Source organism: Brevibacterium siliguriense, from assembly GCF_900105315.1.
In the GTDB taxonomy this organism is placed as follows: Bacteria; Actinomycetota; Actinomycetes; order Actinomycetales; family Brevibacteriaceae; genus Brevibacterium; species Brevibacterium siliguriense.
The window spans coordinates 345,847-403,335 of record NZ_LT629766.1 but is presented as its reverse complement, the minus strand read 5'-3'; the positions used below and the strand labels follow the sequence as shown (position 1 = coordinate 403,335).

The 57,489-nt window shown below is 64.1% G+C and carries 52 protein-coding genes and 1 pseudogene (2 of these 53 cut by a window edge); 32 read left to right on the top strand and 21 right to left on the bottom strand.

All coding sequences use genetic code 11. The annotated features are described in order from the left end of the window. The 7 genes from BLU88_RS01685 to BLU88_RS01655 all read left to right on the top strand — a co-directional run. Window positions 1-455, top strand: partial view of a CaiB/BaiF CoA transferase family protein gene (locus BLU88_RS01685; protein WP_092009451.1) — the 3' end only. 787 nt of this gene lie to the left of the window's left edge; only the last 455 of its 1,242 coding nucleotides appear in the window; its start codon lies off the left edge, out of view; its stop codon occupies window positions 453-455. Between the two features lie 157 nt (window positions 456-612). Further along, on the top strand, window positions 613-1,677 hold the full coding sequence (locus BLU88_RS01680) for a Bug family tripartite tricarboxylate transporter substrate binding protein (RefSeq protein ID WP_092009449.1): 1,065 nt from the start codon (window positions 613-615) through the stop codon (window positions 1,675-1,677). Further along, complete coding sequence (locus BLU88_RS01675; RefSeq protein ID WP_092009447.1) at window positions 1,674-2,276, top strand: tripartite tricarboxylate transporter TctB family protein; 603 nt, start codon at window positions 1,674-1,676, stop codon at window positions 2,274-2,276. The genes BLU88_RS01680 and BLU88_RS01675 overlap by 4 nt, the downstream gene beginning before the upstream one ends. Before the next feature lie 12 nt (window positions 2,277-2,288). Next, entirely contained in the window at window positions 2,289-3,803 is a 1,515-nt protein-coding gene (locus BLU88_RS01670) for a tripartite tricarboxylate transporter permease (protein WP_092009445.1), read from the top strand. Window positions 3,804-3,812: 9 nt separating this feature from the next. Beyond that, the gene (locus BLU88_RS01665; protein ID WP_092009443.1) at window positions 3,813-4,511 is read left to right on the top strand and encodes a helix-turn-helix domain-containing protein; all 699 of its coding nucleotides are present in this window, start codon (window positions 3,813-3,815) and stop codon (window positions 4,509-4,511) included. Between the two features lie 441 nt (window positions 4,512-4,952). Continuing rightward, entirely contained in the window at window positions 4,953-5,894 is a 942-nt protein-coding gene (locus tag BLU88_RS01660; RefSeq protein ID WP_157688928.1) for a hypothetical protein, read from the top strand. Between the two features lie 229 nt (window positions 5,895-6,123). Continuing rightward, on the top strand, window positions 6,124-6,627 hold the full coding sequence (locus BLU88_RS01655; protein ID WP_092009438.1) for an NADPH-dependent FMN reductase: 504 nt from the start codon (window positions 6,124-6,126) through the stop codon (window positions 6,625-6,627). A 217-nt stretch (window positions 6,628-6,844) separates the two neighbouring features. Here the strand turns inward: BLU88_RS01655 and BLU88_RS01650 are convergent, their stop codons facing one another. From BLU88_RS01650 to BLU88_RS01640, 3 genes are all read right to left on the bottom strand, one after another. Continuing rightward, complete coding sequence (locus tag BLU88_RS01650; protein ID WP_092009436.1) at window positions 6,845-7,174, bottom strand: putative quinol monooxygenase; 330 nt, start codon at window positions 7,172-7,174, stop codon at window positions 6,845-6,847. Between the two features lie 82 nt (window positions 7,175-7,256). Next, entirely contained in the window at window positions 7,257-8,042 is a 786-nt protein-coding gene (locus BLU88_RS01645; RefSeq protein ID WP_092009434.1) for an SDR family oxidoreductase, read from the bottom strand. A gap of 169 nt (window positions 8,043-8,211) precedes the next feature. Then, complete coding sequence (locus tag BLU88_RS01640) at window positions 8,212-9,039, bottom strand: IclR family transcriptional regulator (RefSeq protein WP_092009433.1); 828 nt, start codon at window positions 9,037-9,039, stop codon at window positions 8,212-8,214. Window positions 9,040-9,151: 112 nt separating this feature from the next. On the opposite strand from BLU88_RS01640, the gene BLU88_RS01635 reads away from it, so the two are divergent. The 4 genes from BLU88_RS01635 to BLU88_RS01620 all read left to right on the top strand — a co-directional run bounded on the left by BLU88_RS01635 (window position 9,152) and on the right by BLU88_RS01620 (window position 13,147). Beyond that, window positions 9,152-9,727 (top strand): hypothetical protein, encoded by a 576-nt coding sequence (locus BLU88_RS01635; RefSeq protein WP_092009431.1) that lies wholly within the window; start codon window positions 9,152-9,154, stop codon window positions 9,725-9,727. Next, window positions 9,727-11,349: a GMC family oxidoreductase gene (locus tag BLU88_RS01630; protein WP_092009429.1), complete on the top strand. Its 1,623-nt coding sequence runs from the start codon at window positions 9,727-9,729 to the stop codon at window positions 11,347-11,349. Before BLU88_RS01635 ends, BLU88_RS01630 begins: the two co-directional genes overlap by 1 nt. Before the next feature lie 246 nt (window positions 11,350-11,595). Continuing rightward, window positions 11,596-12,228 (top strand): dihydrofolate reductase family protein, encoded by a 633-nt coding sequence (locus tag BLU88_RS01625; protein WP_092009427.1) that lies wholly within the window; start codon window positions 11,596-11,598, stop codon window positions 12,226-12,228. Window positions 12,229-12,388: 160 nt separating this feature from the next. Continuing rightward, the gene (locus tag BLU88_RS01620; protein ID WP_092009425.1) at window positions 12,389-13,147 is read left to right on the top strand and encodes an HpcH/HpaI aldolase family protein; all 759 of its coding nucleotides are present in this window, start codon (window positions 12,389-12,391) and stop codon (window positions 13,145-13,147) included. Window positions 13,148-13,209: 62 nt separating this feature from the next. On the opposite strand, the gene BLU88_RS01615 is transcribed toward BLU88_RS01620, so the two are convergent. The 6 genes from BLU88_RS01615 to BLU88_RS01590 form a co-directional block, all read right to left on the bottom strand. Beyond that, the gene (locus tag BLU88_RS01615; protein WP_197678171.1) at window positions 13,210-14,304 is read right to left on the bottom strand and encodes an alcohol dehydrogenase catalytic domain-containing protein; all 1,095 of its coding nucleotides are present in this window, start codon (window positions 14,302-14,304) and stop codon (window positions 13,210-13,212) included. Then, entirely contained in the window at window positions 14,301-14,993 is a 693-nt protein-coding gene (locus tag BLU88_RS01610; protein WP_092009423.1) for a phosphonatase-like hydrolase, read from the bottom strand. Before BLU88_RS01610 ends, BLU88_RS01615 begins: the two co-directional genes overlap by 4 nt. Before the next feature lie 97 nt (window positions 14,994-15,090). Further along, a complete protein-coding gene (gene phnE, locus BLU88_RS01605) occupies window positions 15,091-16,770 on the bottom strand; it encodes a phosphonate ABC transporter, permease protein PhnE (RefSeq protein ID WP_092009421.1) in 1,680 nt (559 codons plus the stop codon). Then, entirely contained in the window at window positions 16,767-17,618 is an 852-nt protein-coding gene (gene phnC, locus BLU88_RS01600; RefSeq protein WP_092009419.1) for a phosphonate ABC transporter ATP-binding protein, read from the bottom strand. The genes phnE and phnC overlap by 4 nt, the downstream gene beginning before the upstream one ends. A 14-nt stretch (window positions 17,619-17,632) precedes the next feature. Beyond that, a complete protein-coding gene (locus tag BLU88_RS01595) occupies window positions 17,633-18,571 on the bottom strand; it encodes a phosphate/phosphite/phosphonate ABC transporter substrate-binding protein (RefSeq protein WP_092017025.1) in 939 nt (312 codons plus the stop codon). A 197-nt stretch (window positions 18,572-18,768) separates the two neighbouring features. Beyond that, complete coding sequence (locus BLU88_RS01590) at window positions 18,769-19,884, bottom strand: TIGR03364 family FAD-dependent oxidoreductase (protein ID WP_092009417.1); 1,116 nt, start codon at window positions 19,882-19,884, stop codon at window positions 18,769-18,771. On the opposite strand from BLU88_RS01590, the pseudogene BLU88_RS19095 reads away from it, so the two are divergent. Next, window positions 19,795-20,226: pseudogene (locus BLU88_RS19095) on the top strand (GntR family transcriptional regulator); the annotation flags it as partial. The gene BLU88_RS01590 and the pseudogene BLU88_RS19095 overlap by 90 nt on opposite strands. Here BLU88_RS19095 and BLU88_RS18340 read toward each other — a convergent pair. Next, window positions 20,124-20,354 (bottom strand): hypothetical protein, encoded by a 231-nt coding sequence (locus BLU88_RS18340; RefSeq protein ID WP_197678247.1) that lies wholly within the window; start codon window positions 20,352-20,354, stop codon window positions 20,124-20,126. The pseudogene BLU88_RS19095 and the gene BLU88_RS18340 sit on opposite strands and share 103 nt — an antisense overlap. A gap of 36 nt (window positions 20,355-20,390) precedes the next feature. Between BLU88_RS18340 and BLU88_RS18335 the strand changes: the two genes are divergently transcribed. Beyond that, complete coding sequence (locus BLU88_RS18335; protein WP_197678170.1) at window positions 20,391-20,834, top strand: GntR family transcriptional regulator; 444 nt, start codon at window positions 20,391-20,393, stop codon at window positions 20,832-20,834. A gap of 76 nt (window positions 20,835-20,910) precedes the next feature. On the opposite strand, the gene BLU88_RS01580 is transcribed toward BLU88_RS18335, so the two are convergent. Beyond that, window positions 20,911-21,705 carry an IclR family transcriptional regulator gene (locus BLU88_RS01580; protein WP_092009415.1) on the bottom strand — a complete coding sequence of 265 codons (795 nt, stop codon included), beginning with the start codon at window positions 21,703-21,705 and terminating at the stop codon, window positions 20,911-20,913. 236 nt (window positions 21,706-21,941) lie between these two features. Between BLU88_RS01580 and BLU88_RS01575 the strand changes: the two genes are divergently transcribed. The 4 genes from BLU88_RS01575 (at window position 21,942) to BLU88_RS01560 (ending at window position 26,077) form a co-directional block, all read left to right on the top strand. After that, the gene (locus BLU88_RS01575; protein WP_092009413.1) at window positions 21,942-23,039 is read left to right on the top strand and encodes an aromatic ring-hydroxylating dioxygenase subunit alpha; all 1,098 of its coding nucleotides are present in this window, start codon (window positions 21,942-21,944) and stop codon (window positions 23,037-23,039) included. Then, the gene (locus tag BLU88_RS01570) at window positions 23,039-23,521 is read left to right on the top strand and encodes a hypothetical protein (protein WP_092009411.1); all 483 of its coding nucleotides are present in this window, start codon (window positions 23,039-23,041) and stop codon (window positions 23,519-23,521) included. The genes BLU88_RS01575 and BLU88_RS01570 overlap by 1 nt, the downstream gene beginning before the upstream one ends. After that, window positions 23,518-24,507 (top strand): PDR/VanB family oxidoreductase, encoded by a 990-nt coding sequence (locus BLU88_RS01565; RefSeq protein WP_092009409.1) that lies wholly within the window; start codon window positions 23,518-23,520, stop codon window positions 24,505-24,507. Before BLU88_RS01570 ends, BLU88_RS01565 begins: the two co-directional genes overlap by 4 nt. Window positions 24,508-24,595: 88 nt before the next feature. Further along, on the top strand, window positions 24,596-26,077 hold the full coding sequence (locus tag BLU88_RS01560; RefSeq protein ID WP_092009407.1) for a sodium:solute symporter family protein: 1,482 nt from the start codon (window positions 24,596-24,598) through the stop codon (window positions 26,075-26,077). 50 nt (window positions 26,078-26,127) lie between these two features. Here the strand turns inward: BLU88_RS01560 and BLU88_RS01555 are convergent, their stop codons facing one another. Together BLU88_RS01555 and BLU88_RS01550 are read right to left on the bottom strand one after the other, a co-directional pair. Beyond that, the gene (locus BLU88_RS01555) at window positions 26,128-27,321 is read right to left on the bottom strand and encodes a M20 metallopeptidase family protein (RefSeq protein WP_092009405.1); all 1,194 of its coding nucleotides are present in this window, start codon (window positions 27,319-27,321) and stop codon (window positions 26,128-26,130) included. Between the two features lie 107 nt (window positions 27,322-27,428). After that, entirely contained in the window at window positions 27,429-28,667 is a 1,239-nt protein-coding gene (locus BLU88_RS01550) for a hypothetical protein (RefSeq protein WP_092009403.1), read from the bottom strand. 263 nt (window positions 28,668-28,930) lie between these two features. Here BLU88_RS01550 and BLU88_RS01545 point away from each other — a divergent pair, with 263 nt between their 5' ends. From BLU88_RS01545 to BLU88_RS01535, 3 genes are all read left to right on the top strand, one after another. Beyond that, window positions 28,931-29,668, top strand: a complete 738-nt coding sequence (locus BLU88_RS01545) for an IclR family transcriptional regulator (protein ID WP_092009401.1) — start codon at window positions 28,931-28,933, stop codon at window positions 29,666-29,668. Window positions 29,669-29,847: 179 nt separating this feature from the next. Then, the gene (locus tag BLU88_RS01540) at window positions 29,848-31,104 is read left to right on the top strand and encodes a cytochrome P450 (protein ID WP_231939526.1); all 1,257 of its coding nucleotides are present in this window, start codon (window positions 29,848-29,850) and stop codon (window positions 31,102-31,104) included. A 108-nt stretch (window positions 31,105-31,212) separates the two neighbouring features. After that, window positions 31,213-32,904 (top strand): HAL/PAL/TAL family ammonia-lyase, encoded by a 1,692-nt coding sequence (locus tag BLU88_RS01535; RefSeq protein WP_231939525.1) that lies wholly within the window; start codon window positions 31,213-31,215, stop codon window positions 32,902-32,904. A gap of 78 nt (window positions 32,905-32,982) precedes the next feature. Here BLU88_RS01535 and BLU88_RS18890 read toward each other — a convergent pair whose 3' ends face one another. Then, complete coding sequence (locus BLU88_RS18890) at window positions 32,983-34,107, bottom strand: PDR/VanB family oxidoreductase (RefSeq protein ID WP_167356847.1); 1,125 nt, start codon at window positions 34,105-34,107, stop codon at window positions 32,983-32,985. A gap of 238 nt (window positions 34,108-34,345) precedes the next feature. On the opposite strand from BLU88_RS18890, the gene BLU88_RS01525 reads away from it, so the two are divergent. The 3 genes from BLU88_RS01525 (at window position 34,346) to BLU88_RS01515 (ending at window position 37,283) form a co-directional block, all read left to right on the top strand. Continuing rightward, complete coding sequence (locus BLU88_RS01525; RefSeq protein ID WP_092009397.1) at window positions 34,346-35,890, top strand: sodium:solute symporter family protein; 1,545 nt, start codon at window positions 34,346-34,348, stop codon at window positions 35,888-35,890. An 87-nt stretch (window positions 35,891-35,977) separates the two neighbouring features. Continuing rightward, entirely contained in the window at window positions 35,978-36,373 is a 396-nt protein-coding gene (locus BLU88_RS01520; protein ID WP_092009395.1) for an MmcQ/YjbR family DNA-binding protein, read from the top strand. Window positions 36,374-36,416: 43 nt separating this feature from the next. Further along, window positions 36,417-37,283, top strand: a complete 867-nt coding sequence (locus BLU88_RS01515) for an aldo/keto reductase (RefSeq protein WP_092009393.1) — start codon at window positions 36,417-36,419, stop codon at window positions 37,281-37,283. Window positions 37,284-37,290: 7 nt separating this feature from the next. Here BLU88_RS01515 and BLU88_RS01510 read toward each other — a convergent pair whose 3' ends face one another. Then, a complete protein-coding gene (locus tag BLU88_RS01510; protein WP_231939524.1) occupies window positions 37,291-38,034 on the bottom strand; it encodes a TetR/AcrR family transcriptional regulator in 744 nt (247 codons plus the stop codon). Between BLU88_RS01510 and BLU88_RS01505 the strand changes: the two genes are divergently transcribed. From BLU88_RS01505 to BLU88_RS01490, 4 genes are all read left to right on the top strand, one after another. Next, window positions 38,025-39,125, top strand: a complete 1,101-nt coding sequence (locus tag BLU88_RS01505; protein WP_092009389.1) for a DmpA family aminopeptidase — start codon at window positions 38,025-38,027, stop codon at window positions 39,123-39,125. The genes BLU88_RS01510 and BLU88_RS01505 overlap by 10 nt on opposite strands. 65 nt (window positions 39,126-39,190) lie before the next feature. Then, on the top strand, window positions 39,191-40,696 hold the full coding sequence (locus BLU88_RS01500) for an APC family permease (protein ID WP_092009387.1): 1,506 nt from the start codon (window positions 39,191-39,193) through the stop codon (window positions 40,694-40,696). Window positions 40,697-40,870: 174 nt separating this feature from the next. Beyond that, window positions 40,871-41,590, top strand: coding sequence for a hypothetical protein (locus tag BLU88_RS01495; RefSeq protein WP_092009385.1), 720 nt, complete (start codon window positions 40,871-40,873; stop codon window positions 41,588-41,590). A 188-nt stretch (window positions 41,591-41,778) separates the two neighbouring features. Continuing rightward, window positions 41,779-43,251 (top strand): PepSY-associated TM helix domain-containing protein, encoded by a 1,473-nt coding sequence (locus tag BLU88_RS01490; protein ID WP_092009383.1) that lies wholly within the window; start codon window positions 41,779-41,781, stop codon window positions 43,249-43,251. 205 nt (window positions 43,252-43,456) lie between these two features. Here the strand turns inward: BLU88_RS01490 and BLU88_RS01485 are convergent, their stop codons facing one another. The 3 genes from BLU88_RS01485 to BLU88_RS01475 all read right to left on the bottom strand — a co-directional run bounded on the left by BLU88_RS01485 (window position 43,457) and on the right by BLU88_RS01475 (window position 48,570). Beyond that, the gene (locus tag BLU88_RS01485; protein WP_092009381.1) at window positions 43,457-44,377 is read right to left on the bottom strand and encodes a carbon-nitrogen hydrolase family protein; all 921 of its coding nucleotides are present in this window, start codon (window positions 44,375-44,377) and stop codon (window positions 43,457-43,459) included. Between the two features lie 121 nt (window positions 44,378-44,498). Then, window positions 44,499-46,472 (bottom strand): hydantoinase B/oxoprolinase family protein, encoded by a 1,974-nt coding sequence (locus BLU88_RS01480; RefSeq protein WP_092009379.1) that lies wholly within the window; start codon window positions 46,470-46,472, stop codon window positions 44,499-44,501. 10 nt (window positions 46,473-46,482) lie between these two features. Then, window positions 46,483-48,570 (bottom strand): hydantoinase/oxoprolinase family protein, encoded by a 2,088-nt coding sequence (locus BLU88_RS01475; RefSeq protein ID WP_197678169.1) that lies wholly within the window; start codon window positions 48,568-48,570, stop codon window positions 46,483-46,485. Between the two features lie 20 nt (window positions 48,571-48,590). On the opposite strand from BLU88_RS01475, the gene BLU88_RS01470 reads away from it, so the two are divergent. Next, a complete protein-coding gene (locus BLU88_RS01470) occupies window positions 48,591-49,898 on the top strand; it encodes a PucR family transcriptional regulator (protein ID WP_231939700.1) in 1,308 nt (435 codons plus the stop codon). Between the two features lie 46 nt (window positions 49,899-49,944). On the opposite strand, the gene BLU88_RS01465 is transcribed toward BLU88_RS01470, so the two are convergent. Beyond that, a complete protein-coding gene (locus BLU88_RS01465) occupies window positions 49,945-51,057 on the bottom strand; it encodes a pyridoxal-phosphate dependent enzyme (protein ID WP_092009373.1) in 1,113 nt (370 codons plus the stop codon). Beyond that, window positions 51,017-51,913 (bottom strand): amidohydrolase, encoded by an 897-nt coding sequence (locus BLU88_RS01460; RefSeq protein ID WP_197678168.1) that lies wholly within the window; start codon window positions 51,911-51,913, stop codon window positions 51,017-51,019. The genes BLU88_RS01465 and BLU88_RS01460 overlap by 41 nt, the downstream gene beginning before the upstream one ends. A gap of 119 nt (window positions 51,914-52,032) precedes the next feature. Here BLU88_RS01460 and BLU88_RS01455 point away from each other — a divergent pair, with 119 nt between their 5' ends. The 3 genes from BLU88_RS01455 to BLU88_RS01445 are packed head-to-tail and all read left to right on the top strand — an operon-like array spanning window position 52,033 to window position 54,849. Continuing rightward, on the top strand, window positions 52,033-52,500 hold the full coding sequence (locus tag BLU88_RS01455; RefSeq protein WP_092009371.1) for an Lrp/AsnC family transcriptional regulator: 468 nt from the start codon (window positions 52,033-52,035) through the stop codon (window positions 52,498-52,500). 32 nt (window positions 52,501-52,532) lie between these two features. Further along, a complete protein-coding gene (locus tag BLU88_RS01450) occupies window positions 52,533-53,822 on the top strand; it encodes an aspartate aminotransferase family protein (protein ID WP_092009369.1) in 1,290 nt (429 codons plus the stop codon). A 4-nt stretch (window positions 53,823-53,826) separates the two neighbouring features. Next, window positions 53,827-54,849, top strand: coding sequence for a phosphotransferase (locus BLU88_RS01445; RefSeq protein WP_157688924.1), 1,023 nt, complete (start codon window positions 53,827-53,829; stop codon window positions 54,847-54,849). Between the two features lie 72 nt (window positions 54,850-54,921). Here the strand turns inward: BLU88_RS01445 and BLU88_RS01440 are convergent, their stop codons facing one another. Then, window positions 54,922-55,998 carry a VanZ family protein gene (locus BLU88_RS01440; RefSeq protein ID WP_092009364.1) on the bottom strand — a complete coding sequence of 359 codons (1,077 nt, stop codon included), beginning with the start codon at window positions 55,996-55,998 and terminating at the stop codon, window positions 54,922-54,924. Between the two features lie 123 nt (window positions 55,999-56,121). On the opposite strand from BLU88_RS01440, the gene BLU88_RS01435 reads away from it, so the two are divergent. Continuing rightward, window positions 56,122-57,489: the 5' portion of an MMPL family transporter gene (locus BLU88_RS01435; protein WP_092009361.1), read on the top strand. It continues 951 nt past the right edge of the window; the window shows 1,368 of its 2,319 coding nt (coding positions 1-1,368); it begins with the start codon at window positions 56,122-56,124; its stop codon lies beyond the right edge, outside the window.

The following is a 57,489-nucleotide window of genomic DNA, read 5'->3' as shown; positions in this document are numbered from 1 at the left end:
CCGCCGTCTCCGACGGGCAGTGGCGCGACCTCTGCGACGAATTCGGGCTGACGGGGCTGGCCGCCGATCCGGACATGCTGACAAACCAGGGGCGAGTCGACCGGCGCGACCGTATCCACTCAGAGCTCCAAGGGGCCCTGTCCCAGCTGAGCCTGGCCGAGATCGAGGAGAAGTGCACCCGCCGGGGACTGCCCGTCGCTCCGGTCAACACGCCGGCAGACCTCACCACCGATCCGCACCTCGTCGCCTCCGGAGCGCTCGCCCACACCGGACTGCCGAGCGGTGCAAGCGTCGATGTGCCGCTGCTGCCGCTGACCTTCGACGGGTCCCGGCTCGGACTGCGCAGCGATGTGCCGGAACCGGGTCGCCACAACAGCCATTACCGCGACGGCCCGGCAGTGCCGACGGGCCCGCCGGTCGAGGGACCACAGCCCGACGAGGACCGCTGGGACTGACGACTCGCTCAGCGGCACACCGGCTCCGGGCGGAGGAGTTCCTTACCGCCCGGCACCGAACCGGCAGGCGCCGGGCCACAGGCACCCGGCACCACCAGAACCAGATCACCAAGCACACCGCCATATATCGAGAACCGAACACACAAGGAGACAGCTCATGCGATCAACGACGATCACACGCACACGGACGGCCGCCTCGGCGAGGAACAGGACGACGAGCACTCGCAAGCGAGCGACGACGATCGCAGCCGTGCTCGCTTCGGTCGCCCTCGTCGCCACCGCCTGCGGAAACAAGGCACAGCCCCCGGGCGAGGGCGGGGACTATCCGAAGGGACCGGTGTCGGTCACGGCTCCGGCCGAACCGGGATCCGGCTGGGACACCACGGCACGCGCCCTCGTCGAGGCGCTGCAGAAGGAAGACATCGTCTCCACGCCGCTGCCCGTGCAGAACAAGCCCGGCGGCACCGGCTGCTCCTGGCTGACGTCGATGATGCGGCAGGAGAAGGGCAAGGACGACCAGATCGCCATCACCTCCCTGGCCAGCCAGACGATGAAGGCTCGCGATCTCTGCGAATACGGCCCCGAGGACGCCACCCTCATCGCCACACTCTACGTCGAGGACTTCATGGTCGTGACCCCGAAAGACGGGGACTTCAAGGATCTCGACGCCCTGGTCAAGGCGCTCAAGGACGACCCACAGAAGGTCACCGTCGCGGCGGCTGGAGACGACACCCTGCCCTTCGCCCTGTTCGCGAAGGAAGCCGGCGTCGACCCGGCCGACATCAACTTCGTCAACTACGACGGCGGTGGAGAGCAGACGACCGCCATGCTCAACGGGGACGCGAAGGTCGCCATCGCCGGCATGAGCGAGTTCCGTTCCGTCATCGAAGCCGGTGACATCGAACCGCTCGTCACCTTCGCCCAGGAACCGCTGGCGGCACCCTTCGATAAGGTGCCCACCGCGAAGGACTCCGGCTACGACGTGACCCTGGGCAACTGGCGCGGAGTCTACGGACCTGCCGAGATGCCGCAGGAAGCCGTGGACTTCTGGGCCAAATCGCTCGAAGACGTGAGCAAGTCCGACGCCTGGAAGGAGACGCTGAAGAACAACCAGTGGGCCACCGAGTTCCACACCGGCGAGGACGCTCAGGCCTACGTCGACGACGCGGCCAAGACGGTTGCCGAAGGCGTCAAGGAGACCGATCTGGGCAACAGCAAATGACCGCTCACCGCACCGACCTCATCACCGGCGGCGCCATCGCCGTCATCGGCGCGGTGTACTACATCGCGACGTTCTCCATTCAGGAGACCGCGAACATCGTCACTCCACGCACCTTCCCCGCCATCGTCGGGATCGGACTCATCGTGCTCGGCCTCTTCCTCGCCGGGCAGGCTGTCGTCCGGCACCGGAAGGACAGCCTCGCCGAGGCGGGGCCCGGGTCTTCCGGATCCGCACCCGCACCCGCACACGCGGTCGGGGACGGGGAGGGTGCGGCCGCCTCGGCGGGGGAATCCTCCCTTGAATCTGCCGACCGTTCCTCCGGGCAGGAAGGGGTCGGCGGGATCGTCCTCGAAGCCCCGCCGGAGCCGCAGGTGCGCAAGGTCGTATTCCAGTTCGCGCTCTTCTTCGTCTATCTCGCGATCCTCATCCCGGTCGGGTTCCTCCTTTCGACGGCGGCCTTCCTGATGGGGCTGACCAGCATCTATGCGCGTGAGAAGTGGATCCGCAACCTCATCTTCTCCGTTCTCTTCTCGGTCGTGGTCTACGCGGCGTTCGTCTACGGACTCGCCGTGTACCTGCCCGTCGGGATCCTGGGTTAGAGGGGGGCGGACATGGACACTCTCATGGATCTGGGTGGCGGCTTCGCGTCGGCGCTGGAGCCGGTCAGCCTCGCCTTCGCCCTCCTCGGCGTGCTGCTGGGCACCGTCGTCGGCGTGCTGCCCGGCATCGGACCGATCTCTGCTATAGCGATCCTCATCCCGGTCTCCTTCGGCATGGAGCCGGTCCACGGCCTCATTCTGCTGTGCGGAATCTACTACGGGTCGATGTACGGCGGTTCGATCACCGCCACGCTCATCAAAACCCCTGGTGAAGTGGCCAGCGCGGTGACCGCAATCGAGGGATATGAGATGGCTCGCCGAGGTCGGGGCAAGGCTGCCCTGGCGACCGCGGCGATCGGATCGTTCCTCGCCGGCACGCTGGCGATCATCGGACTGACGTTCCTCTCACCCTTGCTTGTCAAGCTGGCGAACGTCTTCGGTGCCACCGAATACTTCCTGCTCATGGCCACGGCCCTGCTGCTCGCGTCGACGATGTCGGCGGGCTCGCGGGCCAAGGCGCTCATCTCGATCTTCATCGGCCTGGCCGTCGGCCTCATCGGGCTCGACTTCCAGACCGGACTGCCCCGGCAGACGTTCGGCGTCGACCTGCTCTCCGACGGGATCGACTTCACGATCTTCGCGATGGCGCTCTTCGCCATCCCCGAGGCGATCCGCAATCTCGCGCTCGGACGTGGGGCGAAGGATGAGATCCAGAGCTTCGGCGACGACAAATGGATGACGAAGCAGGACTGGCAGCGGTCGGCGGGGCCGTGGGCTCGCGGTTCGGTGGTCGGCTTCTTCATCGGCATCCTGCCTGGCGTCGGACCCTCGCTGGCCTCGTTCATGTCCTACATCATGGAGAAGCGGCTCTCGAAGCGGAAGGACGAATTCGGTCACGGCGCCATCGAAGGCGTGGCCGGTCCCGAAGCGGCGAACAACGCCGGTGTCGGCGGTGCGATGATTCCGCTGTTCAGCCTCGGCATTCCGGGTTCGGCGACGACGGCGCTGCTGCTCTTCGTGTTCACGATGTACGGCCTGCAGCCCGGACCGCTGATCTTCCGGGACGAGACCGGACTGATCTGGACGATCATCGCCAGCATGTACATCGGCAACATCGCGCTCATCATCCTCAACCTGCCGCTGGTCGGGGTGTTCGTGAAGCTGCTGAAGATGCCGAAGGAGCTCCTCTTCTCGTCTATCCTCGTGCTCGTGGTCATCGGCGCCTACGCCATCGAATTCAGCCTGTTCGGGCTGATGATGCTCGGCATCTTCGGCGTCATCGGCTACCTCATGGAGAAGGGCGGCATCCCCTTGGCCCCGGCGATTCTGGCGCTCGTGCTCGTGCCGCTGCTCGAAGACAACTTCCGGCGCATGCTGCAGATCTCCGGCGGTTCGTTCGCGCCGTTGGTCACCAGGCCGGTGTCTTTGTCGATCATCATCCTCATGGTGCTCGGCATCGTGGGGCCGATCGTCTTCCGGTGGTGGGTCTCCCGGCGGAAGCTGCTCGCTGATGTGACGGTGTCGTGAAGGGTGGGTATGAAGAGTTCTGAACAGGCGCTGCCGGAGATCGGCGTCATCGACCGCAGCGCTGCCATCCTCGCGGTCCTCCAAGATGCGCCGATGACGGCTGCGGAAGTGTGCCGCCGCCTCGGCTATTCGAAGTCGACGACCTATCGGCTGCTGACCGACCTGCGGGCGCATAGGTTCATCGTCCGTGATTCCTCGGGGCTGCTGCGGTTGGGACCCTTCCCGGGACGGCGCAATATCGCCACGACGAACTCGGTGCTCGAGCACCTGCGGGCGATGACCGGGGAATCCGTGCAGCTGTGGGTCCGCGTCGGTGAGGATCGGGTGTGCGTGCGCAATGTCGAGGCCGATCATGAGCTGCGCGTCTCGCGCGGAGTCGGGGCGGTGCTCCCGCTCGTCGATGGCGGTTCTGCGGCTCTGGCGCTGTGCGGGCCGGGGAATCCGGCGGAGTTCTACGCGACGAAGCAGGCACGGGTGGCCGGGACCGCCTCGGCGAGTGTGGCTTTCACCGTCGGTGCGATCGTGTTCGCCCTCTGCGTGTCCTACCCGCTGACCCGGGAGCCGGGCAATGTCGCCGGTGCCTATCGCAGCCTGCTCAGCCGGGCTGCCGTCGATCTGCGGGCGCTGCTCGACGGCAGCGAGGAGCTCGAAGTGCTGCGCGACATCGCCCGTCTGGCGCTGGGCGCGCGGAAGCAGGCGGGGGAGTAGGGCCGTCTGCATTGGCCCGGGAAGGAACGGGGCCGTCTGCACTGGCCGGCGGTGGAGTGAGCCTGGCGACGAGACCGGCGGGCCGACCAGACGCGGTTGAACGAGTCGTGGAATGAGCGGAGCTGGCTGCCGGAGCGGGTGCCCACTGATGCGCTGACGCCTGTGGGTGAAGTATGCGTCGCCGGTGCGGGCATGGGTATCAGCGGCAGAGGAATGTCGGTTTCGACTCGGGATTTCTACATTTCTCGCCCGGGAAATTCCGCAGGGCCTGCCTGGCCGTCCGATTCTGACGGGTATGGGCAGGGAGGCGCCACTCGTGCGTCGACGAGTTGTGGACGGACCCGGACTCGTGCGTCGGCACTCTGTGGACACGTCAGCTGCATCCACAGGGTGGGAGCCCGTGCCTTGCAGTCGGGAGCGTATCCGACTCTCCTGCTGGTCATGGACCTTCTCATCGAGCATCGAAGCTACCCGTCGCTCTTCAGAACCAGAGAGGCTGAGGAACGGGGGATCAGCCAGTACCATCTGCGATACGACCCGCGTTTCGGCGCCGTGACGGCGGGCATCCACCGGGACGAGGTGAGATGCGTCGAGCACCCGACTCCGAGCTGGGCCGACGAGAAATGGATGGAGGAGAGCCTCCGGCTCAGGGCGATGAGCTTAGTCGTTCCCGGGATCGTCGCTGGAGGTGCCACGGCAGCCCGGCTGTTCGGTTTGCCTCTGCCGCATAGACTCATCGATGATCACCTGCACCTGGTCACTTTCGACCCGGGCAGGAAGGTGTCGCGCAAAGAGACGACTGTGCGCCGCCATGCTCTTGAGGAAGCCGGGTACTGGCTTGAGCTGCCGATGCATTCGCCGGTCGGGGTCTTTCTCGACCTCAGCGTCGAGCTGGCACATGACGAGCTCGTTGCCCTCGGTGATGCGATCGTCGGCGGGTGGCATGGGCCACCACTGTGCAGTCTCGAGTTCCTGAGGACGAAGATCACGCAGCGGAAGTACCTGCGACAGCGCTCGCAGGTCGAATCAGCACTGACGCTGATCAGGGAAGACGTTGATTCGCCGCAGGAGACGAACCTCCGGCTGTGGGCGCTGAGCCGTGGGCTGCCGGAACCTGTGGTCCACCCACGGGTCTACTGCCGTCTGCTCAACCGCACGGTCGAGCCGGACTTGGGCTATCCCCACGCGAAGTTGGCGCTCGAGTACGAAGGTGAACACCACCTGATGTCCAAAACACAATGGGCCAGCGACATAGCCAGGGACGAGGCTCTGCGGCACGAAGGCTGGGAGGTGCTGAGGGTGACGAGCCAGATGAGCCGGGCTGACCTCGAGCGGAAGATTCGGTACCACCTCGAACGGAAAGCAGGCAGCGGCGGTGGGTAGCAGGTGGTTGGTCGAAGCAGAATAGGTCCGATTCCGCGGGAGGAGAATGCAGATCTTCGAGCCATAAGACCACAATCTGTTCCCGGTGATTCGGGGGAACCCTGTCTGCGACCCCGGGTATTGCTGCGATGACGCCAGATGAACGGCAGCGCTGTCGCAAGTGCCGACCGGTTCTAAGGTGGGTATCTGAGCCCACAGACCCGGTGTACACCCGAGGAGAGGACCCCCAATGTCCACACGCATCGCCGTCGTCGTCGGCAACCCGAGCCCCAATTCGCGAACCCGCCAGGTGGCCGAAGACCTCGCCGCCAAGATCGCCGAGGTGACCGGATCCGAGATCGACGAAACCATCGAACTCGCCGAGGTGACCGACGAGATCTTCGAATGGAAGTCCGACAGACTTGACAAGCTCACCGAACGTCTGGCCACCGCCGACTTCGCGGTCATCGCCACTCCGACCTACAAGGCCAGCTACACCGGACTGCTCAAAGCCTTCCTCGACCGGTACGACGCTGGCGGTCTGCACGGACTGACCGCGATCCCGGTCTTCACGATCGGGTCCCCGGCGCACACGCTTGCTGTGGAGACGACCCTGCGTCCGCTGCTCGTCGAACTCGGCGCCAGCGTGCCGACGAAGGGTCTCGCGTTCCCGACCGCAAAATTCGAGGACCGCGCAAACGTGCTCGACGAATGGGTCGACAGCCAGAAGGAGTACCTGCCGCAGAGCGGCTGAGGACACTCTTCAGCTCGGTGAAACTGCAGCGGCTTAGTGCAGGGGCCAAGCTGCTGCAGGTTCACCAAGCTGGTGATGAGTGCGGCACCCGAAACGTGGCGCGGGCCCGCTGCACGCATCAGCGGACCCACACGGCCCGAGGGTGGTCCGCTTCGTTGAGCGGCGCCCTCCCGCGGAGGGGAGGCCCTCCCTCGAAGGACGGCCGCCTCGGCGAGGTTCAGTCGATCTGCATCTCGCCCATCGCGTCCCAATCGTCGCCGTCGATCTGACGGGAGATGATCTTCGGCGTCGCTGCCAGTGCGGAGTGCATCGGCCCGCCCTCGGCAATCGCGGCTTGGAAATGGTCAGACTTCACATGCGCTTCGGCGGCGTCGTCGTCGAAGGCCTCGACGAGGACATACTCGTTCGGGTCATCGAGGCTGCGCGACCAGTCGAACCATTTGTTGCCCGGTTCGGCGCGGGTCGCCTCGGTGAATTCGCGGGTCAGATCGGGCCACTGTTCGGCCATGTCGGGTTTGACGGGGAACTTCACGACGATGAAGATCATGTCTTCTTCCTTCTCTCTGTGGTTGTTCTCTCGGGTGGAGATGTGGGTGTGGCGGTGTCGGTTTCTGCTCTCAGCGACAACGTTACGAGAACTGCATTCCGCCGTCGACGAGCATGGTCTGTCCGGTGATGTAATCGGAGTCCTCGCTGGCGAGGAACGACACGAGGTTCGCGACGTCCTCGGGCACGGACACCCGGCCCATGAGGATGTCACCAGCATATTTCTTGATCGCCTCACCCTTGGCCAGCCCTTCCTCGGCGGCGAGCTTCTCATCGATGAGATCCCACATTGCGGTGCCGACGATGCCAGGGCCGTAGGCGTTGACGGTGATGCCGTGCTTGGCCCACTCCATTGCCGCACCCTGGGTGAGCCCGCGCACCGCCCATTTCGTCGCCGAATAGGGAGAGAGCAGAGCGAAAGGACGGAATGCGACGATCGACGCGGCCCCGATGATCTTGCCGCCGTTGCCCTGCTCGATCATCTGCTTCGCCGCAGCCTGATACGACAGGAAGACACCGGTGAGGTTGACGTCGACGATCTTCTCGAAATCAGCCTTCGAATACTCGATGAGGGGTTCGACCTGCGCGATCCCGGCGTTCGCGACGAAGACGTCGAGTTTTCCTCCCGCATCGACGGCAACCTCGACGAGGCGGCTCAGCGATTCCTCATCCGTGACGTCCACCGCGGCTCCGGTGGCCTTCCCACCTGCGCTTTCGATCGCTTTGACGGTCTCCGCGACGCCATCCTGCATGGCCGGCAGATCGGCGACGATGACATGGTGACCATCGGCTCCGAGCCTCTGCGCGATGCCCTGACCGATTCCCCGTGCGGATCCCGTCACCACTGCGACGCTGTTGTTCGTGCCCATTTCTCCTCCTTGAGTTCTCAACTGTGAGCGAGCACGATCATTCTCAGCAGAGTCTGCCGCCGGAAGACACGGTCCTTCTCATGTGGCGATAAAGCTGGGGGTCAGACGTGGCCGGCTGTGGGGCGGGTGATCTCCGTCGGGAGTGCTGTCTCCATCGAGAGCCCGGGGCTCAAGCGTGCTCAGCAACGGGGACGGTGACCGAACCGCCGCGCAGGTAGCTCGACGCCAGGCCCGCATGCTCACGCAGGGTCGACTCGACCTGCTTCGCCCGCCCCGCCATCTTCGACGTGGGGGTGCTCATCGCCATTGCCCCGACCTGCATTCCCGTGCCGTTGCGCACCGGCACGGCCGCGCAGGTCTGACGGGGCAGGAACTCCTCGTGCTCCCATGCGATTCCACGGGTGGCCACCTCGGCGAGGTGGGGGTCGAGGGCCTCCCGGCTGATCATCGTCTGCGGGGTCAGCACCTGCATTCCGCGCGCCTCGAGGTAGTCGGTGCGCTGCGGTTCGGGCATTCCGGCCAGGAGGATCTTGCCGAAAGCGGTGGCGTGCGCCGCCTCGTGGAAACCGAAGCGCAGAGGCCGCAGCCGCGGGTGCTTCTCACAGTCGGAGCAGTAGGTGAGGATGATGTCCGAGCCGCGGTAGATCGCGAAATAGGCGGCGGTGCCCAGCGACCGGTGGAGCTGATCGGTGATCTGCCGGATCGGATGCGGAGCGACGAGGCGCTGCTGGAACGACAGCCCGAGCTCGAAGCATTTGGGGCCGAGCTCGAAGCGTTTGGAGTCCTTGAGATAGACGAGATACCCGGAATCGGCGAGCTCGTTGAGGAGCCGATAGACGGTGGGCAGCGGGATCTCGAGGCGGGTGGCCACGGTCTTCGCGGCGGCACAGCCCGAAGCGGCGACGGCCTCCAGGACGGAGAAGGTTCGTTGGATCACGGCACTGTTGGACACACGGTCTCCTGACTGTGCGATCGCCTCGGCGATCGACTTTTTCATGTGATGAGAATGAGGATAGTCCCTGGTGTCGCGGGTCACATAGGTTGCTCATGTCAGGACAGTGGCGGGCGTGCGTCGATGCCGCCTGCCGAGTGGAGCAAAGGAGCATCCGATGGCATTCCCTGCAAAATACCCATCGCTGAATGCGATGGAGATGACGGACGAGGCGAAGCAGACCCTCATCCGAGTGCTGCGCGTGGCATTCCCGCACGCAGATTTCCCCGACGGACCGTATGTGCGCACCGCGGAGAAGATCCTCATCGCCGCCGATGAGGAGACGTGGTTCCGGGTGGCCCTCATCCAAGGGCTGCTATCGTTGGATCAGCTCTCCGACGGTGATTTCTGCGGACTCGATGATGACTCCGCGCTCAAGGTGCTGCGCCGGGTCGAGTCCACCGAGTTCTTCGGTTTCGTCCGCCGCACCGCCGTGCTCAACCTCTATGACGATGTCGAGGTGTGGGAGACGCTCAGCTACGAAGGACCCTCGTTCGACAAGGGCGGCTACATCAACCGCGGCTTCGACGATCTCGACTGGCTGCCAGAACCGCGGATCGTCTACCCCGAGGACGAGCCGCTGCCGGAGCTCGGCGACGGGGTTATGGGTGTCCGCAGCGGCAGCGCTGCCGGTGACGATTCGACCAATCAGCCGGCGCCGCAGAGCGTCGAGATGGGTGAGGTGAAGAAGTGATGACCGCTGAGAATATAGGACGCGGTGCCAGCGCCGAGGCTGGACGCAGCGTGACCGGATACAGCATCGACCCGGACGAGGAGGCCGTCGTCATCGTCGGCTCCGGCGCCGGCGGCGGAACCCTGGCCTACGAACTCACCGCGAAGGGCATCCCCGTCGTCGTCCTCGAAGCCGGGCCGTATCTGCACAACGAGGACTACGTCAACAACGAATGGGAAGCCTTCAACCAGATGGCCTGGCTCGATCCCAGGACGACGACCGGATCGTGGCGGATCGCCCGCGATTTCCCGAACCTGCCGGCCTGGATCGTCAAAGCAGTGGGCGGAACGACGACCCACTGGTCGGGTGCGACCCCGCGATTCAAGGCTCATGAGTTCAAGGCGCGCAGCGTCTACGGACGCATCGACGGCGCCAATCTCCTCGACTGGCCGATCACCCTCGAGGAAATGGCCCCGTACTACGACCGGGCCGAGAAGGCGATGGGCTCGACCCATGTCCACGGTCGCCCACCGCTGCCGGCGAACAACAACTACAAGGTCTTCGCCGGCGGGGCGAAGGAAGTCGGCTACAAGTTCTACGCCACCGGTCCGTATGCCACGAACGCCGAAGAATACGACGGCCGCCCCGCCTCCATCCAGGACGGCTTCAACTTCCAAGGCGATAAGAACAAATCCAAATGGTCGACCCTGGTCAGAGAGCTGCCGCGGGCTGCGGACACCGGGCTGCTCGATCTGCGACCCGAGTCCCAGGCCGTGCAGATCACTCACGATGCCAATGGCCGGGCCGACGCCGTGCTCTACCTCGACAAAGAGGGCAACCTCCACCGGCAGGCCGCGAAGATCGTGTGCGTGGCCGGCAACTCGATCGAGACGCCGAGGCTGCTTCTGCTGTCCGGCACACCATCCTGCCCCGATGGGTTGGCGAACTCGTCCGGACACGTGGGCCGGAACTATATGCGCCATCTGACCGGCACCGTCTGGGGCCACTTCGACAAGCCCGTGCGGATGTACCGCGGGGAGACGATGGCCGGGGTCATCGCCGATGAGTCGATCCACGACCCCGACCGCGGGTTCTCCGGTGGCTATTACATGGAGACGATCTCACTGGGGCCGGCGTTCATGGCCTCCTTCGTCGAACCCGGCGGGTGGGGACCGGACTTCGCGGCACTGCTCGACCGGTATCTCAACACTGCGGGAATGTGGATCGTCGGTGAGGACATGCCGCAGGAGAGCAACCGGGTGACGCTGAATACGACGGTCAAGGACACGAATGGTCTGCCCGTGCCGAACGTCCACTACGACGATCACGCCAATGACCTGGCGATGCGCGACCACGCCTACGCCGCAGGTCAGAGAGTCTACGAGGCGGTCGGGGCGCAGACTTCACACCACACTCCGCCGTATCCGTCGACGCACAACCTCGGCACCGCGCGGATGAGCGAACGTCCCGAGGACGGTGTCGTCGACAAGTGGGGCCGGACCCATGACGTGAAGAACCTCTTCATCTCCGACGGCTCGGTGTTCACCACCGGCGCCGCAGCGAACCCGACCCTGACGATCGTGGCGCTGGCGATCAGGCAGGCCGAGTACATCGCCGAGGCGCTGCGGACCCAGGAGGTGTGAGGCTGGGGTTCGGCTGATCGTCTGGGTGGTTGCCACTCCTCGGCCGGTCTCGACTCGGTGAAACTGCAGCAGCTTGGTCTAGGGGCCGAGCTGCTGCAGTTTCACCGAGCTGGTGGAGCTCTCAAGTCGGGGAGAGCAAGCAAGTTCTGGCTATTCCTGGCGGGAGATAAACCGCCCCACCGCGCGGCTGTCTTGGCTGGTGGCCCCTTAGGATGAAAAGGAGACCGACTCAGGAGGAGACCGCTCGTGTCACGCACCGTCTACTACACCGCGACCACTCTCGACGGGTTCATCGCCGACCCGAACGACTCACTCGAATGGCTTCTGCGCCAGACCGAAGAACCCCCAGATGACGGGTTCATCGACGGAGTCGGAGCGATCGTCATGGGCGCGACGACGTACGAGTGGGTGCTGCGCAATCTCGACGGACCATGGCCCTACAAGGTGCCGACCTGGGTGATGACCCATCGCAAACTTGGGCTTCCAGCGACCGGTACCGGGAGCGGGGCTGATGCGAAGACGTCTGGAACCGAGGACGATGGAAACGCGGCGGACGCGGGAAAGGGAGGGGCCGCCTCGGCGCCGGATATCCGGTTCGCCAAGGGATCGGTCTCCGACCATTACTTCGAGATGTGCACGGCCACCGGCGACCGTGACCTGTGGGTGATGGGCGGCGGCGACCTCGCCGGACAGTTCGCCGACGAAGGGCTGCTCGACGAGATCATCACCTGGACCGCGCCGGTCGTCCTCGGCAGAGGCCGGCCACTGATGCCGCGCCGCCTCGACCTCGAACTCCTCGAGGTCGGAAGCAGCGATCCCTTCGTCATCGCCCGCCACCGCGTTATCGGCCCCCTCCTCGAGGACAGTCCGGCAGAGTGATTCCCCTCGCCGAGGCGGGGCGACGTTCCGTCCGGGAGGACAGGGCCGCCTCGGCGAAGGGATCGACGTTTCGTGCGCAGGGGAGGGGCGCCTCGGCGAGGTTCATCCGGATGTCGGGCACCTCTGGTGGCCGGGCGGGATTCCGTGATTCGATGCGTACATGACTGCTGCGCTTGAGAATCATCGGACCCGCCTGCGCGCGGGGGAGATCTACAACGGACTGTGGATGATGTCGACGAGCCCGGAGCTGGCGAAGATCGGGTCGGCGGCCGGGTTCGACTACGTCTGCCTCGATCTGCAGCACGGGCTGGTGCGGCCGACGGATGTGCTGCGGCTGACCGACGCGGTGCGCGCCAGTGGGGACGCGCTGGTGACGGCGCGGGTGGCGGCGAACCGCTTCACGGAGATCGGGGCGCTCGCCGACGCCGGGGTCGAGGCGATCATCGTCCCGCTCGTGTCCTCGGTCGACGAGGCGCAGGCCGCTGTGGCTGCGCTCGACTATCCTTCGCGGGGAGGGAATCGCTCGTGGGGACCGACCGCCGAGATCATGCACAATGCCGTGCAGGACACTCGGGACGAACGTCCGCTGCTGTTCGTCATGATCGAAAACGAGGAGGGCCTGGCCGCGGTCGAGGACATCTGCGCCGTGCCGGGAATCGACGGTGTCTACGTGGGTCCGGCCGATCTCGCGTTCGCCGTCGGTGCGCTGCCTGGTCAGCCGAATGAGGCCCACGCCGAGGCGCTCGTGCGAATCCGTTCGGCTGCCGATGCCGCCGGGGTGGTCCCGGGAATCCACTGCGGCGACGGCGAGGAGGCCAAGCTGCGCAAGGAGCAGGGCTTCCGCTTCATCACCTCATGCGGGGACTTGGGCGCGGCCGGCCGAGCCTTCCGCGAAGACCTGAGAGCCGCCCGTTCCTAATTACTACCTGACGGCGGCCCAGCAACCTGGCGCGAGGTATCTGGGCCGCCGTCACGTAGTAATTAGGGGGTGGTGATTGTGCGGAGGGCTTTTGTCGGGGCCCGGAACTCGTGCGGCAGATCCGTTAAAGGGACCGGACCGCCTAGGATGTCCTCCCACGGCAGTGCTGCACCGTCGGCAGCCAAGAAATCCACGGCCTCGGCCAAGTGGTGGGGTTCGAAATTGTGGACTCCGGTGATCGTGCGCCATCCGCGCACCATCTGCTCGGGATCGATCGACAGCTGCGGCCCGGGAGTCACGCTGCCGGCGAGCACCACGGTCCCGCCGATGCCCAGTGAGTCGATGCACGATCGCACCCCCGCCTCGGTACCCGAGAGCTCGAGTGCGACGTCGACATCATCGATCTCCGTGCCCGGCTCAACCGACCGGGTCGCCCCGGCCCGGTCGGCCAAGCCGCGACGGTCCGGGTGCGGATCGGCGGCGATGACCTCGGCGGCGCCACGGGCCAGAGCGGCCCCGACCGCGGTGAGCCCGAGCATCCCGATGCCGTTGACGAACACCCGACGACCGGAAAAGTCGCCAGCGGCCTCGACCATCGCCATCACCGTGGCCACGGCGCACCCGGCCGTCGCCGCCACCCCGTCGGGCAGCGAATCCGGCACCGGGACCATGGCCACGCCGGACGGCAGATGGATATGGCTGGCATAGGTGCCCGACAGCGCCCAATCCGACTCGGCCGATTCGTGGCCGACCTTGCGCACCGAGGTGCATTTCGCGCTCAGCCCGCGCCGACAGTTCCGGCATCTCCCGCACACCGAGGTGACCGAGAAGACCACACGAGACCCGACGGGCACATTCCCGCGCGTCTCCTCGACGATGCCGACGCCCTCGTGACCGAGCACCGAGGGACACGCCCCCGACCGACGCCCGCTGACGGTATGCCGGTCGGACCCGCACACCGTGGCCGCGGTCAGCCGAACCAGACTCTCACCGGGTGCCAGCCGCGGGCGGTCGAATGTGCGGAGCTCGAAAACCGAACCTCCGGTCCATACCTGGGCAAACGGCTGAGCGTTTGCACGGCCATGATCGGCCGCCTCGGTGCCGGGCAACGTCAATGGGGGCGCGGTCGTCGTCGAATCGGGGATCGTCGATGTCACTTCGCGACCACCGCGGTCTCCTGCTCTGCGAGGGCCGCTGGCAGGTCCGCGACGGAGTCGAGGACGAAGTGTGCGCCCTCCGCCGCGAAATCCTCCCGGCTGAGGTGTCCGGTGAGGACACCCACGGCCGTGACCTCGGCGCTCAGCGCCGACTCCACATCCGCCGAGGTATCTCCGACGCTGACAACGGCCGCGCGGTCGGTGACCCCGACCGTTTCCATGACCGTGTTGATCATGTCCGGGGCCGGACGTCCCGCGGGCACCTCGTCGCCGGTGACGGAGACGTCGAAGATTCGACCCTGCTCCCAGCCCATGGTGGAGAGGATGAGGTCGGCGATCTCACGGGAGAACCCGGTGGTCAGGCCCACCTTGATCCCTCGCTCCCGCAGAGTCGACAGGGCCTCCTCGATCCCGGGCAGAGGCCGCGGAGGATTCTGGGTGTAGGTCTCGCGCAGTTCGGCGCGGAACCACTGCCAGGCTCGCTCGTGGACTTCCTCGGTGACCTCGACCCCGCCGAGGCGGAGCAGATTCTCGATCGCCCAGTGCTTCTCCGTGCCCATCCACTTCTGGAAGACCTCATCGGAGTAGTCCGCGCCCTCCCGTTCGGTGGCCTCGCGCAGCACGCGGTAGACCTCGTCACGTTCGTCGATGGTGGTTCCGGCCATGTCGAAGACGGCGAGTTCAGTCATGTCGATTCTCTTTCTCTTGACGGTGTCGCCCAACTGAGTCGGTGGGCTCTGTGTCGCCCATGCAGACGATGGGCAGGTGCGAATGGTGACAGGCTGCTCAGCGCACGGCTCGGCGCAGCCACATGGACAGGGCTTCGACAGCAAGGACGACGGCGACCATGAGGATGAGCACCATCGTCACGACATCGAACTGGTTGACCCGCGAGGCATTGAGCAGCAGGAATCCGATGCCTCCGGCGCCGACGACGCCGAGCAGGGTGGCCGAGCGGATGTTCGTGTCGAGTAAGTACATGATGTGGGCGACGAACGCCGGTGCCGCCTGCCGAAGGGTGGCGGAGAAGAACACCTGCGCTTCACCGGATCCGGTGGCGCGCACCGCCTCTTGGACCTGGAGGTCCGTTTCCTCAATGGAGTCGGCAATGAGCTTCGAGAGCAGGCCGATGGCACCGATGGACAGGGCCAGGGTTCCGGCCACCTCGCCGAGTCCGGAGATGACGACGAAGATGATCGCGAGGATGAGTTCGGGGATTCCGCGGACGATGACGATGAGGACCCGGAACGTCTTGTGCACCGCTCGGTTCGCCACGACATTGCGGGCGGCGAGGATGCCGATGGGAACCGCGAGGATCGCCCCGATGAACGTCGCCGCCAGCGAGATCTGGATGGTGACGAGCAGCTGCTCGACGAGGTTGGCAAGCGTCCCGCCGGTCGACGGTGGGAAGAACAGGCTCACGGTCTGCGGCAGGTCGAGCAGACCCGCGGCCAGGGCCGACCATGACACGTCCACCCTCCACAGGGCGGCGACCGTGAGGACGATGAGCACCGCCGCCGAGGCGAAGCGACGGAACCGTGCCACGCTCCACGGTGGGGTGAGGCTGAGATCGCCGGCACCCGCGATCCGGTCCCGATTGAACATCCGGTCGACCCAGGTGCCGCCGGTGATCTTCGCCCCCGTCGAGGCCATGAGCGCGGCCCGGATGGATCCGGAGACGAGTTCGATGACGATGCACAGGATGAGCACGATGACCGCCAGCGCCATCCCGCGCTGGTAGTCCAGCGTGCGCAGGGAGTCCGCGATGGCCAGACCGATTCCGCCGACACCGACATAGCCGAGCAGCACCGAGGTGCGCAGGTTGATGTCGAAGCGGTGCAGAGCCGTGGCGATGAGCTGCGGCATGAGCGTCTGCGGGATCGCGGTGAGGATCTGCTGGGAGCGGCTGCCGCCGAGAGCCTCGATCGATTCGCGGGGTCCGTCGTCGAGCTCTTCGATGGCATCGGCGTAGAGCTTGCCGATCATCCCCACTGAATGGATGCCCATGGCGATGATGCCGGCAGTGGCGCCGAGGCCGAACATCCGCAGGAACACGATGGCGAGCACGAGATCGGGAATCGCTCTGGCCAGCACGATGAGCGTGCGCGCAGTCCACTGCGAACCGCGACCCCTCCGGGTGGGACGAGCGGCGAAGAGGGCGACGGGGATCGACAGCACGACGGAGAGCAGAGTCGCCAAGAACACGATCGCCAAGGTCTCGACGACAAGCGAGACGGTCTCACCGAACGCCGGGAAGTCGAGCGGGACGATGCGGGAGAAGAACCCCACGGCATTGTCGAATGACGAGGCGATCGTGGCGATATCGATGCCGAGAGACCACACCGACCAGGCCCCGGCGACGGTGAGGCCGATGAGCACGATGGCAGCCACGGTGGAGTTCCCCGACGGACGGGGCCGGGGCGGGTCCGCGACGGCGGGAGCCTGGCGGTCGACCAGGATACTCATCGGGTGGCTCCCACCCGGGCGGCCGCCTCGGCGGCGGTGTCCATTCCGGACACGCTCGAGTAGATCTGCGAGGCCTCCTCGGCGCTGAGCCCGGCGGTTTCACGGTCGAGGACGACTCGGCCGGTGCGCAGACCGATGATCCGGTCGGCGAAATCGATGGCCAGCTGCACCTGGTGCAGGGAGGCGATGACGGTGAGCTCGTCCTCGGCGGAGATCTGCCGCAGCAGGTCGATGACGTCGCGGGCCGATACCGGGTCGAGAGAGGCGACCGGCTCATCGGCGAGCAGCACCTTCGGGTGCTGCATGAGCGCGCGGGCGATCGCGACGCGCTGCTGCTGACCGCCGGAGAGGGTGTCGGCGCGCTGGTAGGCGCGGTCGGCCAGACCGACACGATCGAGCTTCTCCAGCGCTTCGCGACGGATGGCCTTCGGGTACATCATCAGGGTGATCCGCGGTCCGCGCAGCGATCCCAGCGCCCCGGCGCAGACGTTCTCGAGCACGGACATCGGCCCGACGAGGTTGAAGGACTGGAAGATGACGCCGATGTCGCGGCGTACGGCCTTCAATTCGGATCGGCGCAGCCGGTCCATGTCCTCACCGAGGACGCGCACCCGCCCCGAGGTGGGGGTGTGCAGTCCGTTGATGTGGCGCAAGAGGGTGGATTTGCCCGAGCCGGAGAGGCCGAGGAGGACGCTGATTCCGCCGGTGCGGAATCCGAGGTTGACGTTGTCGAGGCCGAGCACTCCGCCGCCGAAGTCCTTCGTGACATGGTCGAGTTGGACGGAATAGATGGAGTCGATCTCCCTTTGGAGTTCAGGCGTGGTCGGGGTGGGGTGTGAGTGTGTCATAGTCGTCATCTTTCTCAGCCGATGTTCTTGCAGGCATCGGCTTGGGTGGCGTCGCAGATGTCGCGGATCGAATCGAAGTCTGCGTCGGAGACTTCCTTGTAGCCGTAGGTGATCTCCTCGGGCAGGACGCAGTCGTCCTCGGAGTCGCAGATTCCGGCCTCGACCATGGACGGAACATTGGCCTTCTCGCGCAGGATCGTCGTGATCTTCGTGGCCGTATCGGCGTCGAGAGAGTCCTTGTTCACCGCGATCGGGTCCTCGGTGATCGGGTCGGATTCCCAGACCGGCTCGAGGCTGCCCGCCTCCACCTGGCCCGACTTCTCGAGGGTGGTGAGCATGGCGTCGTGGGCGAAGGCGACATCGCAGTCGCCGGAGTTCAGCGACAGCAGCGAGGCGTCGTGGCCGCCGGACATCACCGGTTCGAGGTCCTTGTCCATGTCGATGCCCTCGTCCTGGAGGCCCTTCATCGGCACGAGGTAGCCCGAAGTCGAGGCAGCATCGACGAAACAGACCTTCTTGCCCTTGAGGTCCTTCAAGTCCTTGACGTCGGAGCCCTTCTTCACATAGGCCAGCGAGGTGTAGGCGGGATCCTTGGACTTGTCGTTCGTCGGTGCCGCGGCCGGTTCGATGTTGATGCCGGAGTCCTTGGCGATGACATAGGCGAAGGGGCCGAACGAGGCGGCGTCGATCTGGCCGGCGCGCATGCCCTCGACGACGGCGGCATAGTCCGAGGCGTTCTGGAATTCGACCTTCTTCCCGGTCTCCTCCTCGAGCAGCTTCGTGACGTTCTCGAAGGAGGACTCGAGCGTCGAGGAGGACTCGGCGGGGACGGCGGCGAAGGTGATCGTGTCGTCACCGTTTCCTCCGGAGCTGCCGCAGGCGGCGAGCAGAGGAAGGGCGAGGAGGCCGGCGGTGAAGGTGCGGACCGCTGTGGAGCGGGAGAGGGAGGTCATGGCAGGGTTGCCTTTCGAAGAGCGGTGCGACGGAAGCGCAGTGATGTTCGTTCTCGTCCATCGTGCCGAGGCCATCGTCTAATGTCTATACAACTTGGGGTAGTTCACCGACTGGACATGACAACTTCACGGTCGGTTCGGAGTTACCCCGACGTATCGTGGCGGCGGTCACCGAATCCGTCGGAGGGGAAGTCGCCTCAGATGTCGGCGGTGCCGCCGGAGAGGATGAGGTCGGCGATGCCGAAGGACAGCGTCATGCCGATCCCCGAGGCGACGACGGCGACGCTCGTGCGCTCATCCGGGCGCTCGAGGACGAGGTTCGTCGTCGGGCTGTCGGCGTACATGCCCAGCCATCGCTGCCGCACGCGCGGGCTCTCGATTCCGAGCACCGAAGTGGCCCGATCGAGCAGAAGGTCGCCGATCCTCTCGTCGATGAACGGTTCGGGGCTGAGGTCGTAGGCGTGTGAATCGCCGATGAGCAGGCCCTGCGGAATGTCGGTGACCATGAGGTTCGCAATGCAGTCGCGCAACTCCGGTTCCCGTTCGTCGAGGTCGTGGCGCAGCGCCTCGGCGCCGGGCATCGCTGCGAATCCGTCGTAGCGGGCCAGGGAGGTGCCGGTGAGCATCGCGAAGCCGGTCGGGAAAGATCGCGGGGCCTCGATGAGCGACATTACGAGCGAGCAGACGCGGACCTCGTGGGTTTCGGCGATTTCGGGAAAGAGGCTGGTGAGCTGATATCCAGGGCAGACGACGACCTGTTCGGCCTGAAAGTCCCCGCGTGTCGTCGACACGGTGCCGTCTGCCACTGCGGTGACCTGCGTGTTCCAGGTGAACTCGACGCCCTGCTCGGCCAGCCATGCGGCGATTCGCGGGGCTGCCTGGCGGGGATCGACGCGCATATCCAGCGGCAGATGGGCGCCGCCGATTGCGGCGAGGTCGGGGTTCCCGACCGCCTCGGCGATCTGCGATGAGTCGAGCAGTCGTGCTTGATCGGGGCCGCGATGGGCGGCGAACTGTTCGAGGACGGCGAGCTCGGCTTCGGTCATCGCGGGGATGAACGTTCCGGTCTCGGCGGCCCAGAGCCCAGTGGCGGTTGCGGCGTCGCACCAGCCTTCGCGAGCAATCGCTGTGATCGGCTGCGCGGCATCCGATTGTCCGGTGAAGCAGGCGTGGCCGAAGTTCTGGATGGACGAGCCCACGGGGCGGTCGGAGCGATCGATGACATGGACGCTGCGGCCCTGTCGGTGGGCGAGGAATGCGGTGGCCAGGCCGAGGATGCCCGAGCCGGTGATGATGAGATCTGTTGTCGGCATTCCCTCATATTCGTGGGGATATGCCGTACTATGAAGATATGTATGTACAAGTTTGATGTCTGTTCACCTGAACGTGACATTGCGGCCCCGCGAAGTCATGCCGAGTTCACCGAGGCAGCACTCCGCGACCACGGGTCGCGGTCCTCTGAGTCACCGAATGAGCACCGCAGAAGGAGAAGTGAAGCCATGACTACCGGGCCGAGGCACCGCACCCGTCAGCAGCATGACGAGATCGCGCACTACCTGCGCACCGCGATCCGTGAAGGCTCGTTCCAGCCCGGCGATGAGCTGCCCTCCGAGGCGGAGCTGACGAGGAAGTTCGAGAGCTCGCGCGGACCGGTGCGGCAGGCGATGTCCGCCCTGCGTGGGGAGGGGCTGATCTCCTCGGGGCGGGGAGGCGGACGGTCGTTCTCGACAACGTCCTCACCCAGTCCTTCGATGACGTCATCTCGTTTTCCCAGTGGTGCCACGCCTCGGACATCATTCCCGGCCAAGTCACTCAGCGGGTGGCGCGGGAGCCGGCCGAGAAGTCGCTCGCGGCGAGTCTGCGGATCTCCGAGGGCGATCCGGTGGTGTCGGTGTTTCGGCTGCGGCTCATGGACGAGGCCCCGGCCATGGTCGAACGTCTGAACTATCCGCTCGAATTCGGTCGGCACGTGTTGGCCTTCGACACCGATTCGGGTTCGATCTACCAGGAGCTCATCGACCAGGGCGTCGACATCAACCGGGCATCCCGCACGATCGATGCGGTCGGGGCAAACGATGACGATGCCGCTCTTCTCGAGGTCCCGGTGGGCACCCCGCTGCTGCGAGTGCGTCGGCGAGCGTTCACGACCGGAGGCGATGTCATCGAATCCTCCGATGACCGGTACCTGCCGTGGAAGGCGAGCTTCACCATGAACTCCACCCGTGGAAACCCGAGCTCCATGTCCCTGATCTCCGGCGACTGAAAATGCCAGTTACTACCCGACGGCGGCTCTGCAACCTCGCGCGAGGTATCTGGGCCGCCGTGGGGTAGTCCACTCGTCAGTCTGTCTGGCCGTAGATTCTTCGGGAGAGCTCATCGGCAGCGGCGCTGATCGCGGCCACCAGTGCAGGCTGCTTCTCGTAGGGTAGATCGGTGCTGGCAACGGTGACGGCGACCGCGGCGGCAGGCCACCTCATATGGTCCCTGACCGGAACGGCCAGTGTGGTCAGGTCGGGAGTGACATCGCCGTCTTCAAAAGCGAACCCGCGCTGCCGCACTTCATTGAGCATGACCTTGAGCTCGGAATACGACGAGACCGTCGGCAAGCGGTCATTGCGGGTGACGAAGGTCGATCCTGCCGGATAGAGGGCCCGCACTTGTGCGGGAGGCATCGCCGACATGATGGCGCGCCCGCTCGCGGTCAGATGTGCCGGCAGGCGAACACCCACCTCGGTGACCAATGCCGGACGGAACTTGGCTCGCTCCTCGACGACATAGACGACGTCGCTGCCGTGCAGCACCGCAAGATGGGCGCTCTCTCCGATGGTGTCGACAAGGGATGCGAGGATCGGAGTTCCGAGCCGAGACAGTGGGGCCTGCCGCGCATATGAGGAGCTGAGTTCGAACGCGGAGATGCCCAAACCGTACTTGCGCTCTTCGGCCAGATGTACGGCGAAGCCGTTTTCGATCAGCACGGCAAGCAGGTGATAGACGGTTGACCGGGGCAGATCGAGTGCAGCGGCTATGGATGCAGCGGAGACCGGAACATGACGAGACGACAGCAAGGTGAGAATGCGCAGAGCGTTGTGAGCGGCGGGGACCTTGCTGCTGGGTGTGCGCGGAGAACGAGTCACAAACCCCTCCTGGTGCGATGGCGGCTCCGATGCCCTCACGGACGGAAAACCGCATCAGCGGTTCCGGCCGGTCAGCTCAGCGTAAGCGGAGAGCCGAGCGCATGTGGGCCACGGCTCGAGCGGTGAGACTGTCCCTCGGTGTCTGTGATACCAGACATCGGGATTCGAAATCATGATGTGCGACAGATCACAAGAGGCTAGCTTGGGCTTAAGTGCCATTACCGAAGGAGGCTGTCATGGGCGCGCAGGAAGAATGGGTTCGCAACGCCTGGTATGTCATCGCCTGGTCAGAGGAGATCAGCCAGAACAAACCGTTGGGGCGCGACATCCTCGGTAAGTCGGTGGTGATCTTCCGCTCTCCGGAGGGCCAGGTCGTCGTTATGGACAACCGCTGCGCCCACCGAGGATTTCCCCTGTCGGAAGGCCGTACGACCGAACGCGGAATCCAATGCGGATACCACGGCTTCGAGTATGACACCACGGGCGCCTGCGTGCACGTGCCCGGCCAGTGGCGAATCCCTCCGGGCGGAAGGCAGCGGACCTATCCGGTTGTGGAGTCCCATCGTTGGATCTGGGCGTGGTTCGGCGATCCGGACCTGGCCGAGACGACGCCCGTTCCCGACACCCACTGGATGGACGACCCCGACTGGGACCGGGTCACCCATACCCGGCTCATCGGCTGCAATGCCGGGTTGCTGCACGACAATCTGCTTGACCTCACACACGAGTCCTTCCTTCATACTTCGACGATCGGCGATGATGCCGTGTTCGAGAACGGAGTGACCATCGAAGTTGAGGACAACGTCGTCAGCGTCGACCGATTCATGCCCGGATGCTATCCTTCTCCACTGTTCGCAAAGGTCACCAACGCCGAGGTCGTCGATCGCTGGCACACGACCGAATTCCAACTGCCATCGGTCCACGTCATCCACGCCGGCGTGGTCGAACCGGGCGGGCGACGCGAAGACGGATATCGGTTCGAAGTCCTCAACGCCATCACTCCCGCAAAGCAGGGCCAAGCGTGGTACTTCTATGCGTTCTGCCGGAACTTCGAGGTCGGCAATGAGGAGATGAACGCGGTGCTGACGAAGAGCCAGGGAACCGTGTTGGACGAGGACGCCTGGGCACTCGAGCACCAGCAGGCCAGCCACGATTCTTCTGCGGCCGAGATCGACGACGTCCTCATCGCTCAGGACGCCGGTGTCGCCATGGCCCGCCGGGTGATGAACCATCTCCTCAGCGCTGAACGCGAGCCCGCGGCGCAGTTGGAACCTCTGCTGTCCCAACCGGAACAGGGACCGGACTCGGCTCAGTCTCGGGTGCGTGCGCTGTGATGGTCATCCTGCGCTCCGGCGCTATCGCGAAGGAAGTCGAACCGTCGGGCCGGGTGAAGATCGCGGCCGCCCCCGACAGCGGTCGAGCCAATGAACCTTGGCAATGGCGGCTGACCATCGGCGACAGCCCGTCGAGCGAATCGAACCTCAACGGACAGAACCTTACAATCAGCAATCCCGGCTCAGAGGGCGAGAAAATTCTCGAACTCATGTGCGAGAAGAACCTCGTCACCGGGGCCATGCGGTTGGAGACTCTCAGCTCGCAGCGCGATTTCGAACGCGCGGACGGCGACCTGATAGTCATCTATATGCATACCGGGGAACTCGCCTTCGACCAGCATCGGCTCGGACCCGGTGACGCAGCGATCATCTCGGGAAGCGAACACCGCACAGTGCGAGCAGAACCGGTTGCCGATCAGGTCGATTTCGTGCTTGTTCGCCTGGGCTCGGCAACGGAGACCGGGTTGGTGTGGATCCCATGACCAAGAGGGTCTACACGGCAGGAGTCTATGCCGAACGCGACATGATGCTCACGGTTCGTGACAGGGAAATCATCGCCGAGGGAGTTCTGAGGTTGGATTTCGTCCGTTCGGACGGGGGACCCATGCCTCCATGGGAACCGGGTGCCCATATCGAGATCGATGTGGCCGACATCGGAATCCGCCACTATTCCCTCATCGGCAACCCTCGCGACCGCAGCAGATGGCAGGTCGCGGTTCGCCTGACCGCCCCGCCCGTAGCCGGTGCCTCCCAGTTCCTGCATCGGAATTCACGGGTCGGAGACGAATTCCATGTCATCGCTCCGCGGAACAACTTCTCGTTCGCGATTCCGACAAAAGACCAGACACTGCACTTCTTCGCCGGTGGCATCGGGATCACACCGCTGCTGTCGATGATCGAAGCCGCGGATGAGGCGGACGCGGACTGGACGCTTACCTACCTCGGCAGAACTCTCCCGTCGATGCCTTTTCGGGACCGTCTCGGCGAATTCGGGGATCGGGTCCGGATGATCGCCAGTGCGGATCGGCCGAAAGGGCTCGTCGAGTCCGTTCTCGATACGGCATCCCCGGAGGGGCGAATCTATGTCTGTGGACCCGAAACTCTCATCGACGAAGTCGGGGAGCACAGCGCCCAGCGGGGGTTGACGTACCGCAGCGAGCTCTTCTCCCATTCCGGCGGAAACGGGTTGCGCGAGGACGACGGCCCCTTCGACCTCGTCTGCGCTTCCAGCGGCATCACAGTTGAAGTCGCCGGTTCTGAGACGAGCATCATGGCCTTGGAGCGCCATGGGATCAGACCCCGGACATCCTGCGAGATGGGTGTGTGCGGAACGTGTGAGACACGAGTGATCCGTGGGACTCCCGACCATCGAGATTCCCTCCTCAGCGAGGACGAGCGAGAGAGGGGCGAATCGATGTTGATCTGCGTCGGTCGTGCCCTGAGCGACGAATTGGTCGTCGATCTCTGAAACTCATCCTTCCCGTACCTGTTTCAGCACTGTGCCGAGACAGACAGACCCCGGCAATCGACACATCTCACCACAAAGGAGTCGTGACATGTCACTGCGAACCTGGCTCATCGGCGGTTTGATCCTCTACTTTGTCGTCCTGCTGCTCGTCGCGTTCGTCAACAACAGGAACAAAGACAGGCGAGCTTATTTCCTCAACTCGAACAAGACACCTTATTGGATCCTGGCCACCGCTTTCGTCGCGGCATGGTTCGGTGGGAATTCGGCACTCATCTCAGTTGATGAGTCCTTCTCCCAGGGATTCGGCGGGTGGTGGGTGCTCGGAGGGCCGACGGTCGTCGCCGTCATCGTGATGTACTTCTTCGCCCGCCCGATTCGCAGGCTGGGTCTGCTGACTCAGAACGGCATTGTCACAATGCGCTATAACCAGACTGCAGGCAACATCCTTTCGGCTCTGTTCATCCTCTTCTTCATCACATGGGCCGCCTCGCAGATGGTGGCAGTGGGAAACTTCCTTGCTCCGTTCATCGATACTTCTTACCTGATCGCTGTTGTCATTGCCGTCATAATTTCTCTTGTTTACTCGGCGCTGGGCGGATTCAAAGGCGTTGTGATGACCGAGATGATCCAGTTCTTCCTGCTTACGGCCGGACTTCTGGTGACGATGATCGTTGCACTGGGCAACTCCGGAGGGCTTGAGGCCATCACTCACTCTCCGGCGGCCGGTCGGTCCTCGAACTATTTCAACATCATCACTTCGTTCCCAGCCAACTTGGCGTACATCGTCGGCTTCTCTTTGGCATTCATCATTGACGGTTCGATCTGGCAGCGCCTGTCGGCGAGTCGGAATCCGAACGACGCTCGCAAAGCGACTGGGCTTGCTCTCATCATCTTCATCCCATTGTTTGCGTTCGTCTCAATCACAGGAGTGGCAGCGGCAGGGATGTTCGATACTCTGCCTGAAGACGGCATCGTCACGACAATCGTCATCAACCATCTGCCTGCTGGTCTGGGTGCAGTGGTCTTCGTCGGCGTAGCTGCAGCGATCATGTCGACGATGTGTACAGCTCTCCACGCGGCCGCGCTTTATATGTCTGAACTGTATGAGAAGTATGTTCAACCAGATCTGAGCAATAAGGGCAGTGTGCGTGTCGGCGTCATCACTACCATCATCGCGTGCGCATTAGGATTTGTGGTCGCAGTCAGAATGCAGGATGCGCTGGCAGTGTTGTCGATTGCCAGCAATATCCTTGCAGCAGGAGCATTCGTCCCTGTTATAGGCGGCTTTGTCTGGCGTCGCGCTACCTCGTCGGGGGCGATCGCCTGCATGATCGGCGGAGGTGGGTTTGTCCTGTACGACTACTTGGGACGCCTCGGCTTGCCGTTGCCCACGTTTTGGCAGGAAGAAAGCACCGCCATCATTGTGGGCGTCGTGGTCGGACTGGTGCTCTATGTCGGCATCTCCCTCATCTCTGCGCCGCAGTCTGACAAGTACGAGGCTTTCAGCAGGAGCGCAGGACTCAAAGGTGGATCATTTCCGCCGGAAGTGGCGGATCCAGTTGACGAATAAGGTGGACGCGGTCGCTCCCGGTGTCTGGCCTCATGTCCGCCGGATGCTGATCATCGATTGCGCATCCAGGCTGCGTTGGCGAGGAATTCGGCGACATCATCGATTGACGAATCGGCAAAAGAGGCACGCGGAGAGTGGTTCGTCTCTGTCGCATCGCCTTCCGGTTCGGCACCGATGAGAGCAAACGTTCCGGGCACTTCTGCAAGTACGTGAGAGAAGTCCTCGGAGCCCGACAGGGGGTCGTCCATCTTCTCTAACCGGTCCGCGCCGAAGACTGTTTCGACGATCTGTTCAGCATAGCGGGTTTCGGCCGGATTATTGATGGTTACCGGATAATCGGGCATGACCTCGATCTCAGCGCTCAAGTCGTAAGCCTCGGCCGTGGAACGGGCCAGCTGCTGCACGGCCTCGAGCAGACGCACCTTGACGTCGGGGGAGAAGCTGCGCAGCGAGATCCGCATCTCCGCCGAGTCCGGAATAATGACCGAGTCTGTGCCGGCCTGCAGTGAGCCGAGAGTGGCGACGACGGGCTCGAACGGTCCGAACTTCCTGGCAACCACCGTGTTGAGTCCCATACCGATCTCGCAGGCTACGGGCACAGGGTCGAGGGTGCGGTGCGGCACCGATCCGTGGCCGCCCAAGCCCTGTACGACGATGCGGACCTCGTCGCAACCAGCCATCACGGTGCCCGAACGCAGACCCCAGACGCGGGGCTCGAACATGCCGGAGAAGACATGGGTGCCGAAGGCTGCAGTGACCGGCTTGCCAGCCGCGTCAAGCAGGCCGTCTTCGAGCATCCACTTCGCACCCACAAAGGCCTCTTCGGCCGGTTGAAACATGAACATGACGTCGACGGTGAGTTCGCTGCGCCGGGTGTGCAGCAGATGGGCGGCTCCGATCAGTCCGGCCGTGTGCACATCGTGACCGCAGGCATGCATCCTTCCAGGCTCCTGGGAGATGTAGTCGATGTCGACCTTCTCCTCCACAGGCAGACCATCCATATCGGCCCGCAGCAGGATCACTGGTGTTTGCGGTCCGGAGTGTGGTGCGCGGAGGATGGCGATGATCGAAGACTGGCGCTCGCCGGTGCTGATCTCGAGCCCATCGAGGTCGGCAAGGGCCTTGAGCACCTGCGCCTGGGTGCGCGGCAGGTTCGTCCCGGTCTCAGGATGGCGGTGGAGGTCGTGGCGGATCGTGCGCACGAAGCTCTGAAGCTCCGGGGTGATGGTCAGTGGTGCGGTCATGTTGGTGTGTTCCTCTGCGTGTGCGGTTAAGGGATGGGGTCTGGTGGCTTCCGGGCTGTGTGAGTGGGGGCTAGCGCCCGCAGTGTCAGTGCGTGGGCTGGCCGGCGCTACAGCGTGCTCACCAGCACTGAGGCGACGACGACCGAGCCTGTTGTTACCGTCGTGAATCCGCCGATGAGCAGGGGCGGGAAGATGTGATTCAACAGTGCATCGCGTTCGGCTTCGTTGCGGGCGACGCCTTCGGCGACTTCCTGGCAGATGATGAAGTCTCCGGGGAAGCCGAACAGTGCGGTCAGCGCTACAGGAGTCGCCAGATTCCGGTCGAGTCCGAGTATCCTGGCCGTGACCAGACCGCCCAGAGCGATGCCGAGAGGGCCGAGGATCAAGATGACCAGAGTGGGCACAAGAGCGCTGATGAGGTTGGCCGGGGTGATGGAGCCTACGGCTACGATGACGACAAGGGTCACAGTCACCGTGGCGAAGCCGAAGCTGCCGGCCTGATCGAGCGATCGGCTGGGCAGAACCCGCAACCCCCGCAGGGCGAAGCCGAGGATGAGGCACCACAGTGTGTAGCTGACCCCGGTCTGCTCTCCGATCCACGTGGCTGCCAGTGTGCCGGCCAGCAGGAGCAGCAGGACGACGGCGGGGGAATAGAGCCGCATCGGCAACAGCGGCGCGGGTCCCTCGTCTTCCGCAGTGGCGGTTCTGCCTCCGTCTTCAACCGAATCGATATCACGCGCAGCCTCGCCCGTGCCGCCAGTGGCGGTCGCGGCATCGACGAGCTGCTGAGTTCGGGACGACTCTGCGCTTCGTCGAGCAACCCATGTCTTCGCGTAGCGACGCAGGAAGACGATGGCGAGCGGCAAACCGATGAGCTGCTGCAGTGCGAGGATGAGCGCCGGGATCGGCACCAGTGCACTCTGACCGATCTCAGTCAGCTTATTCGTCGAAATGAGTGTGGCAATGAACCCGCCGGCAACGGGACCCGCGCCCGCCACTGACGCGTGATAGCCGATGATCAGGGAGCCCACGCCCACGACGAGCACCACTGCCCCGATCATCCCGGCCAGAGCCACGAGCACGTATTTGTACTGGACCTTGACCGTGGACATCGGCATCATCGTTCCCAGGTGCATGATGAGGACTCCGGTCAGCAGGTTCCCTGCAGCGATGAGGATGTGCTCGTTGACTGCTTCCTGGCTGAGCAGGCCGGACCACACGGCGGCCAGGTACAACCCCATGCTGATGAGCAGAGACGGGATGCGAGCGCGAGTGAGATTGGCGATGATCTCCCCGATCGCCATGCACAGCAGGAGACCGAGGGCGAGGATGACTGGTGCGTACAAGACACGTCCTTGTGTGGATGTCGAAGCGGACGTCCCATCCTCCAGCGGTGTGATCTCGCTCAACAAATCAGATTCTCAACGGCTGGGAAAATGTATCTCGTTTCGCAGTCGTGAAGCTCACCTCGCTGCGCTCCACGACTCGTCAGCACCGGGGGTCTCTGTCCGATTTGTGGACGTACAGATGACTCCCGACCAGCCCGATCTATGCTCGGTCCGTGGCGGTCAAGTCCCGCCTCCGGAAGCAACGGTGCGAGGAGTTCGAGATGATCGAGGACGCGGGTTCGCGCCGGGATACCGCCCTGGTGCGCGGGCTGCGAGTCCTCAGCTGCGTGGCCGAGTCCGGGGAGACGAGCGCGAAGATGCTCGCCGATGAACTCGGGCTGCCACTGTCGACGACCTATCGTTACCTCAAGGTGTTGCGCGAGTTCTCCTTCGTTGAGGAGTTCGACGGACGATATCTGCCCAGTTCCCGGTTGAGCTCCTGGTCGGGTGGCAATGCTACCCGATCGCTTCTGCTTGATGTCGGCCACCGTTTTCTGCGTCGACTCAGTGCCTCCACCGGGCGGACCTCCGTCCTGGCTGTCCGGGAGGGCCGCAATGCCATGTGCCTCAGGCAGTTCGCACCCGACGAGGACGCCGATATCGCCTTCCGCACCTACGAACTCTTACCGCTCGATCGGGGTGCCGGGCAGCGAGTGCTCTTGGCACATGCGCCCGGGCAGGTCATCGCAGAGGTGGTCGCCGAGTCTGATCACTCCGAGGAGAAGTTGCTCAACTCGCTCCGGCTGATCCGAAGCAGCGGATTCGCCTACTCTCAATCTGAGTTGCGGGTCGGTGCGAATGCGCTGTCGTGCCCGGTGGCGGTGCGCGGTGAGGTTCTGTGCTCGCTGACTCTCGCGGGTCATTCCGACCGCTTCGGCAATGCCACGGCTACATCGCTCAGGCCAATACTGACCAAGGCCGCCGATGAGCTGCAGGCGGCGCTCAGCGAAGTGTGCTGAGCCAAGGACGCAGCGCGAGGCGTGCCCCGCCGGGTTGAGTTCCCACGAGGTGAGAATCGGATTCGCCCGATGTAGGCCGAGTTCCTACTCTGCTGGTAAGCCTATACGCCGTCTCGGCGACGATGCCTGGAGATGGGAAGCAATTCAGTTCGCCTACGAACGAGCAATGGAGGTCATCTATGGTGAGCACATCCGCAGATCCGACTGCGCAGAACGTCGGTTCGTGCAATATGGCTGAAGCTGCATTGGACTTGCCCATCCTCGACGAAGACCCATATTCGTTGGATAACCTCTCGAACCCTTATCCGTTCTTGAGTCGGTTGCGGGCAGAAGGTCCTGCCGCCTGGCTGAGCAGATACGGAGTGCCCGCATTCGGCCGTGATGCCGAGGTGCGTGAGATTCTGGAGGATTACCGCACCTTCATCTCCGGAGCCGGCGTGGGCAGCGTGAACATCCACCACAATCCGCCGCTGCGCAAGCCCGGGATCCTCGAAGTGGATCCACCGTTGCACACGCGAATGCGATCTGCTATGGACGGTGTCATCACGCCGCGACGGCTGCGGCCGCGGCGGAAGGACTTCTCCACCTACGCGAAGACCGTCATCGATGAGATCCTGTCGACTGACGACGGAGAATTTGACGCCGCGCGTCTGTCCGAACAGTACGTGCTGCGTGTGTTCGGCGACGCGGTCGGCATTCCCCGTGAGGGCCGAGCCGAGAATCTCCTTGTTCAGGGGGCGGCGAACTTCGCGACATTCGGGCCGCAGAATGAGATCGCCAAACGTTGGATCGACGAGTCTGCAGGTACCTACGACTGGGTGCTGGCGAACTGTGCTCGCGAAGTCCTCGATCCCTCGGGTATGGGCGCGCAGCTGTGGGAGTTCGCCGACTCGGGCGAGATCACTCCGGAAGAGGCGACGCTGCTGGTCAGGGCGCTTCTATCGGCGGGATTGGACACGACGATCTTTGCCATCACCAATACTCTCAACACCTTGGCCCGTCACCCGGAACAGTATGCGAGGATCCACGCCGATCCGCGGTCGGTGCGGTTCGCGATCGACGAGTCGTTCCGGCTCGAGAGTCCGTTCTACGCCTTCTACCGAACCACGTCGGAGGACACGGTGCTCTCCGGAATCGAACTCCCAGCCGAAACGAAGGTACTCGTGTTCCCCGGCAGCGCGAACAGAGACGAAAGCAAATGGGGAGATGACGCCGACGTCTACCGGTTCGACAGGGACTCGAGCGGGCACCTGACCTTCGGGATGGGCATCCACCAGTGCGTCGGCCAGCCGATCTCACGAATGGAGATGGACGCCTTTCTCTCGGCATTCGTCACTCGCATCGCACGACTCGAAGCGACGGGACCGACCCAACCGCTCGTCCATACGACGTTGCAGAGTTATGCGACTGTGCCGCTGAAGGCGCATGCGGCCTGAGACCCTATCGTCGTTCGAAGGGCCGATGTCCGAACAGCTGACGACGATGATCCACCACCACAACACTCACGCACGAACACTCGTGTGACGCGAACGAGAGGACTCGATGTGATCGATACCGCCGCAGCCTGCACCCGGGAAGAGTTTCCCGGTGAGGACCTCGTCCTCGGCCTCGAACCTGCCACGCTTGAGCAGCTCATCGATGTGGCGCGGTACCGCCGGCGCATTCGCTTGGCCCCGGACGTCGAAGGCCATTGCGCCAAGTCGCGTGCGTGGCTCGACGACGTCATCGCGCGCATGCGCGCGGGCGAGCCCGTCGAAGCGATCTATTCTGTCAACACCGGATTCGGTTCTCTGGCCGGACGCCGGGCCTTCCCCTCGGCCGACGACGCCGCCGAACTCTCTCGGCGTCTCATCCTCGCCGATGCTTCCGGTGTCGGCCGAATCGTCGATGAAGAAGTCGTGCGGGCGACTATGTTCATCCGCGTCGTCTCACTCACTCAGGGCTATTCCGCGATCCAGTGGGCGCTCGTGGAAGGCCTAGTCGCCATGCTCAATGCCGATGTGTGGCCAGCCGTTCCCGAATACGGATCGCTGGGCGCCTCCGGAGATCTCATTCCACTCGCCCATATCGCGCTCGTGCTCACCACTGCTCCGGACGGCAGTGACGAACCGGAGAACTCAGGGGAGGCGATCCTCGACGGCTGTGTCGTGTCCGGCCATGAAGCGATGGCGGCTGCCGGAATCACCCGGATCCCCGTAGGAGCCAAAGACGGGCTCGCCCTACTCAACGGGACTTCCTTCTCTCTCGCTCAGACCGCGCTTGCCGCTTGGGATGTGCAGGGCGCCCTCCACACCGCCGAGGTGACCGCCTGCCTGTCGATCGAAGCACTGCTGGGATTCGGCGACGCATTCATCGCCGAACTGCATGAAGCCCGTGGACAGAAAGGGCAGATCCAGGTTGCCGAACGGATGCGCGGGTACATGAGTGACTCGCAGCTGACGACTGGAGACCGAGACAACGACCCGCAGCGCCAACCGCCCCAAGACGCCTACTCTTTGCGATGCGTGCCTCAGGTGTTCGGGCCGATCGCCGACACCCTCGATTTCGCATTCGGGATCATTGAGCGGGAGATCAACGCGGCAACGGACAATCCGTTGGTCTTCCCCGACCTCGACCGCGACCTCAAAGCGGTCTCGGGTGGAAATTTCCATGCCGAGTACGTGGCCTTTGCGGCGGACTTCCTCTCGATCGCGGCCACAGAGATCGGGAATATCACCGAACGACGGATCTTCCGCCTCGACGATGGCACCCTCAATAGGGGCTTGCCGGACATGCTCGTCGACTCCGAACAGGTCGGCCTCGACTGTGGATTCATGCTCCCGCAGTATCTGGCCGCCGCGCTTGTCTCCGACTGCAAGACGCTCGCCCATCCCGATTCCGTCGACTCGATCCCCACTTCGGCGAATCAGGAGGATCACGTGTCGATGGCGAACAACGCCGGCCGGCACCTGCGACAGATCATTGCCAATGTGGAAGTCGTCGTCGGCGTCGAACTCCTCATGTCGGTGCAGGCACTCGAAGTGAGAGTGCAGGCCGGGCGACCCGATGGCACTGCGGTCTCGGAATCCGACCTGTCGACGTCAGCACAGAAAGTGTCGGCCATGCTGCGGTCGACGTCCGACGAACAGGGAAAGGCAATCGCCCACCTCACCCGCGACGTCGTCCTCTACCCACAGGTGCGCACAGCGGCATCACTGGTCAAACAGCGTGCGGTCCTCTCTGCCGCCCGCGGCTGACACACAAAGTGCCCGGTGACGGCTGCGAATCGCGGCCGTCACCGGGCACTGTTCTGTGCTGAGATCTGGTTTGCCGTCTCAGAGATCCAGGGCGATGCGTTTGCCGCAAGCGCGGGAGACGCAGATCATCATCGTCTCGTGCGCCGCGTGCTCCTCAGCCGAGAGCACCGAATCCCGATGATCGGCCCGTCCGTCGAGGATGACGGTTTCGCAGGTGCCGCACGTGCCCTTCTGACACGAACTCAGGGTGCGCACGCCCGCTTTCTTGAGGGCGTCGATGATCGAGCAGCCGGGCGGTACATCTATTTCGGAGCCGTCCCCGAGCTCGACGACGAAGTCGTCATCGGCTTCCATGGCCGTGGCCTCGGTTGCATGGGGTGCTGTCGGACTGTTGCAGGACTGACTCGCCGAGGTGGTGCCACCGAGGGGTAGAGCAGACCGCACCTGTGCGGCCACCTCGTTGTGATCATCGAAGTTCTCACTGATCACAGTAATGCTGGAGTGGTCGTCAAAGCCGATTTCAAGGGCGCGCATAAGAGATACCGGACCGCACGTGTACACCGTGGTGGGTTCGTCGTACGCCGATGCCCAATCTTCGACAGCGGACACCACATCGGGTCGTCCGGCCGCTTCTGTGATGTGGATCGTCACTCGGTCTGGTCCATACTCTTCGATAAGAGCATCGGCAAAAGCCATCGATTCCAGCCGACGACCGACATAGAGCAGATGCCAGTCTCGTCGTGCGTCGACGGCTGCGGCGATCATCGCGGTCAGCGGGGTGATGCCGATGCCCCCGGCGACGAAATATGCGGGGCCGCTCCCCTCGTAGCCGAAGGTGTCGCGAGGGCCGCGGACGAGCAGGGAAGTGCACGAGTCGAGATTCTCGTGCAGCCAGGCAGAACCGCCCCGGCCATGGTAATCCCGGAGCACTGCGACGCGCAGTGAATCTGCAGGTCCGGCCAGGAGTGAGTAGTGACGGATCGCCGGCCCGTCCGGAAGCGGAACTGCCACTTCGAGATGGGCCCCCGGAGCGGAACCGAGCTCAGCCGCCTCAGTGAGGGTGAGCTCGATTCCGATCACCTCAGGCGTGAGCTTGCGGACGGCACTGACGGGCACAGGGCGGAAGCCCTTGCGAATGAGCATGTCGAGGTCTGCACCGTCGAAGTCCCCGATCGCCGGGCTGCCGTGCATGGTCACCGTCATTGGTCCTCCAGAGTTCAGGGGCCTCATCGCTGCGTCGCTCGGGCCTCATGTACTTGTCCAGTCTGGGTGGACCGGGGAATGAAGTGCGATCCGCTTTCTCACCCGTTGGGAATCGCAGTTGTCGCCTTCGGCAACGCAGCAGAAGAGTTGTCGTCGACCGTCAGCGGGATGGGGCGAAGCGAAGGAGCAGCTCCATCGCCGTACACGGTGACAGAACCGTCTGCGAAAGGAAACAACGGTGTCTCCCTTTTGGCTCATCGGCGCGCTCGCCGCCTATTTTCTCATTCTCCTCGGTGTCTCTCTGTACAAACGGCGCACCGACACAGAAACTGACTACTTCCTAGGCGGGAACATGATGCCCGCGTGGATGCTGGCTATGGCATTCGTCGCCACCTGGTACGGCGGAAATTCAGCTCTCATCTCCGTCGACGAAGCGAACACCCAGGGCATGGGATCATGGTGGGTTCTCGGGGGGCCTACTGTCATCGCCGTCATCGCGCTCTTCGCCCTGGGGCCGATCATCCGTCGTGCAGGTCTGCTGTCACAAGACGGAATCATGTCCACTCGTTACAGCAAATCGGCCGGGACCGTGCTCTCCATCGTCACTGCGATCTATCTCATCGTGTGGGGCGCGAGCCAGATGGTCGCGCTCGGCCTGTTCTTCATGGTCTTCTTCGAGATCAGCTTTGCCTGGGGCGTGGCCGTGGCCATCGCGTTCTCGCTCACATACGCGATGATCGGCGGTTTCCGTGCCGTCGTCCTCACTGAGACCGCGCAGTTCGGCTTCTTCATGCTCGGGCTCATTGTCACTTTCGTAGGGGCTGTCATCGTCTCCGGCGGTCCGGACGCCATCATCCATACACTCGAGGCGAAACGCGATGCGGCGTTCCTCAACTTGTGGGAAGGTTTCGGCCCAAACCTCGGCTACGTCATCGCCTTCGGTCTGGCGTTCACCATCGACCCGGCCGCTTGGCAGCGTCTGCAGGCGACGAAGTCACCGCAAGAGGCAAGGAAGGTCACAGTGCACGCGATGATCTACTTCCTGCCGTTGTACTTCCTCGTCGTCTTCGCAGGCATCGCCTCGATTGCGGCTTTCGATGAACCGCCGGAGCAGGGGATCGTCGCCACCTTGGCTACCAGCCACTTCCTGCCGATTTTCGGCGTCATCGTGTTCATCGGCATCGCCGCGGCGATCATGTCGACGATCTGCACTACCCTCAACCTGTCGTCGCTCTACCTCACCGAGCTGACGACGAAGGCACTGCGCCGCGAGGTCGAGGAGAAGCAGAAGGTGTGGATCGCACGAGGGGCGACACTGTTGGCGGCGATCATCGGCTTCGTTGTTGCGGTGCAGTTGCCGAGCGCCCTGACGCTGCTCGCCCTTGCTTCCGAGATGCTGGCGGCTGGTGTCTTCTTCCCCCTTGTCTTGGGCTTCTTCTGGCGGCGTGCGAACTCCGCAGGTGCTATCGCCTCGATCGTCGGCGGCGGCGGATTCATTCTCTATGGATTCGTGATCGAGCTCGGCCTGCCGCTGCCGCACTTTTGGGGCGAGGGGTCAGTGACGCGAGTCCTCATCGGTCTGAGCATCAGCCTCCTGCTCTACGTCGGAGTCTCGCTGGCGACATCGCCGGAGTTCGCGAAAGCCGACGCTTTCTCTGCTCGGGGTCGTCTGGGACCGGGGTCGGTCGGTCCAGAGGCCGCGCGGTCTGAGGATGTGTGTGCTGTGAGCAATCCGGCTCGTTTCGATGGAACGGAGGACGAGTTCGAGACCTTCGGTTCATAATCGGTGAGTCGTATTTGAGCACCGAAGTCGGCAAGAAATCAAGCTAGCCCTCTCGCCCGTGGTCGAATCGGCGCGTACCGTTGACTCATGGCGCATCCAAAGATGTTCGATGACGACGATCCGGTGCTCGAGCGAGTCCGCGCGATCGCGCTCAGCCTGCCCGAAGCAGCCGAGAAGATCTCGCACGGCAGACCGGCCTTCTTCACGAAGAAGATCTTCGCCCACTACGGAGGCACCGAGAAGCTCGTTTCCGGGGAGATGGTGCAGCACCCGCAGGCACTGCTCGTCCTGCTCGACCCCATGGACGCCGAGGTGGTGCTCGAGCGATCGGATTCGTTCGTCCCCATGTACCTCGGACCCTCCGGGTGGGTCGGTCTCGAGATCGCCGACGTCGATGACGAGGAGGTGCGCGAACTGATCATCGATTCGTACCGCGGCACCGCCTCGGCGAGGTTGATCAAAACGCTCGGGATCGAGGAGTGACCCACCCTGGCCAGCACCGCCTCGGCGGTCATAGGCTGACACCATGACGACCTCTGCGAATACCCCGGCACAGAACTCACCGATCCCCACCCTCGACCTCAACGACGGGCGGGCGATCCCGCAGCTCGGGCTCGGCATCTACGCGATGAAGGGCGACGAGGGCGTTGCTGCCATCGCGGGTGCCGTCGACAATGTCGGCTACCGCCTGCTCGACACCGCGGTGAATTACGAGAACGAGCGTGAGGTCGGCCAGGCCATCGCCGAATGCTTCGTCGCTCGCGAGGACCTCTTCGTCACCTCGAAGATCCCCGGCCGTCACCACGGCTTCGACGAGGCGATCGCGAGCACTGAGGAGTCCCTGGCCCGGCTCGGCCTCGACTACCTCGACCTCCACCTCATCCACTGGCCCAATCCCAGCGTCGGCAAGTACGTCGAGACCTGGGAGGGCCTCATTGAACTGCGCGAACGCGGGCTCGTGAAGTCCATCGGCGTCTCGAACTTCACCGCCGAAATGCTCACCGAACTGACCGAGAAGACCGGTGTCACCCCGGCCGTCAACCAGGTCGAGCTCCACCCGTACTTCCCGCAGACCGAGCTCGTGGCTTTCCACAAGTCGATCGGCGTGCAGACCGAGAGCTGGTCCCCGCTCTACCGTGACCAGGGACTGTTCGACGAAGCCCCCATCACCGAGGCGGCCGCCGCCCACGATGTCACCCCCGCCCAGGTGGTCCTGCGCTGGCACATCGAGATCGGTTCCATCCCGATCCCGAAATCGGCGAACGTCGACCGGCAGCGCAGCAATGCCGATGTCTTCGACTTCGAACTCGACCCCGCCGAGGTGGCCGCGATCTCCGGACTCGAGCGCGGTCGGATGAAGGACCGGGATCCGCTCACCCACGAAGAGATGTGAGGTTTCGTCAGCGGCTCCGAGACTGTGTTGCCATAGTTGCGTAGCCTTTCATCAGTCGCAATGCGACATCACGGGACATCTGGGGATCCCGCGCCACAATGCGATATCCGAGGTAATCCTCCATTGACATCAGTGTCATTGCGATATCTCTGGCTTCCTGCTGCAGTGCGAATGCGCCTGTTCGAGCTCCGTCATTGAGGAGCGATTCGTAGAGGTCGACCTGTCGGTGATAGATCGCCTGCACATCTTTGCGGTTGTGCAGGTCGAATCCGGCGTCAAGGACGGCCATCCAGATCACCCGCCACTCCGCGTCGTCGGGTCCGGACGGGAGCCCGGCGGCCATCATGGCGTCGAGGCGATCGATGGGATCCGGGATTGTGTTCGTGAGAGTGAGTCTGTTCTCGAAAAAGCGAATGTCCGAGCGGCGGGCAAGTTCTGCAATGAGGCTTTCGATATCGGGGTAATAGTACCGAATTGCATTGGCGGTCTTACCGAGTTTGTCGGCGATCTGGGAGATCGTCAGCACGGCGAGGTCGGCCTCTCCGACAAGCGAAATAGCTGCCTGGAGGATGTCTTCGCGGCGTTGAGCCTGCGTGTTCGGTCGCGCCAATGATCTCTTCCGCTCTGTCCGGGTGCTTGAAGCAACATTACCGACTGTGCACGATTCATCGAATCGGGTCTTGTGCTTCCGTAGGCGATGGACCATTATTTTCACAAAAGGAAAAAAACTAGAGGAGAACTGTGAGAGCACGAGATCTCGGCATCGATGTCGGCAGCCATCGAACCGGCCCGCTCAACGCCATCACTGATGTTCCCGGCGTTCGGGTCGGCTACTCGACCATCGGCGGCAGCACAGAGGCTGACGCGTCTTCGGCGAATACCGGTGTGACGATGATCGTCCCGCACGATGACATTTGGACTGAGCCTGTCTTCGCCGGCACACACCGCCTCAACGGGAGCGGAGAGATGACTGGCCTCGAGTGGATACGCGAGGCGGGAGAACTGACTTCACCCATCGGGCTGACGAATACGCACAGCCTCGGCGTGGTTCGTGATGCTCTGGTTGCTGAACAGGTCGAGCGTCGCGGGCCCGGGCAGTACTGGTGCCTGCCGGTCGTCGCCGAAACTTATGACGGTCTGCTCAACGATATCAACGGCCATCATGTGACTCGACAGCATGTTTCCGAGGCTCTGCGTGTGGCATCGACGGATGCTCCGGCCGAGGGCAACGTCGGGGGAGGCACTGGGATGATCTGTCATGAGTTCAAGGGCGGATCGGGCACGTCCTCGCGGGTGATCGACACAGCTGCTGGGCGTTTCACGGTAGGCGTGTTCGTCCAGGCCAATCATGGACGACGCCAGAGGCTGAGCATCGAGGGCGTACCCGTAGGGACGAAAATTGACGCAGACGCTGTTCCGGTTCCCGAACTCCCGCGAGGGTACGAGCGAGGTTCGGGCTCGATCGTCGTGATCGTTGCGACCGACGCCCCGTTCCTGCCGCATCAGTGCGAGCGTATTGCGCAGAGGGCCGCCCTCGGAGTTGGGCGCATGGGCGGTACCGGTGAGCAATACAGCGGTGATCTCATGCTCGCCTTCTCCACCGGCAATCGCGGTATCCCGCCCTACCAATGGGACGAAGACCCGCAGGTCGAGCGGGCAACAGTAGATGTGTCGATGGTGGCCCCTCAACTCATGACCTCGTTCTTCGACCTGGTCGTTGAGTCAACCGAAGAAGCGATACTCAACTGCATGATTGCCGCCTCTACCTTGACCGGCCCGACCGGTGTTACCGCCCATGCCATCGATCATGAACTGCTTAAGGCTGCCATGAGCCTCGAGTGAGGTCGGGGCTGCTTTTCGGCGCACTGCTGAGAACCCCTTCAATTCTGAACGTCAAGGAGGACGTCATGAACACGACAAGGACTGTAACAGAGAAACCTGTTCGTCTGACAGGGCGACTGGGGACTATCGGAATCGTCTTCATGGTCGTAGCGGCGGCCGCGCCGTTGACGGTCATCGGTGGAAACATGCCCCTGGCTCTCGGAATGGGCAATGGCGCAGGCGCACCCGTCGGATTCCTCATCGCCGCGGCTATCCTGCTGCTCTTCTCCGTCGGCTTCGTCGCCATGACACCCCATGTGCGTGAAGCGGGTGCATTCTTCTCCTACGTGACTCTGGGCCTGGGTAGGCGAGCGGGCATGGGAATCGCCGCTGTCGCACTCGTCGCCTACACTGCGATCCAAGCAGGGATATACGGGTACATCGGCTGGGCCATCGACGACACCGTTCGGGCCTATGGTGGGCCGACCGTCCCGTGGCCTGTGTACTCTTTGTTCACTCTCGCCATCGTGGCGTTCCTCGGCTATCGCCACATCGATCTCAGCGCCAAGGTGCTGGGAGTGGCACTTGTGGCGGAGATCGGTATCGTCCTCGTGCTCGATGTTGCCATTCTCGTGAATCCGGGGCCGTCGGGCGTCACCATGGAGTCGTTCGATCCGGGTACGTTTGCCGACGGCGCGATCGGAGTGGCCGTGCTGTTCGCGCTGACCGGCTTCATCGGCTTTGAGTCGACCGCGGTGTTCCGCGATGAAGCGTATCGTCCTGAGAAGACTGTTCCCAGGGCCACTTACACGGCGGTTCTACTCATCGGCGGCTTCTATGCGTTCACCTGTTGGGCTTTCGTCGTCGCTGTCGGTCCCGATGCCATCGCCGATGTGGCCCAGCGGACTTTGGACGGAAACGCGAATATGCTGCTCGACACGACACGTGATCAACTGGGCGGGCTCGGGCGCGATGTCGTCAATGTCCTGCTGCTGACGAGTCTTTTCGCCTGCGTGCTGTCCTTTCACAATGTCATCGCCAGATACCAGTTCGTGTTGGCGGGAATGCGTGTACTCCCACGGCGATTGGCCACGGTGCATCCGACGCATCATTCGCCGTCATTCTCTTCGATCATGCAGACATGCACGGCGGGCGTCCTCGTGGCGGTATTCGCTGCGTTCGGCGTCGATCCGCTTGTGGGAGTCTTCGGGTCCATGGCGGGAGTGGCGACGGTTGGCATGATCATTCTCATGCTGGCGACTTCGATCGCAGTCCTCGCCTTCTTCTCACGAAATTCTGCGGCGCGGGCAGGCCGCAGGCTGCGGACGCTCATCATTCCTGTGATCGCTGCTGTGGGTTTGATAGGAGGGATGATTCTCGTGCTTTCGAACTTCACTCTGGTCACCAGCGGCAGTGTTGGTCTGAGTACTGGATTGGCGCTGATTCCCTTCGCAGCGTTCATCGGCGGCTGGTTTATCGGCAAGCGGCGAAGCGCTGAAGTCGAGCGGAAAGCCCCCGCCGAGGGCCATCTTCCGCCCGACAACCCGGTTGACGACGGGTGGCACGTCGTCTATCGGCGGACTCGTCCCTGAACGCTCTGTCGGTCAGGGGTCCGTCGCTGTGAGTTCGGGCTCCACTGGATGTTGGGAGGATCTGTCGCCAAGAGGCGGATCTGCGCATGGAGATGGAACGAAACGGTCACCGTCACGAAGGCGATGATGATCTCTCAGGTCTAGTTCCACCTGTGTGAAAATAGACCCGTGAGGATGAGAGTCAGGCACCGGCGCGCTCTGCGCGGCACCCTGGCCGCAGTGTTCGCGACCTTTGTCGCTCTGACATCGCACATCCTCGGCGGGGGATCCTTTCCGACCGCGATGGGCATCATCGTGCCGCTGGCACTGTCGACCTTCGTCTGTGTTCTTCTCGCGGGGCGCCGACTGTCTCTTCCTCGACTGACCGTCTCCGTCGGAATCAGCCAGACGCTCTTCCACCTCCTGTTCTCCCTCTTCACGCCGCACTCCTCTGGCTCACCGACTGCCTCGGCGCAATCCGGTGGCGGGCTCGCCGCGCTTCTCGGCTCGCACTCTCAGCACTCAACCTCACATGGTGCCGACCACGCGTCGATGCACTCGATGCACGGCGGCGCGATGCCGATGACTCATGATTCTGCGGCCATGTCTGCCACGGACGGATCCATTGGCGCAGCCGCTGAGATGCATTCGCATTCGTCGCCGGCGATGCTGCTGGCTCACTGCCTTGCGGGAGTCGTGACGATCGCGATGATCTATTGGGCCGAGCGACTGCCGATCATGCTCGGCGAGTTCGCTCGCCTCATCATCCGAGCGGTCATTCCTCGCCTCGTCGTCCTCAGGGCACCGATCGAGAAACCTCGGTCGCTGTTCGGCTTCGAGCCCGAACTGCCCCGCAACCTCGGTGTGTGCCGATCCCCGGTGTTGCGGCGCGGGCCACCGCAGCCTGCTTTCTGACACTCATCACATCCGCGCATCGGCTCTCGTAAGCCGGTGCGATCACTGCTGACCGTATCTGGTCGTCGACCGCGACTGCTTGTAGTGTGCGACGACTGCCGACCGCAACTGCCCGTCGACCGCATCTGCTCGCCGAGGGCATCTGGCCGACCCGATCCGGCTCAGCACAACTGAGAGAAAGCATCAACATGACCACACCTTCGTCAACCGTGCCCGAAAACTCCGACCCCACCACTCAACCGCTCCAACTCAGACGTGGCAGACCGTGGCTCAGCCAGCTCCTGCGCCGCCTCCACTTCTACGCGGGGATCCTCGTCGGCCCGTTCATCCTCATCGCCGCGCTCACCGGGGCGGCCTACGCCATCAGCCCGACGCTCGAGAAGCTGGTCTATGCCGACCAAATCAGCGTCCCCGCCGCCGACGATCCGCTGCCACTGGCCGACCAGCTCGAGGCGGCGAACACCGCCATCGGACACAGTGATTCAAGGCTGTCCGCCGTGCGACCGGCACCCGAGCCGGGCGACACCACGCGCGTGATGTATTCCGACCCCAGCCTCGGCGAAAGCGAATCCCGAGCGATCTTCGTCGACCCTGCCACCGCCGAGGTGGTCGGTGACCTCACCGTCTACGGCACCTCGGGTGCCCTGCCGCTGCGGACCTGGATCGACCAGATGCACCGCAGCCTCCACCTCGGCGACGGCGGCCGGATCTACAGCGAACTCGCCGCCTCCTGGTTGGGAATCGTCGCCGCCGCGGGTCTCGTCCTCTGGATCCTCCGTGCTCGCCGGACGCGGAAGCCGACCGCGATGCTGCGACCGAGCCGGAAGGGGAAGGGGTTGAGACGCACCTTCTCCTGGCATGCCTCTGTCGGAGTGTGGGCGGTCAGCGGCATGCTCTTCCTCTCGGCCACCGGCATCACCTGGTCACAGCTCGGTGGGGAGAACGTGACGAAGCTGCGCGGGGCGCTGAGCTGGGAGACGCCTGCGGTCTCGACGGAACTCGGCGGAGCCTCGGCGACTGATGGGCACGCTCATCACCACGGTGACAGTTCCTCCGCCGAGGAGGCCGACAGCGCTGCCGATCACGCCGCGATCGATCCTGCCGACTTCGACATGATGCTGTCGATGGGACACGACGTCAATATCGATACTGGGCTCGTCGAGATCCTGCCTCCGGCCGATGCCGATTCGGCCTGGGTGGTGCAGGAGATCCAACACAGCGTCCCCACGAAGGTCGATGCTGTCGCCTTCGACCCCGAGAATATGGAGGTGACCGATCGGGTCGACTTCTCCGATTACGGTGTGGCGGCGAAACTCGCCCGCTGGGGCATCGACCTGCACATGGGCACACTGTTCGGCCTGGTCAATCAGATCGTGCTCTGCGTCCTCGCGCTCGGCATCGCGGCCATGGTCGTCTGGGGTTACGTCATGTGGTGGCAGCGGCGGCCGAAGCGGAATCCGGCGAAGAGGCTCGGATCCGCGCCGCCTCGCCGAGCTCTGGCTGATGCGCCGTGGTGGGGCGTCGGTGCGGTTGTCCTCGCCGCCGTCGCGATCGGGTTGTTCCTCCCACTGGTGGGCATCAGCCTGCTCGCGTTCCTCGTCGTCGACGTCGCTCTCGGGCTGAGGACGCGGCGACGCGAGCGACGGGCCATGGCGAGCTAAGGCGCGCAGCCTCCCGCCTACGTGCTGAAACATCGCTTCAGTTGCAAGTCGACATCACGTTAGGTGCGGGCTGTCATCACCTTTTGGGCAGGTCATCAGGTTGCGAACCGATGATCTGTCCAAAAAGTGATGCGGCCAGAAGCTCGGGCTGGCAGGCGCGGATTCGAGCGGCGCGGGCGGCCGACGTGATTGGCCGCCCGCCGCATCACTCGAACGACACGGAACCTTTCGCACGGGTGTCGACTCGCAGCTCGAAGACGTCCGGCCGGGAGTAGTGGCCGACCGGGTCGAAGTCGAGGTGCGAACGGGTTTTGGCACCGAGGTCGATGTCGGCGTAGAGGATCGTCTCCTCCTCGTAGACCGGTCCGGCCAGCACCTCGCCGGTAGGTGCGATGATGACGCTGCCGCCGCGGATGGCGGTCTCACCGTAGGGCAGTTCTTCGTCGAAGGGATGGTCGTCGGGGAATTCGCTCTTCGTGATGAACTGGCATGCCGAGAGCACGTAAGTGCGGCCCTCTAAGGCGATATGCGTCATCGTCGCCGTCCACGTCGGACGGTCATCGACGGTCGGCGCGCAGTAGAGTTCGACTCCCTTGGCATACATCGCCTGGCGCAGCAGCGGCATGTAGTTCTCCCAGCAGATGACACTGCCCACTCGGCCGAAAGGTGTGTCCATCGTGTCGAGGGTCGACCCGTCCCCGAAGCCCCAGATCACACGCTCGGTGCCGGTGGGCATGAGCTTCCGGTGTGCGCCGACGACCCCGAGTTCCGGGTCGACCATCACGGCTGTGCAATAGAGGGTGTTGCCGGAACGTTCGATGATGCCGATGACGACGAAGGCACCGACCTCGCGGGCTGCCTCGGCGAGCTTGCCCATCTCGGGGCCATCGACGGCGACCGCTCCGTCGAAGTACCGCTGGAACTGCGCGCGACCTTGCTCGGTGCGCATCCCGACGGGGGCACCGAAGGTGCTGCCCTTCGGATAGCCGCCGATGAATGCTTCGGGGAACACGACGAGCTCGGCCCCGTTGCCGGCGGCCTCCCTCAGCCTGGCGATCGCCTTGTCGACCGACGCTTCGGCATCGAATGGAACGGAACCTGCCTGGACGACTGCCACTGTGCGCATAATGCTCGACCTTCTTCGCTCGATAACTGCTTCTGCTCTTACTCTCGATCGCGAGGTGGGAAAGGTCAAACACTCGGGGCGCTCGGCCTGAGTGGACAAGCGCCCCGAGTGACTGGAGTCTTCAGCTCCAGAACGAAGCGGACCGAGCCCGCATGCTGTCGCGGAACTGTCCTGTTGACTTCTCGAGCAGTTCACCGGTGCCCCAGTCGAGGACGACGCCGTACTGGCGGATGACGTCGTGGACGGTGATCTCGCCGTCGCGGTAACGGCGGGCCACCTCGGCGGGGTCGGCGTCCAGCCAGGATGCACGTTCGGAGCGGATCCGTTCCCGTTCCTTGGCTGTCGCGGCCTCGTCGATCTCGTATTCATCGAGTTCGGCATCGATCTCACGGACGACCACGCCATAGTCCTTGGTCGCACGGTCGATGGAGACATAACCGTCGATGACGTCCTCGAGCACCTCGGCTGTGCTCCGCTCGAGCGGATCCCCGAAGCCTCCGCCTCCGGCGCTGGGGCGTTCGAACGTGTCACCAGGGCTGATGGCTACGTTCGAGAATGTGGCGCCCAAGTAGCGCGGGTTCTCCGACGACGGATTGAGCCAGACTCCGTGAGGGATCGAGGGCAATCCGCCATTGATGCCCCACGTCGTCGAACGGCCGCGGTCGCAGCAGTAGCTCATCACGGCACCTGTTGCATCGGTGAGGATGCCGCCCTTATTGACTCCGCAGCCTCCGCGGAATCTGCCGGGACCACCTGAGTCGATGTTGATCGAGTGCTGGGTGGTGACCACCGGGGTCAGCCGCTCCTGACCTTCGACCGGCTGGACTGCGAGTCCGGTGCCGAACACCGGTGACGTCGCCGACGATCCGTCCTTCGTCGACCGGCCGCCCCAGCCTCCGGCCATCCAGTCGTACCACATGAAGTACGGGCTCGATTCGGTCCTGGCATCATGTCCCCCGACGAGCAGATACTCGAGATTGAACGCGCACGCCATCGCGCGTTCGGGCATGATGTGGGACCACAATTCGAAGATCGCGTTCATGACCTTCTCGTACGGTCCCGAGCAGAACCCAGTCACCGCATGGGGCCAGCCCGCATTGACGACAGTTCCCTCTTCCCCGATTTCCGCGGTCACCGCCTGATAGAAGCCAGAGTTGAGCGGAACCTCGGGGAAGAACGTCTTCGTCCCTGCGTAGATCGCCGAGAACGTCGTCCCATAGCCGGAGTTGAGGAAGGTTGAGACCGCCTCGGCGGAGCCGGTCAGGTCGTAGTGGATGCCTGTTCCGTCGAGGGTGAGCTTCACCCGGATCGGAGCCAGACCCTCACCCTTGGCGGGGTCGCCGTCGAGGAAGTCGACGGTCTCCCACTCGCCCTTCGGCAGGTCGCCGAGGCCGGCGAGGACCGTGCGGCAGACATAGTCCTGCGTCTCCTGCATCGCGTCGAGGACCGTGTCCTTCGAATATTTGTCGACGAGGCGGAGCACTTCACGTTCGCATACAGCAGTGGCTTCGGCCTGGGCGTTGAGATCACCGAGCGCCTGGTCCGGAGCGCGAGTGTTCGATACGAGCAGCTGCGCGACATCGTGGAGGAACCGGCCCTTGTGCCACACTCGCAACGGGGTGATGCGCAGTCCCTCGCCGAAGTGCTCACTGGCCGAGACATCGAACGAGCCGGGTACGGATCCACCGATATCGGCCCAATGCCCCTTGTTCTGCGCGAAGCCGATGATCTCGTCTTCGGCGAAGATCGGACGGATGAAGCTGACATCGTTGAAGTGCGTGCCGCCGCGGTAGGGGTCGTTGATGAGGAAGACGTCGCCGGGGTTGATGTCGTCACCGAACTCCTCCATGACGGCCTTGCACTGGAAATGCAGGGTGCCGACGTGAACGGCGATGTCAGCACTGCCCTGCATGACGGTGTTTCCGTGGCGGTCACAGAGAGCTGACGAGAAGTCGCGGGAATAGATGACGAACGAATAGCAGGTCCGCAGGATCTGCTCGCTCATGAGGTCGACGCTGGTGGCGAAGGCGTTCTTCAGCACTTCGAAGGTCACCGGGTCGAGAGTGGACGTCGACTGTTCCGTCGTTGTGGTCATGGGTTTCTCCTCACAGGCCGTTCTGTGTCGTTTCCCCGGAGGCAGAAGCCAGCGCCGGCTCGCCTGCCTCGGAGTTCAGTGCGATGCGGATGTTGAACCATTCGTCGATCACAGCCGAGGAATTCGGCGGGATGACTGTCGTCGAGTCGATCTGGTTGAGAATCGCCGGTCCGATGAACGCCGCGCCCGACGGCAGGTTCTCGCGCTGGTAGACCGGCGTCGAATGCCACTGACCGTCGAAGTAGACATCGCGGATTTCGATCGGCTCTCCGGGCTCCTTGCTGCTGACCGGAGTCGGTTTGAAGGTCGGTTTCGGCGTTCTGCCGAGGGCTTTGAGATGCAGCTGATAGATCTCGACGGGGGTGTCGTCCTGCCGGAAGGCGTACTGTTTCTCGTGTTCCTCATGGAAGAGCTGGACGGCCTCGCGCAGAGCATTCGGTCCTGATCCCATCTTCACCTGCAAAGACCTCCACTGACCGTGATAGCGCATCGAGATTCCCCGTTCGAAGACCGCGTCTTCGTCAGGGACTTTCTCATGCCGCAGTCGATCTCGACCTTCGAGCTCGAGCTCACGGAAGTGCTGTTCGACGGATTCGGCATCAGCGGAGTCCGCTACGCCGGTGAACATCTGCGACAGGTCGTGCTGAATGTCGACGAGGAGGCATCCCAGCGCCGAGGTGACTCCCGGGCTGGGCGGGACGATGACTGAGGGGATGTTGAGTTCGCGAGCCACATCCGCTCCGTGCAGGGCGCCCGCTCCGCCGAAGGCGATGAGCGCGAAATCTCGCGGATCGAGGCCTCGGCGGATGGACACGAGACGGACCGCATCGGCCATGTTCGCATTGGCGACCTTGACGATGGATTCGGCTGCGGTGTCGACGTCGAGTCCGAGCGGGTCGGCGATCTTCTCCTTGATTGCCGCCTGAGAGCTGTCCCGGTCCAGAGTCATCTCGCCGTCAGCGAGATCGGTGCCCAGCCGGTTGAGCCAGAGGTTCGCATCTGTGTTCGTCGGTTCCTCTCCGCCTCGTCGGTAGCAGACGGGGCCTGGGTCGGCACCCGCTGACTGAGGGCCGTTTCGCAGTGAGCCGGCAATGTCGATATGTGCCAGCGATCCTCCGCCTGCTCCGATTGTGAGCACTTCGATGCTGGGGAAGACGATGGGGTGGCCGTATTCGACTTCCCACTCGTTCGTCTCCCGCAGCTCGCCGTCTGCGATGAGCGAGATGTCTGTCGAGGTGCCGCCCATGTCGAGGCCGACAGCATTGTCGTACCCGCACTGCTCGGCGACGTGCTGGGCGGCTATGGCGCCTGCGGCGATCCCCGAGGCCGCCAGCCTGACAGGGAATTTCTTGACCATTTCCGATGTCATCGAACCGCCGCCGGAGTGGAGCAGCAGCAGTTCTCCGGCATAGCCGTCATCGGTCAGACTGCTGTCGAGCTGCTCGACGTACCCGGACACCAGCGGTCCGAGCACGGCATTGGCAACCGTCGTGTTGAATCGGTTGTGCTCAAAGATCTCCGGCAGCACTTCCGCCGACGTCGAGATGCTGGCCCCGGGGAGCTCCTCGGTGAGGATCTCTCGCATCCGGATCTCGTTCGCGGAGTTCGCATAAGAGTTGACGAAGCAGACGGCGATGGTCGTCGCTCCGCGCTTCTTCAGCAGTCGCCCGAGCTTCCGGGCCTCATCTTCATCGAGTTCGGTGACGATATTGCCGGCGTAGTCGACGCGTTCAGTGACTTCGAATCGGTCACGGCGACGAATGTAGGGACCGGAGACGTCTGAGTACGCGTCCCACAGGTCGTCCTTCGTGCCATCACGGATCTCGATGACATCGCGGAATCCTTTGGTCGTCACCATCGCCGATTTGGGGAATCTACGAGTGATGAGCGCGTTGGTCGCCACGGTCGTTCCGTGCGAGAAGAGTTCAACCTGACTGAGGTCGATGTTCGCTCGCTTCACTCCGTTGAGAACGGCCTCCATCGGGTTGTCCGGAGTCGAAGGTACTTTCGTCACCCTCATCTTCTGGGTGGATTCGTCGAAAACGCAGATGTCGGTGAACGTTCCGCCGACGTCGACTGCGACGCGTAGATCTGCCACGGTCATCTCCTTTGATTGAGGTGTTCTCCATAGACTGGCCTTCCGCAATTGAGCAGGTCAATGGGGCAGATGAAGGAAGACGCGATGAGATTTGTGAATATCACAAAGGGGTGTCATTGTTGCTGACAGCAGGCCTGCTGTTGGGCCGGCATGTGCGACGGCAAGGAGAGACGCTGATGTTCTCGAACCGAAATTCGCTGACGCGTGAGCAGATCTTCGACGAGCTGATGAGCGGTCTGAACTCCTCCGATCCTCTCGAATCGACACTTCTGCGTGCTGCCAGACTCAGCAGAGGTGCCGGACTCGTCGTCAACGAGCTCGGAGAGGTCATCCGATCTGTCGGTACGGCCCCGACGCATCTCATTTCCCAATGGGTTCACGATGATGTTGTCACGGGTGCGGGCGAAGCGCTGTGGGGTGAACCGAAGTCAGCAATGATCGGACGCTGGCACGTTTATGCTCAGACTGTTCGCCTTCGCAGTCGCAATCACGAGGTCGTCATCGCAGTGCACGACGATGAATTCGTGGAGGGGGAGGGCGCCGTCGCCGGCGGATTGATCCTCGATGTCATATCCAAGCTCCTGCGCGCTTTCGAAGGTTTCGAGTCGTTCTCGATCAGCAATCGACGGGAGGAATCGGTCCGAGTTCTGCGAGATCTGGAGGCCGGAGTGTCACCGGGACGTGAACCGGCACTGTGGCGGGTCCTCGAAAGCTTCGGATTCGTCCCCTACGAGCCGATCCGGGCAGTACGTGTTCGTCTCGACAGTGGGGACTCCGAGCCGGCGCGACCGGCTCTGCCTCCTGGGAGCGGAATCGTCATCAGGGAATCCGGGTATGGAACATCGGCGATCGAACAGACCGCGGTGTGTTCGGGGGAATTCGATGTCGAAACCAGCCTGCATGCTCCGGGCCTCATCAGCGCCGGAGTGTCTGGCCTGTTCACTGCGCTGAGTCAGGTCCCCGAGATGCTGCAGACTGCGAACGTGGCGCTCGGCTCAGTGCGCGGGACGAAGTTCGCGTTCGTCGACCGAATGCGTCCGATCGAATGGGCCGCCGCCAGAATGAGTTCGCGTTTCGACCGTCGGCTCGTCGCCGCCTTTCTCAACCCGTTGACGACCAAGCCCGAAGCTTCTGCCACTCTGCGCATCTACGTGGAAAGCGGCGGCAGCATTGCTGAGTCTGCTGCTCGACTGCATGTGCACGAGAATACTGTGCGCTACCGGATCGGGCAGATTGAAAGGGTGCTGGGCGCGCGGCTCACCGATCCCCGGATCGCAGCGGAGATCGTGCTTGCCATGCATTGTCTCGAAAGCGCCGAACAGGCGTAGCTTGAATGCCTGCCCCAGTTCTTGGAGCACTCCACGGACTCGAGCGTTACGGCACCGGATTGGCTTCCGCACCTTCGGTGATGGTCAGGACGATGATGCTGTCCGCGTCCACCCCCAAGTGCCGGCGCCGGGTTTCCGCGTCCGCTCCGGTGAGTGTTTCCAGGACTCCCGCCAACGAGGCGGCTCCGCAGGGTCCTGCCGCCACCCCGAGATCGGCGAGCCGATGTGCGGCGTCGATCGAGGCAGAGTCGTTGACTGCCACCGCGGCGTCGAGTCCGTTGCGGACCACAGGCCAGGCCAGAGACGAGGGGGTTCCGCAGTTGAGGCCGGACATGATCGTTGTCCCGGTCTTCACCGTCACGGGGCGTCCTGCTGTGAGGCTCGGCCCCATGCATGCGGCCGCCTCCGTCTCGACGGACACGACCGCCGTGTCGACACTGCCAGCTCCCACACCCGAACCATCGCCGTCGGCACTCGCCCTCCGGTAGTGGGCCAGGGCCGCCTGCAGCAGCGAACCGACTCCGGTCGGCACGGTGATGAGGTTCGGGGCGTGATGGCCGGCCTCGCGCAGTTGAGCATCGATCTCACGGAAGAGCGTCGAGTAGCCGTCGACGATCCATCCGGGGACCTCTTCGTAGCCGTCCCACGCTGTGTCCTGAACGAGCACAGCATCGTGTTCGGCCGCATAGTCGGCGGCCGCGGCAACGGCCTGATCGTAATCGGCCTCGAGCTCGACGACTTCAGCACCTTCACCGCGGATCGCGGCGACGGCACTCGGATGAATGCCCCCGGCCGGCACGAAGATGCGAGCCGGATGTCCCGCGTCTCGGGCGAACCGGGCGACGGCGCGACCGTGGTTGCCATCGGTGGCAGTGACCACCTCGGTGTCGGTGTCCGCCCGCGCCGCCTCAAGGGCACGGTGAACTGCCCACGAGGCACCGAGTGCCTTGAACGCGGGCAGGCCCAGCCTGGTCGACTCGTCCTTGGCGAAGACCGCGGCGACCCCGAGTTCGCGGGCAAGTTCCGGCAGCGGGGTGAGTGCGGTGGGTTCGTAGCCGCTCAGTGTGCGGTGGAAGTTCAGGGCCGCATCGTCCTGTTCGGGACTCGACCAAGAACGATCACGGTTGTTGGCGGTCCAGGTGGCAGTTGTCGTGGTCATGATCAGTTCCCTTCGGGCAGGCGTGAGGTGACGAGAGCGGTGAAGAAGTCGATTCCGGGGCCGAGGATCGCGTCGTTGAAGTCGAAGTCGCGGCTGTGCAGCGGTGCCGTGCCGCCGTCGGTCGCACCGCCTTCGGTGATCTCGCCGGCGCCGAGGAATGCGAAGCAGGCGGGGACCGCGCGGGCGTAGGCGGCGAAGTCCTCACTGGCGGTGATCGGCCGGCAGGCGGCGTCGACCTTGTCGGCACCGAGGGCGGTCTCCGCCGCTGCGGCGGGGCCGAGGCGTGCCCGCCGCGGCCGGTGATGCGGATCTCGAAGTTGTCCTCGGCGGCCATGAGCGGTCCGGGGCGGGTGTGGATCTCGCCGGCCGGGAGTCCCGGAATGTTGTGCAGTCCGTAGACCTCGTCGGTGGGGAAGCGGTCGAAGAGTCCGTCGGCGATCATCGCCTCGGCGCCGGTACCCGGCTCTTCGGCCGGCTGGAAGATCAGGTGGACGGTTCCATCGAAGGCGATGTCCTTCGCCAGCGCCGAGGCGGCTCCGAGCACCATCGCCATGTGCCCGTCGTGCCCGCAGGCGTGCATGGCGCCGTGGTTCTTCGACGCGTAGGGAACACCGGTGCGTTCCTCGATGGACAGGCCGTCCATGTCCGCTCGCAAGGCAATCGTCCGCGAGTTCGTCCCACGGGTGAGGGAGGCAACGAGTCCGCTGCCGCCGATGCCGGTCGTGACCTCCCAGCCGAGATCGGTGCAGGTGCGGGCGACGAAATCGGCGGCCTCGGCGACCTCGAATTCGGTGCCCGGAATCTGGTGAAGATGCCTGCGCCACTCGGCGGCGAGGCCGTGGTGTTCTGCTGTCATGTCCTCAGCATCCTGGATCGATGCGAATTCGTTCAATGCGAACTGACAAAGCTGTCGATCGGGGCGGGGTGGGACGCAAATTCTTTGCGTGAGGCGACTGGTTCGCTGACACTTGAGGTGTGGACACCAGCCTCGACGAGATCGACCTCAGACTGCTCGACGCCCTGCAGGCCGATGCGCGGCTGCCCCAATCGGCTCTGGGTGCACGCGTCGGGCTGTCGACAGCCGCGGTCAATCGGCGTCTCAAACGACTGACGGAGGCCGGCATCATCCTCGGCAGCACCCTGAGTCTGGCACCTGAACTCCTCGGCCGCCCGGTGCGGGTCATCGCCCAACTGGCCGTCGAGAGCGAACAGCTGGACAAACTCGACGCGGTCCGCGCCTCGCTCGTCGAACGTCCGGAGGTCCAGCAGTGCTATTACGTGGCCGGCGAATGGGACTTCGTGCTCATCCTCCTGGTCCGGGACATGGCCGAGTACACGAAACTGACCAGACAGCTCTTCTTCGGCAACGACAACATCCGACGCTTCAGCACCCAGGTCGTCATGGACGCCGCGAAGGTCGGCCTGACAGTGCCACTGAGGTAAGCTCACAGACGTTTCGATGAGGAGAGACGACCATGGCAGACGAAGCAGCACCGGCGATCGCGGTGGCGAAGGACCGCTCACGCGTACTCGGCGGGACCTATCGGACCTTCTACTCCGAACCCCTCACCGTCGCCTCCGCCCGTGGCTGCACCATCACCGATGCCAACGGTGAAGACTACCTCGATGCGTACAACAACGTGCCCGTCCTCGGCCATTCGTCACCGGCGGTGCGCTCTGCCGTCTCCGCGGAACTCGGCCGCGCGAACTCGCACACGCGCTACCTCGACGCGAGGGTCATCGACTATGCGCGGCGCCTCATCGACCGTTTCCCCGCCCACTTCGAATCCGTCGTCTTCGCATGCAGCGGTTCGGAGGCCAATGACCTCGCCCTGCGGTTGGCCGCCCATGCAACCGGCCGCGACGGTGTCATCGTCACTCGTCATGCCTACCACGGGACCACCTCGGCGGTCGCCGCGATCTCCCCGAGTCTCGTCGGCACCGAGGTCGGAGAGCATGTCGAACCGATCGACCTGCCCGCCTGGGACGCCGCGGACTTCGACGACCTGCTCGCCGAGGCGATCGCCGGTGCCGCCCGGCGACTCGAGGTGCGCGGGCATCCCCTCGGAGCTTTCATCCTCGACTCGACCGTGACCAGCGACGGGATCCTCGAGCCCCGATCGCTCGCAGCCACGGCAGGGGCCGTGCGTTCCCACGGGGGACTGTGGATCGCCGATGAGGTGCAGTCCGGGTTCGGTCGCACGGGCGCCGATTGGGGCTTCCAACGTCTCGACCTCATCCCTGACCTCGTCACCTTGGGCAAGCCGATGGGCAATGGTCTGCCGATTTCAGCAGTGCTCGGACCCCGGGAGATCTTCGACGACTTCGGTGCCGAACAGCGCTACTTCAACACCTTCGCGGGCACTGCCGTTCCCGTCGCTGCCGCCGAGGTTGTACTGACCGCCCTCGAATCCGGTGACCTGGTCGCACGGGCACAGGAAGGCGGTCGACTGCTCGAGAATCTGCTCATCGACGCGATCGAGTCCTCCGCCACACCCGCGCTCGTGCGACGCAACGGCCTCATGGTCGGCATCGACTTCGAGACCGGCGGCATCACCACCGAATCAGCGGTCGAGCGGGCGAAGGAGATGGTCGAGAGACTGTATGCCGAGCGGATCCTCGTGAGCACGACCGGACGGGCGGGCACGGTGCTCAAGATCCGGCCTCCGCTGGTCATCACCGACGATGAGCTGCGCGAACTCGCCTCCGGGTTCGCACGCGTACTCGCCCGAGGCGAAGCAGAAGCCGCGCATGCAGGCGAATGAGCCCGTGCCCTCGACCGCAGACATGCTGCCGTCCGATCTCAGGGAGGTCATGTCCGAGCTCAGCGACCTCTATGGGGTGCGGGTGGAGCGACCGACGCTGTTCAAGGGCGAGTTCGACGTCAACGTTCGGTTCGTCGATCCCACTCACGGGATGCTGCTGGCGAAGGTGAGTGCGGACAGCCTCGGCGAGGAGATGCTTCGCTGGCAGGAGACGGTGCTCGAGGCTGCGGCGGCCAGCCCGGAGGTGACGTTCCGGACCCCGACGATTCTGCCGGCACTCGACGGGCGTTGGCATGTGCGGATCGGCACCTGCCTCGTGCGGGTGGTCACGTGGATCTCCGGACGGCTGTGGAACGAGAATCCGAGCGTCGGCGGTGCTGGGGCCGAGCTGCTGCATTCGCTCGGTCAAGCCTCAGCGCGGTTGACTCTGGCGCTGGACACAGTCGAGATGCCGCCGGACGTCCCCGACCACGATTGGATGATCGAGCGTGGCCCTCTCGTCGTCGGACGCGCACTCGACCGACTTGAGCGAGGAAGCGGAGAGCGGGACGAGGCAGAGCTGGAAAGACGCGTGTCTGTCGTCCGGCGCATCACAGCTCATTTCGCCGAGCACGTGCTTCCGCGACTCGGTGCCCTTCCGCGGGCGGTCATCCACCACGATCTGCATGACGCGAACGTCGTCCTCGACGAGACCGGGACGGCTGTGGCCGGAGTCATCGACTTCAATGATGCCGTGCGCGCCCCGCGGATCTCCGACCTCGCGATCTCAGGAGCATACGCGATGCTGCGCCGCAGCGATCCCGAGGCCGCGTTCCGTGCCGTCGTCGACGGGTATCTCAGCGTGCTCGAACCCGAGCCGGCCGAACTCGAGGTCGTCGGCGAGATGGCACTGATGCGGCTGTGCATGAACTGGGCGCAATGGCGGGCACGCGCCGTCGATGCCGCCGACAGTGAGTACGCTCTCCAGCGATCCGCGCACACCTGGCCGCTCATCGCCCACCTCGCCGAGGCGGGGACTCCTCACTGAGGCAGGAGCACTTCGCCAGGACTGTGGCCACCTTGTCGAAACCGGAGGCTGTCTGCAAACGCCCCGGATTCTTCAGCCGTCGAGCGAATCCTGCACTGTCGCGGTTCTTGCCCGGACGTCGTCGATCTCGGTTCCCGACACCACGCAAGCCAGGCCCCGATGACGGCGGGTTGTGAAGATCATGACGGCAGAGACGGCGACGAGGAGGAAGAGGAGCAGCCCGGAGAGCGGGAACGCCCATTGGGACAGCAGCATGTATCCGCCGATGCCGAAGAGGAACCGCAGGGTCCGACCGACCGCCACGGGGCGGCGGACTTGCACAGCCGCGATGAGGACGAGGCGCTCGCCGATTGTCACACCCCTGCTGAGCACCGAGAACAGCTGAGCGGCGAAGGGCAGGATGAAGCCGATGAGCGCGACGATCGGGCCCGGCTCAGTGAGCGTGCCGTCATCGAGGACTGCGGCGGTGACTCCGAAGACGAGGGAGACGGTCCAGCTGAACAGCACCCAGATGAGCAGATCACAGAGGATGCCGGTGAGTCGACGGGCCACCGTGATCGGGCGTGGCGCGTCGACCTCCTGCAGGCCCTCCCGCCTGCGCAGGAGGAGCAGGCTTGCGAGAGAGCCGAGGACCGCGCCGAGGGTATTCATCATGAGATCGTCGACGTCGAAGACCCGGTAGGCGCAGGAGTAGAGCCCCCAGATCCCGGTGATCTGTGTGAACTCGATGAGCGCCGAGGCGGCCAGCCCTGTCATCGTCGCCACGACGATGCCTCGTCCGGCGAGCTGCCTGACGAACCAACCGAGTGGAACGAAGAGGACGACGTTGAGTGCCACCTGCAGGACCGCCGGGTTGGTCATCAGAGCTCGGACACTGCCGGTGTCGAAGCTGAGGATGTCGGCGATGAACTGGAAGGGTCGCAGCTGTACTGCCGCACAGGTGATTTCATCGGCCGGAGGGACCGGCAGCAGCGTGTATGTCCACAATGCCATCGCGTAGATGGCGGCGGCGAGCCAGACGAGCGTGTGTCCGAACGTGAGCCCGCCTCGGCGGCGATAGCTGATCGCGACGAACGGTACAAAGGCGAGGACCGCGATGCCGCAGCCGACGAGGACGGCCACGAAAGCGGGAATGACGAAGGAACTCATTCCCTCAACTCTACGTGTTCGTCCCGGTCAACGGTGCCCGCTGTCGGCGCCGGAAGGCCCACCATGTGATTCCGCTTCTACCTCTCCGTCTCTGTGGTCCGGCCCTCCGCGTACGCTGAGGTCATGCCGCACTTTCTGCTGACCCGCACCCCGCAGCCGCCACGCCCCGACAACGATCGGGACGCGCAACGCTCTGTCGGCAAGGCCACCCCTGGTGTCGGCGACCCAGTCCGCGGGCGCAAGCCACTCATCGCCCTCTTCGCCGTCCTCCTCGTCGCCTGGGTCGGCATCTCAGGTATCGGGGGCCCGTATTTCGGCAAGATCTCCGAAGTGGCCACGAACGACCGCTCGTCCTTCCTTCCCGAATCCGCGGAGTCCACCCGTGCCCAGGACCAGATCGAGAAGTTCAGCGACCTGGACTACGTACCTGCCATCGTCGTGCTCGAGAACCGTGATGGAGTCACCGACGACGATCGGGCCCGACTCGATGAGCTGACGAAGACGTTCGAAGACGACGACCTGCTCGCTGCCGATCCCTCACCGGCCATCCCGTCCGATGACGACGAGGCTCTCCAACTCGTCCTCCCCGTCTCACAGGCGACCACCTCCGACGACGTCGAATCCATCCGAGCCGCAGTCGGGAAGGTCTTCCCGACCGCGACTGCCTCCGATATGACCTCGGACCAGGCCGCCGAAACCCCGGCCACCGTGGCAGACGTCCACGTCACCGGTCCGGCGGGATTCTCCGCCGACCTCTCCGAAGCCTTCGCCGGCATCGACGGCATCCTCCTGCTCGTCGCGCTCATCGCCGTCTTCGTCATCCTCATCATCGTCTACCGGTCCCCGCTGCTGCCCGTCATCGTCCTCTTCACTTCGGTCGCCGCTCTCGCCGCCTCGATCTTCATCGTCTGGCACCTCGCCGACGCCGGTATCCTCCTGGTCAACGGGCAGGTCCAAGGAATTCTGTTCATCCTCGTCGTCGGCGCCACCACGGACTACTCCCTCCTCGTCGTCTCCCGGTTCCGCGACGCGCTGTTTCATGAACCCGACCGAGTCAGAGCCGGATTGAGCGCCCTCAAGGGGGTCCTCGAGCCGATCGCGGCCTCCGGCGGAACCGTCATCGCCGGGCTCCTCGTCCTCCTGCTCACCGACCTCGCGTCGACCAGGGCGCTCGGGCCGGTCGCGGCGATCGGCATCGTCGTGGCGATGTTTGCAGCCCTGACCTTCCTGCCTGCCGCGCTGATGATCATCGGTCGCGCCGTGTTCTGGCCCTTCCTTCCGCACGTCCAGGCCGAGACGGTCAAGCGCAAGCGCGGGGTCTGGGCCCGAATCGCCGAGGCGGTCGCGGGGCATCCGCGCCGCATCTGGGTCACGCTCGTCATCCTCCTCGCGATCCCGCTGCTCGCCCTCCCGCAGTTCAAGGCCGAGGGAGTCCCGCAGTCCGACTTCGTCCTCGGCGACTCCGAAGCTCGCGACGGCCAGGACATCCTG

Bases quoted from the DNA above. Each gene is read 5' to 3' on its own strand.
- BLU88_RS01675 (WP_092009447.1), top strand. From the start codon at position 1,674: ATGACCGCTCACCGCACCGACCTCATCACCGGCGGCGCCATCGCCGTC.
- BLU88_RS01645 (WP_092009434.1), bottom strand. From the start codon at position 8,042: ATGGGCACGAACAACAGCGTCGCAGTGGTGACGGGATCCGCACGGGGA.
- BLU88_RS01450 (WP_092009369.1), top strand. From the start codon at position 52,533: ATGGCAGACGAAGCAGCACCGGCGATCGCGGTGGCGAAGGACCGCTCA.
- BLU88_RS01500 (WP_092009387.1), top strand. From the start codon at position 39,191: ATGAACACGACAAGGACTGTAACAGAGAAACCTGTTCGTCTGACAGGG.
- BLU88_RS01620 (WP_092009425.1), top strand. From the start codon at position 12,389: ATGACTGCTGCGCTTGAGAATCATCGGACCCGCCTGCGCGCGGGGGAG.
- BLU88_RS01570 (WP_092009411.1), top strand. From the start codon at position 23,039: ATGGTCATCCTGCGCTCCGGCGCTATCGCGAAGGAAGTCGAACCGTCG.
- BLU88_RS01565 (WP_092009409.1), top strand. From the start codon at position 23,518: ATGACCAAGAGGGTCTACACGGCAGGAGTCTATGCCGAACGCGACATG.
- BLU88_RS01515 (WP_092009393.1), top strand. From the start codon at position 36,417: ATGACGACCTCTGCGAATACCCCGGCACAGAACTCACCGATCCCCACC.
- BLU88_RS01575 (WP_092009413.1), top strand. From the start codon at position 21,942: ATGGGCGCGCAGGAAGAATGGGTTCGCAACGCCTGGTATGTCATCGCC.
- BLU88_RS01480 (WP_092009379.1), bottom strand. From the start codon at position 46,472: ATGACCACAACGACGGAACAGTCGACGTCCACTCTCGACCCGGTGACC.
- BLU88_RS01650 (WP_092009436.1), bottom strand. From the start codon at position 7,174: ATGATCTTCATCGTCGTGAAGTTCCCCGTCAAACCCGACATGGCCGAA.
- BLU88_RS01495 (WP_092009385.1), top strand. From the start codon at position 40,871: ATGAGAGTCAGGCACCGGCGCGCTCTGCGCGGCACCCTGGCCGCAGTG.
- BLU88_RS01485 (WP_092009381.1), bottom strand. From the start codon at position 44,377: ATGCGCACAGTGGCAGTCGTCCAGGCAGGTTCCGTTCCATTCGATGCC.
- BLU88_RS01665 (WP_092009443.1), top strand. From the start codon at position 3,813: ATGAAGAGTTCTGAACAGGCGCTGCCGGAGATCGGCGTCATCGACCGC.
- BLU88_RS01670 (WP_092009445.1), top strand. From the start codon at position 2,289: ATGGACACTCTCATGGATCTGGGTGGCGGCTTCGCGTCGGCGCTGGAG.
- BLU88_RS01545 (WP_092009401.1), top strand. From the start codon at position 28,931: ATGATCGAGGACGCGGGTTCGCGCCGGGATACCGCCCTGGTGCGCGGG.
- BLU88_RS01540 (WP_231939526.1), top strand. From the start codon at position 29,848: ATGGTGAGCACATCCGCAGATCCGACTGCGCAGAACGTCGGTTCGTGC.
- phnC (WP_092009419.1), bottom strand. From the start codon at position 17,618: ATGACACACTCACACCCCACCCCGACCACGCCTGAACTCCAAAGGGAG.
- BLU88_RS01590 (WP_092009417.1), bottom strand. From the start codon at position 19,884: ATGCCGACAACAGATCTCATCATCACCGGCTCGGGCATCCTCGGCCTG.
- BLU88_RS01680 (WP_092009449.1), top strand. From the start codon at position 613: ATGCGATCAACGACGATCACACGCACACGGACGGCCGCCTCGGCGAGG.
- BLU88_RS01490 (WP_092009383.1), top strand. From the start codon at position 41,779: ATGACCACACCTTCGTCAACCGTGCCCGAAAACTCCGACCCCACCACT.
- phnE (WP_092009421.1), bottom strand. From the start codon at position 16,770: ATGAGTATCCTGGTCGACCGCCAGGCTCCCGCCGTCGCGGACCCGCCC.
- BLU88_RS01555 (WP_092009405.1), bottom strand. From the start codon at position 27,321: ATGACCGCACCACTGACCATCACCCCGGAGCTTCAGAGCTTCGTGCGC.
- BLU88_RS01520 (WP_092009395.1), top strand. From the start codon at position 35,978: ATGGCGCATCCAAAGATGTTCGATGACGACGATCCGGTGCTCGAGCGA.
- BLU88_RS01635 (WP_092009431.1), top strand. From the start codon at position 9,152: ATGGCATTCCCTGCAAAATACCCATCGCTGAATGCGATGGAGATGACG.
- BLU88_RS01610 (WP_092009423.1), bottom strand. From the start codon at position 14,993: ATGACTGAACTCGCCGTCTTCGACATGGCCGGAACCACCATCGACGAA.
- BLU88_RS01595 (WP_092017025.1), bottom strand. From the start codon at position 18,571: ATGACCTCCCTCTCCCGCTCCACAGCGGTCCGCACCTTCACCGCCGGC.
- BLU88_RS01440 (WP_092009364.1), bottom strand. From the start codon at position 55,998: ATGAGTTCCTTCGTCATTCCCGCTTTCGTGGCCGTCCTCGTCGGCTGC.
- BLU88_RS01655 (WP_092009438.1), top strand. From the start codon at position 6,124: ATGTCCACACGCATCGCCGTCGTCGTCGGCAACCCGAGCCCCAATTCG.
- BLU88_RS01560 (WP_092009407.1), top strand. From the start codon at position 24,596: ATGTCACTGCGAACCTGGCTCATCGGCGGTTTGATCCTCTACTTTGTC.
- BLU88_RS01465 (WP_092009373.1), bottom strand. From the start codon at position 51,057: ATGACCACGACAACTGCCACCTGGACCGCCAACAACCGTGATCGTTCT.
- BLU88_RS01660 (WP_157688928.1), top strand. From the start codon at position 4,953: ATGGACCTTCTCATCGAGCATCGAAGCTACCCGTCGCTCTTCAGAACC.
- BLU88_RS01640 (WP_092009433.1), bottom strand. From the start codon at position 9,039: ATGAAAAAGTCGATCGCCGAGGCGATCGCACAGTCAGGAGACCGTGTG.
- BLU88_RS18890 (WP_167356847.1), bottom strand. From the start codon at position 34,107: ATGACGGTGACCATGCACGGCAGCCCGGCGATCGGGGACTTCGACGGT.
- BLU88_RS01460 (WP_197678168.1), bottom strand. From the start codon at position 51,913: ATGACAGCAGAACACCACGGCCTCGCCGCCGAGTGGCGCAGGCATCTT.
- BLU88_RS01630 (WP_092009429.1), top strand. From the start codon at position 9,727: ATGACCGCTGAGAATATAGGACGCGGTGCCAGCGCCGAGGCTGGACGC.